This is a genomic window from Candidatus Clostridium eludens (genome assembly GCF_045310515.1).
Classification (GTDB): Bacteria; Bacillota; Clostridia; order Clostridiales; family Clostridiaceae; genus Clostridium_B; species Clostridium_B eludens.
The window spans coordinates 115,343-173,013 of record NZ_JBJHZX010000002.1 but is presented as its reverse complement, the minus strand read 5'-3'; the positions used below and the strand labels follow the sequence as shown (position 1 = coordinate 173,013).

Here is a 57,671-nt window from a genome sequence, read left to right as displayed (position 1 = left end):
GAAAATAAATATGAAAATTCCTGCTTTTATAGGAGAAACCATTAAAATTAAGAATGCCCCTAAGCAAAACCCAATAACCGAGCCCAGTACAGGAATAATTGAAAAGAACCCAATTAGTATGCTAATTACAAGAGCATATGGCATCTTAAAAAGCATCAAAGTTACGAAAAACATAACCCCTAAAATTGCAGATACAGTGCATTGACCAGTGATAAAATTTGAGAAAGTTTTACTAGTCAGATTTAATAATTTTAGTATTGAATATACTTTTTCCTTTTTTACAAACGCATATAGTAGCTTTTTAAATTGTGTACCTAATTTTTCTTTTTGTGCCAATATGTATATAGCAAAAATAAAGGCTAAGATGAATTCTACAGTAGCACTTGCAAAGGTTGTTGCCACATGTAACGTTGAAAGCACAGCTGCGCTAGCACTATTAAAAGCAGTGGATTTTACAGTGTTAAAAATATTCTCCCAATCTATACCCATATTATTAACTAAGTTCATCACATTATTAGATAACCATGTATTACTATCAAGCCACTTTTGGAACACTATTGTAGAACTATCAAAGGCAGATGGAAGTATCTTAATCGTGTCTATAATATTTGGTATAATGATTGATGATATTAATGCTAGAACTCCTATTATAAGAAAACATGAAACCACTATACTAATGCCTCTGCTATGATTCATAAGTACTTTATATGGACCTTTTCTTTTAAGTTTTAGCAATTTTTTAGATATATATGTAACTGGTATATTAATAATAAATGCAATGCATCCACCTAAAATAAAAGGGAAAAACAATTTATATACATGATTTAGCATCCCCATTACATTATTCCAATGGTTAAATACTATGTATAGCACAAATGCTAGTACAACTAAAATAGCAACTTTGCCTCTAATTTTTTTTTCTAACTCCACAGTAATATCACTTCTTTCTTTAAAATCATCATTTCCATTAATCCTCACATTTTATAATTTTACATACTCTAATATCATATAAATTGAAAATTGATTTAATTATAGCTTCTAATTGAAAAATTTAATAGTACAATTTTATATTTTGGGGTATGTAAATTAAATTCGCTTAAATGTTTTTATACAGAAAAATTTCTTGTCACTTAAAATATAAACAAATAATTGTATTTTTATGAAACATTAGATTTACTGTTATTGCTACAATTCCTGCACAGTTACTTCCTAATACGGAAATAAGTCTGGTATAATTCTGTTAAATTCATCTCCTCTACAATAGGAATGTGACGGAATATTTAAATCAACTTTTAGGTTATTTTAGGATGGAAAATGCCGGCAATATTATTGTGGGTAACTTAAATGAAAGAGACGATATTATAAGGTAGTCTAAGATTTTAGAGGAAGCTGAAGATATGGATTTTATCAACAAATTATAGTACTCAAATTATTTGGGTGCTATTTTGTTGAGCGGTGTTCATTAGCTTTCAGTATTTGTTACTTTTTAGGATTGCAGTAATCTTTGTGTACAGATTGACTTATTTAACAATAATCAGTTCATAGAGAATCCATACTAGTGACATTTTGTATGATTATTGATGTCTACTAAAAAATAGAACTAGACTACTTTTCACTCTAGTTACTAAATAAGATCTTCAATATTGCTACAATGAATAACTAATAGTTTTTTATCTAAAAACATTTTAAAATATTCAAGTTAACCATTTCCACTATTGTGCCTACAAAAACTTGTAAAAAATTAGATAAAAAATGAAAATTAAAAACCACCAATTAGCTAAATGACACTAGCTGGTGGTTAAGTAAATCCTACTTTATCACTTGATTCTATTCGAATACAATTCACCCTTTCTACCTAAATTTGCCCATTATATTTATGGGGTATTACACATTACTTTTATTAATTGTAGATTTGTGAAAATTATTCTTTATACCCTAAGATTTACTATAATGGAGTTTATATTACTTATTGAATTTATTATAACATAGTAGGAATTAAAATACAATAACATTATTCTGAATATTTCAAGTATTATGATTAAAAATTAGAAATCAAGATGGAGTTTATGCTGCTTTTTTAATAGGACGTACCGATTTTACAATTCTGCCGAAAACCCAAAATCTGTATCCTAAAAAATTAACTACTTGAGCCAACACCATTGAAATAATTTTTGCAAAAAAAGAATTTATAGAACCATCTTTCATTAATATACTTAAACCTATTAAGCTTACGCCCAGAGAGGCGGAATTAACTATAATAAATTGAACAATTTCATTTGTTGTTTTCTTACCAGTTTTTGTATCATCAAAAGTCCAAAACTTATTTAAAATATAACTATTTAAAGTACCACTGGAATAAGATATTATTTGGCTTATAGCATAATTAATACCAAATAAACTATTTAATATACAGAACACTGCAAAGTCAAGTATGGTATTTAAACATCCTACACAACCAAATCTTGTGATATGCTTGAGTTTTTCATTATTTATAAATGTATTGTAAATATTTTTAACAATAGTCATATAGTTTACCTCCTGTAAACTAGGTAATTATTTATTTTATAATTATAAATTTACTTTGTTACAGTTATGTGGCAGAGATGTTAATTAGTTATGACAATCTTAAACAATATAGCAAGCATATATAATTACATACATCTTACTATAGAAACCTTAAAAATGTTGATGTATTAAGCTCTAGACACTTTCAATATAGATACACAAATCTATGTTAGAAGGTATTTTTTTGTATTTATTTTTTTAGAATATAAAAGTATATTAGTGCAGAAAATAAACTTAAATTTAATATTTTTTAAGATACTTAATGGAGGCAGAGCGTGAAAAAGATAGCAGCTATTATAACTTTTATATTAATTATATGTATAAATAATGGTACCTCTGCAGGGCGTGAAAACTTTGAGGTACATTTTTTAAATGTAGGTCAGAGTGATTGTATTTTAATAAAGGTACACGATAAGAATTATTTGATAGATACAGGAGCTGCATATTATACCAAAAAAGTTATAAGATACTTGGATTTAAATAAAGTAGATAAAATTGAAGGTATAATATTAACTCATTACCATAAGGATCACTATGGTGGCATAACTAAAATAGTTCAATGCAAAAAGGTGCGTAAAGTATATTTGCCTTGTCATGATAATTCTATGAAGTATACAATAAGTAATAAACTAACCAATATGGAAATACCCGTAGAATATATAGGAAGGGATTGGTGTATTAAATCACGGGGTATAAGTCTTAAAGCTATTGCACCCCTGTGTAAAAATATTAATATAGAAAATAATGATTCTATTGTATTACAGGGCAAAATAGGATGCCTGACATACCTATTTGCTGGGGATTGTGAAAAAAGCGAAGAGAGGGATATGATAAATACAGGAGAACTTAAAAAATGTGATATATTAAAGGTTCCACATCATGGACTGAATACAAGTAGTACTAGTGAATTTTTAAATAAAATAAATCCTAGAGTGGCTATTATAACAACTAATAGAAGTACTCCTAATAAAGTAGTAGAAAATAGGTTGGTAAGTAAAGGAATTATAGTCTGGAGAACAGACAAGCAGGGTAATATTTTTATTAAAAACAAAATTTTATATTGTGATAAAAATTATAGTACTATAAGATTAAAATGATGTGTATAATTTTCCAATAAATTGTCCATAATATTCAAAAAAGGAGGGATATTATGGATAGGAGAAAATTACGTACTATAGTACTAGTTATTTTTACTATTTTAATTTTTAGTTTAAGTTGTTATATATGTGTCATAGGATTTCAAAATGCCAACATGAAAAAAGAGTTACTTCAAGTTAAAGAAAAGAATAAGTCTAGTGATACTGTAAAAACAAATTCTAATGTAAATATGTGTGTTTCTGATGAAGCTGAGCTTATATTTAAAATCAAGTATGATAAAAGCGGAGATTACCAGGTAGAAAAAGAAGAATCAGCAAAAGAATTATCAGGAAAAAGTAAAAGTGAAGTTGAAGATATGTACAAAGATGTAGGCTATAAAATTCAAACATTCAATTCAAAAGAAATAATACTGACAAAAGAAGTGGATAAATATGCCCCAAATAAATATGTACTTGGTATAAAAGGCGATGTAATTGCCATATATAAGACAGATAAAGAAGGAAATATGTTTATAGAAAATGAAAAGACAGACATAACTGACATAAAGATAAAAAAATTAAAGGAAGAAGATATCAAGCTTTTAACTAAGGGAGATAAGTATTTTCAATGCAATACGCGGGAGGAAGCACAGTCACGCCTTGAAGACTATGAATAATAGTAGCCTCCAGGGCTTTTTCTATTTTTTACTTAATGATATAATTATTATGTTATAGGATTTGAACGAACTTTAAAATATTTTCTTGAACTAAATTATTTCCCATGATAAAGTAATATATGTTATGTTGGAATTTAACAAGTTTCTGTATTTTTGGAGGAGTTTCATAATGTATGAATATATAAAAGGAATATATAAAGGGGTAAATAAAGACTATATAGTAGTTGAAAACAATGGTATAGGATATAAAATAAATACCTCTGGAAGTACTATTACTAAAACTCCTAAAATAGGTGAAAGTATAACTTTATATTTACAACAAATAGTGAGGGAAGACTTTATAGGATTGTATGGTTTTTTGACAAAAGAAGAAATTAACATGTTTAATCTTCTTCTTACCATAAATGGTATAGGGGCAAAGGCTGCACTTTCCCTTTTATCTATAAGTAATGTAAATAATTTAAAATGTGCTATAATATCTGGAGATGAAAAGAATTTGGTGAGGGCTCCTGGGGTAGGCAAGAAAACTGCACAGAGAATTATTTTAGAACTTAAAGATAAAATAAAACCAGAAGAAATCACGGGTTATGAAAAAAGTGATAGACAAACTAATGTGGAAGAAGATAGAAAAGAAGTTTTGCAAGCTTTAGTAGCTCTTGGGTATTCTGAAAAAGAGGCGGTTAAAGCTCTCGATTTCATAGGTAATAATGATTCTATTGAATTAATGATAAAAAATGCTTTGAAATTTTTAATGAATTAGGCTAGGTGATGGGTGTGGAAAATAGAATAGTTACACCGCTAAATATTAAAGGTGATGCAGATGGCGAGTATAGTTTAAGACCTAAAAGACTTAGTGAATATATAGGACAGAGAAAAGTGAAAGAGAAGTTAAAAATATTCATAGAAGCTGCTAAAAATAGAAAAGAAGCTTTAGATCATGTGTTGTTTTATGGTCCTCCGGGACTTGGTAAAACTACTCTGGCTAATATAATCGCCTTGGAAATGGGCGGGAATTTAAAAATAACGTCAGGACCTGTTATAGAAAGGGCGGGAGATTTAGCTGCAATACTTACTGGTCTTGATGATATGGATGTGCTTTTTATAGATGAAATACACAGATTAAATAGAAGTGTAGAAGAAATACTATATCCAGCTATGGAAGACTATGCACTGGATATTGTTATAGGAAAGGGAGCATCTACCAAATCTATAAGACTTGATTTGCCTAAATTTACTCTTATAGGAGCCACTACTAGAGTAGGACTTTTAACGGCACCATTAAGAGATAGGTTTGGTGTTTTATGTCCTATGGATTTTTATGAACAAGATGAATTAAGTGAAATTGTAGTTAGATCCTCAGATATACTTAAAATAAAAATAGAGCCTGAAGCTGCAGTAGAGATAGGAAAAAGATCCAGAGGAACTCCTAGAATTGCTAATAGACTTTTAAAGAGAGTAAGAGATTATTCAGAGGTCAAAGGCAGTGGTGTAATAGATTTAAAAACCAGTGATGCAGCACTTGAACTACTGGAAGTGGATAAAGATGGCTTTGATAGTATAGATAATAAGATATTAAAAGCAATTATTGATAATTTTAATGGAGGCCCTGTGGGCATAGAAACTCTGGCCTATTTTATTGGGGAAGAATTGGATACCATAGAAGATGTATATGAACCCTATCTGTTGCAAAGGGGATTTATAATTAGAACTCCCAGGGGAAGGGTAGCATCTGACCGTGCATACAGGCACTTTAATATAACTAGAGAAAAAAACAGCAGTAACTTGCATAAAAAAATGAAACAGTCATCTTTACCCGATTGCTAGCATTACTAACATCCCCATCGCACTCTGTGAAAGCGATTCACACAAAATTAAAAATTTTGGTTCTCTGCTTTTCTATCAAAGTGGGGGATAAGCACTGCTACGCGCCTGGATAAGTTCTTCTAAGGTTCAGCTGGAGAAAGTCGTCCTTATAAGCAAACTCCATCTAAACCTAAGAATCACTTGATTTGAGGGTGAAGTGTGATTTAACATAATTATACAGGACGAAATGGAGTGAGACCTATTGGAAGTTACAGATTTTGATTTTTATTTGCCAGAGGAGTTAATTGCACAGAAGCCGTTAAAACAAAGAGATGAAGGAAGGCTCATGATACTGGATAAAAACACTGGTAAAATTGAGCATAGAGTATTTAAGGATATAATAAATTATTTAAATCCAGGTGATTGTCTTGTATTAAATGATACCAGGGTTTTGCCTGCAAGACTTATAGGTATCAAAGAAGATACTGGAGGCAGAATGGAATTTCTGCTATTAAAAAGAAGGGAACAGTCCCTTTGGGAAACTTTAGTTAAACCAGGAAAAAGGGCTAAGGTTGGCAGTAGATTTGACTTTGGTAATGGCCAGTTAAAAGCAGAAATAGTTAATGTAAAACAAGATGGAAATAGAATAGTGAAATTTGAATACAGCGGTATATTTGAAGAGATATTGGATAAGTTAGGGGAAATGCCTCTTCCGCCGTACATAAAAGAAGAATTAGATGATAAGGAAATGTATCAAACAGTGTATTCCAAGGAAGAAGGCTCTGCAGCAGCACCTACAGCTGGACTCCATTTTACTGAGGAGTTGTTAAAAAGGTTGTGTGAAAAAGGTGTAAAGCTTGCATTCTTAACTTTACATGTGGGTCTTGGAACTTTTAGACCTGTTAAAGTAAAAAACATAGAAGAGCATAACATGCATTCTGAATTTTATTCTATGTCAAAAGAAACTGCAGATATGATAAACAAAGCTAAAGAAAGTGGTCATAGTGTAATCGCAGTAGGAACTACATCCTGCAGGACGCTTGAAACCATTGGAGATAAGAATGGAAGGGTTAGAGAGCAATCGGGCTGGACGGATATATTTATATATCCAGGATATAAATACAAAGTAGTAGATAAACTTATAACAAATTTTCATCTTCCACAATCAACTCTTATAATGCTTGTAAGTGCATTTTATGGAAGAGAAAATACATTGTATGCTTATAATATGGCAGTAAAAGAAAAATATCGTTTCTTTAGTTTTGGTGATGCCATGTTCATCAAGTAGATATGAGGTGTTTAAATGTATAAATTACTTAAAAAAGATGGAAATGCTAGAAGAGGTGAATTTAATACACCACACGGGGTAGTTCAAACTCCTGTTTTTATGAATGTGGGCACACTGGCAGCTATAAAAGGTGCAGTTTCTACTGTGGATCTAAAAGAAATTGGATGTCAGATAGAACTTTCAAATACTTATCATTTAAGCTTGAGACCTGGAGATGAAATTATCAGGAAACTTGGTGGGCTGCATAAATTTATGAATTGGGATAGGCCTATCTTAACTGATTCTGGAGGATTTCAAGTGTTTTCCTTATCTAGTATAAGAAAGATAAAGGAAGAGGGAGTATATTTTAATTCACACATAGATGGAAGAAAAATATTTATGGGACCTGAAGAGAGTATGAAAATTCAAAGCAATCTGGCATCTACTGTAGCCATGGCTTTTGATGAGTGTGTGGAGAATCCTTCTCCTAAGGATTATATTGAAGATTCAGTTAGAAGAACTACCAGGTGGCTTAAAAGATGTAAAGCAGAATTGGATAGATTAAATTCTCTTCCCCATACAATAAACAAAGAACAAATGCTTTTTGGTATAAATCAAGGGGGAGTATATGATAACATAAGGGTAGAGCATGCTAAAGTGATAAGTGCTATGGATTTAGATGGATATGCTATTGGAGGCCTTGCAGTAGGAGAAACCCATGAGGAGATGTATAGAATTTTGGAAAAGGTAATTCCTAATCTTCCGCAGCATAAGCCAATATATTTAATGGGAGTAGGTACTCCAGCTAATATACTTGAGGCGGTAGAGAGGGGAGTAGATTTTTTTGATTGTGTACTGCCATCAAGAAATGGAAGACATTCTCATGTATTTACGTCCTCGGGTGTAATAAATCTTTTAAATGCAAAATACCAGCTAGATGATACTGCCATTGACAGTGGCTGTAATTGTCCCACATGTACTAATTACAGCAGGGCATATATAAGGCATTTATTCAAGGCAAAAGAGATGTTAGCTATGAGGCTTTGTGTAATTCACAATTTATACTTTTATAATAATTTAATGAAGGAAATAAGAGACTCCATCGATGAAGGATGTTTTTCACAATATAAGAATAAAAAGCTTAAGGAGTGGAATGAAATAGCTTAAAAAGAATTTTTTAATACATATACATCACTTGATAATAAAAGGAGGTGAAAAAATTGAATTCATTATTTAGATTGGCCCCATTAGTAGTTGTGTTAGTATTTTTTTATTTACTTATATTCTTGCCGGAAAGCAGGAGAAGAAAAAAATATAATGGTATGCTGGAAAGCCTTAAAGTTAATGATGAAGTTATGACTAAAGGAGGCATAATAGGCAAAATTACAAATATTAATGACAATGCTTTAACTCTTCAAACGGGACCTGACAGGGTAAAAATAAAATTAGATAAAACAGGAGTATTAAACATTTTATCTGAAACAAAAAGACAGGAAAGTTCCAGTACTAATAAAAAAATAGAGAATAAAAAAGAAGTTTAGAATTTAGGTATAAAGCACCGTTTATCTACATAGATACTATTAGATGGGGGGTGTTTTAATTTGGAGAAAAATAATAATTACCTTCCAGCGGTGGAAGGGGTTCTTAGAGGGTTTATAATTACTGTTATCTTGCTCTTGATTTTTGCAGTTGTAATGACCTTTATAGAAGTTAGTTCAAGGGCAAGTTATATATTTTACTTGATTACTACAATACTTAGTATAATGTATGCTTCCATTTATGCAGTGAGAAAAATAGGACGAAGAGGATGGCTTATAGGTATTTTAGTAACTCTCTTATATTTATGTGTATTGTATGTAGTATCTATTATTTCAGGAAATTCTATAGCTGTAGGTGCAGATGGAATCAGAAGAGTGGTACTTGCTTTAATAGTTGGTGCGTTATCCGGTATTATTGGAATTAATTTATAAATATGCATATGAATTCCTAAAAAGTATGTTGAACTTTATTTTATATACAGTTTATGTTATAATCAATCAGATAACTTAATTACATGGAGGAGTTTAATATGAAGCATATAAAAACTATAAATAGTAGTAATATAAAAAATAGTCTAAAAAAACCAGGATGTAAAGAATGTGCTAATTCATGTCAATCAGCATGTAAAACTTCTTGTACAGTTGCTAATTTAGCTTGCGAAAACTAACATACAATTCTAGGCAGTAACGGAACGGTTGCTGCCTAAAATTTATTTACCAAAGACTATTCATTTTATTTAGGAGGAGAAAAATTTGGCTAATATCCATAAATTTATTCAGGGATCATATTTTTATGTAATAGACGTGAACTCTGGTTCAATTCATGAAGTTGATGAATTGGTGTATGATATTTTAAATGATGAAAAGTTACCGGAACTTAAACAGGTATTGCAATTCCTTAAAGGCAAATATAAAGAAAGCGAAATTGTAGAAGCTTATGAAGAGATACATGAGCTAATTAAAGAAGGAGTATTATATTCAGAAGATTTATATGAGGATATTATATCAAAGGATAATACCCCTTCATTTATAAAAGCATTATGTTTAAATGTGGCACATGATTGTAATCTAAAATGCAAGTATTGCTTTGCAGATGAAGGTGAATATAAAGGTGACAGGATATTAATGCCTGCACATATCGGCAAAAAGGCCATTGATTTTGTTATAGACAAATCAGGTCCTAGAAAAAACATAGAAGTAGATTTATTTGGAGGAGAACCTTTAATGGCCTTCCAGTGTATAAAAGAAATTGTGGAATATGCAAAAGAACAAGAAAGTAAACATAATAAAAAGATAAGATTTACAATGACTACCAATGCTCTAATGCTAAATGATGATATAATGGATTATATTGATAAAAACATGGGAAACATAGTTTTAAGCATAGATGGTAGAAAAGAAGTAAATGATAAAATACGAATTAGGACAGATGGAAGCGGAACCTTTGATTCTATACTGCCTAAAATTAAAAATATGGTAAAGATTAGGGACAAGTCTAAGCAGTATTATGTAAGGGGAACTTTTACTCGAGAAAATACAGATTTTTTTGAAGATGTAAAATTTCTTATGGAAGAGGGATTTGAAGAAGTGTCTGTAGAGCCTGTAGTACTTCCTTATGATAATCCGCTATCTCTCAGGGAAGAAGATTTGCCTGATATCTACAGTCAATACGATAAGTTGTGTGAGAAAATGCTAAAACTCACCCGTCAGGGTAAAAAGTTTAAATTTTATCATTTTAACATAGATATTACCGGAGGACCTTGTATATATAAAAGAATATCTGGATGTGGTGCAGGACATGAATATGTAGCTGTAACGCCACAGGGAGATATATATCCATGCCATCAATTTGTAGGAAATAAAGCTTTTAAAATGGGTAATTTAGAAGATTTAGATAACTTAAAACAGGATATTGGCCATGAATTTAAAGCGTCTCATGTATATAGTAAGCCTAAGTGCAGAGAGTGTTGGGCTAGATTTTACTGCAGCGGAGGATGTCAGGCCAATAATTACAATTTTAATGGAGATATAAAAATACCCTATGAACTAGGATGTAAAATGCAAAAAAAGAGAATTGAATGTGCTATTGCACTTAAATCTAGAATTATGGCAGATAATTTTTAATATTATACATTTTTTACAGAAAGTTAATATCATATGTGAGTGTAATTCACCCTGCATGTATTGACGGTATTTTTTTTAAGTAATATAATTTCTAATGTGAACATATGAGAGTTAAGAATATTTGGTTGCCGGCAAAGGAGGATAAGTAATGAAATCTAAGGTGAAAAGTACTATAGTTTTCTTCCTGTGTTTGATTATAATAGGTTTTTTAGCCTATTCAGGAGCATATGGAGTAACTTTAGGTGGATACAAATTAAAACCATTTAGTGAAGTCATAAATAGAGGTCTTGATCTTCAAGGTGGTGTTTCTGTACTTGAGGAAATTCAAGGGCAGAATGTGGATGAAAATACCATAGAAAGGACAATACAATTATTATCTTTAAGGGTTAACAAATTAGGAGTAAGTGAAACAGTAGTTGCCAGAGAAGGCAGTAAAAGAATAAGGATTGATATACCGGGAAAATTTGATGCCAAAGAAGTAATAGATGGCGTAGCAAAAACAGGAGAACTGAAATTTGTGGATCCTAATAACAATACTATACTTACAGGTAAAGATGTAAAAGATGCAACTGCATCCATTGACCCTCAAGATGGTAGCAAGGCTGTAATAAACTTAGAATTAAATAGTAACGGCACTAAAAAGTTTTCTGATGCCACTGAAAAATTTATGGGCAAAAAAATTGCTATCTATTTAGATGAGGAAATGCTCACCAATCCACAAGTAGATGCACATATAACTGATGGCAAAGCTGTTATAAGTGGTAATATGACACTTCAAGATGCACAAAAAAAGGCTAATTTAATAAAATCGGGAGCACTTCCGGTGACAGTAAAGCCAGTACAGGTTAAAACTGTAGGAGCTTCTCTTGGTGCCAATGCGCTGCCTCTTAGTATATTGGCAGGTGAAATTGGTATAGGACTTGTAATGTTATTTATGCTGCTTTACTATAGATTACCGGGGCTTATTGCAGATATAGCATTAACTTTATATGTATACATAGTTCTAGCGGCATTTGCTAGTGTAGGTGTCACCTTAACCTTGGCAGGTATTGCAGGATTCCTTTTGACGGTAGGTATGGCGGTAGATGCCAATATACTTATCTTTGAAAGAACTAAGGAAGAACTTAAAAGCGGCAGGAGTATTAAAGCATCTATAGATGCAGGTTTTCGTAGAGCCATGAGCTCCATACTAGATTCAAATATAACTTCTATTATTTCGGGTTTTGTACTTTACAGTATTGGAACTGGTCCTGTAAAGGGATTTGCTCTTACGCTTATTATAGGTGTAATTTTAAGTATGTTTACGGCTATAACAGTAACTAGAACCCTTATGAAATTGGCCGCCAATATAGGATGGTTTAATCATAAAGGAACTATCGGGACTTTTGGAGTACATGATTTTAGAAAGGGGATAGTGAAGTAATATGGCTAATGCTAATATTTATAAAATTATAGAAAAGAAAAAAATATGGTTTACTATATCCCTTATAATAATTGTTGTAGGAATATTTACCATAGTTACTAAAGGATTAGAATACGGGTTGGATTTTAAAGGCGGTACTATAGTTGAAATAAATTTGGGTACAACTTTCAATAAGGAAGATGTGGATAGTATAATAAAAAAATATTCGAAGGATTTTCAATCTAATAAAACTGATAATAAGTCCATAACAATAAAATCAACTTCTTTAAGTAATGATGCTGTCAGCAGTATTGTAAAAGATGTAAAAGCCAAATATAAAAACAGCAGTCTTACAGATCAAGAAAATATAGGTAGCATTATAGGAAAAGAAACCAGAGTTAAGGCCATAGAAGCTGTTGTAGTAGCCATTATAGCCATGTTCATATATATAGGCATAAGATTTGAACTTAGCTTTGGTATAGCAGCTATTATATCACTAATTCACAATATACTCATAATGCTTTCAGTATATGCAGTACTTAGAGTTTCTATAGATTCTAACTTTATAGCAGCTGCTCTTACAGTTATAGGCTATTCTGTTCACGATACCATAGTTGTATTTGATAGAATAAGGGAAAATCACAAATATATGAGGGGTCAGGAGCCTATATTGATTGCAGATGCCAGTGTAACCCAGACTCTTGCAAGATCCATAAATACTGTATTGACAGTTGTAATAACTTTAACAGCTGTATATATTTTAGTACCTTCTGTAAGAGGATTTTCAGAACCTATACTTATAGGTATAATAACAGGATGTTATTCCTCCATATGTATAGCCAGCCCATGCTGGGTTATGGTTAAAAAGCGTATAATGGGCCGCAGGAAAAAATTACGTAAAGCTGTATAGTAGACAGATTGTTTTAAAAAGTGATGTTTAATATGATAAAATAAAAAATTTAGAGTATATTAAAACTCTAGATTTTTTTATTGTAGAAAATGTGGCCATACTGTATTTGTAATAGGAGACAATATCATTTATAATATAAGTGCTTTCGATCGATTTGGAGGATTTTGTTATGGAGAGGCAAAAACATAATATGCAGGATTTCGATTTTTTAGGTATGGAGAACCCCTTCCTTTTAAAAGATATGGAAGAGGCTTTAGAAAGAATAATAAAAGCAGTAAACAAAAGAGAAAAGATTGTAATTTATGGTACCTGCGATTTAGATGGCATAACTTCGGTATCTATATTATTACTTGTACTTAAGTATTTAAATGCAGATGTAGAGTATTTTGTTTCCGATAAAGTTAATGATTTCAGTATACAATCTGATATAATAGAAAATCATATAAAATTTTTAGGAGCACAACTTATAATAACTACTGGTTGTGGAATTAAAGCTGTGTCCCAGGTGGAATTATGTAAAAAATTAGGAATTGATGTTATAATAACAGATTACCATAAATGTGGAGAGGCTTTGCCTGGGACTGTTATTATAAATCCCAACCAGCCAAAGTGTACATATCCCTTTAAAGAGTTTACTGCAGTAGGAGTTGTATTTAAATTATGTCAAGCCATATCCATGTATTACCAGGTGAAGTGCGTAGGCAAGTATTTAGATCTTGTGACTATAGGCATTTTTTCCAAGGCAATTCCTATAACCGGTGAAAATGCAATTATGGTAAAAGAGGGCATACAGTGCATAAACTATACTAATAATTATGGGGTAAAAGCTTTGATGAAAGTAAATAAAATTAATAGTATGAATGAAGAAAAGATGTGTGAATTTTCAAATAAAATAATATCTTCAATCAGAAGTAAAAGATATATAGATAATGCACGAATTGCAGTAGAACTTTTTACAACGGAAAGTATGGATAGGGCAGAACAGATAGCTAAATATTTAAAAAATGAAATTGCATGTCAAATTGACATTATTAAATAAATTATAGCTTGAAAGTTTATAAATATTTAATATATAATTATATGGTGAAAACATTGAAGCAAGACTAGAATTATTGGATTCATACAAGTTATTTGGGGGGGGAATTAGAATTGAATTTACAGGATAACATAAGAATAGTAGAAGGATTCCCGAAAAAAGGAATAAGCTTTAAAGATATAACTACTTTGGTTAAGGATAAGGATGCCTTTAAACATACAGTAGATAAAATATCAGAATATTTAACAGATAAAAACATTGACATAGTGGTAGGACCAGAAGCCAGAGGTTTCTTATTTGGGGCACCTGTAGCCTATGCCATAGGGGCAGGTTTTGTTCCTGTGAGGAAGAAAGGAAAATTGCCCTATGATACTTTAAGTGTTGAATATGACTTAGAATATGGAAGTGATGTGCTGGAAATTCATAAAGATGCAATAAAGAAAGGCGATAGAATAGCGGTAGTAGATGATTTGCTTGCAACAGGAGGAACTACAGCTTCTGTAGTTAAATTACTAGAACAAGCCGGTGGTGAAATTGTAACTATAGATTTTGTAATAGAGCTGACAGATTTAAAAGGAAGAGAAAAATTAAAAAATTACGATGTAGTTTCCTTAATAAAATATGACATTTAAAGTATATAAATTTGAAATTATAAATTTCTATAGGATATAATATTAATAAAAAATAATGGCTGGTTTATAGACCAGCCATTGATTTTAGGGAGTATCAGTATGTTGGAAAAATTATTGAGATTAATAGATGAAAATTGTAATAATATTGATAAAAGAATGGTTGAAAAAGCATATTGTTTTGCAGATAAAGCTCATAAAAAACAAAAAAGAGAATCTGGTGAGCCCTATATAATGCATCCTGTAGAAGTAGCCTGTATACTAGCGGAAATGGGGATGGATACAAGCACCATGGTGGCAGGGTTACTTCATGATATAATAGAAGATACTGAGTTTAGTCGTGAAGATGTGACTAGAGAATTTAGCGTAGAAGTTGCAAATTTAGTAGAAGGTGTCACTAAATTAGGAAAGATAGAATATAAAACTAAAGAGGAACAGCAGGCAGATAACGTAAGAAAGATGCTTCTTGCCATGTCAGATGACATCAGAGTCATACTTATAAAATTGGCAGATAGACTGCACAATATGAGGACATTAAAATATTTACCTGTGAAAAAGCAAAAAGAAAAGGCAAAAGAAACCTTTGACATATATGCTCCACTGGCATATAGATTGGGAATGTCCAAAATCAAATGGGAATTAGAGGATTTGGCTTTTAGATATATAAATCAAAATGAATACTATTTTATAGTTAGAAAAATTGCAGAGAAAAGGGTAGAGAGAGAAAAATATATAGAACAGATAATACAGCAGTTGAAAGAAAATATGAAAAAGGCGGGCATAAATACAGATATTGAAGGAAGGCCCAAGCATTTTTACAGTATATATAGGAAAATGGTAAAGAAAAATAAAACCATAGATCAAATTTTTGACCTGACTGCCGTAAGAATTTTAGTAAATACCATGAAAGATTGTTATGCTGCACTTGGCATAGCGCATACCATATATAAACCTGTACCGGGAAGATTTAAAGATTATATTGCCATGCCAAAGGCCAATATGTATCAATCTCTGCATACTACAGTTATTGGACCTCAGGGAAAGCCCTTTGAAATACAGATAAGAACTTTTGAAATGCATAAAACTGCAGAATATGGTATAGCAGCTCATTGGAAATATAAAGAGGGAGCTGAAACTGCAGGTGATATAGATAAAAAACTTACGTGGCTTAGAGAAATGCTGGAATGGCAGAGAGAGACTTCAGATGCGGAAGAATTTATGGAAAGATTTAAGATAGATTTATTTTCAGATGAGGTATTTGTGTTTACACCAAAGGGTACGGTTATAAATTTACCTTATGAGGCTACTCCTATAGATTTCGCATATAAAATACACACGGATATAGGAAATAGATGTACAGGGGCAAAGGTTAGTGGCAAAATGGTTCCGCTAGACTACCATCTTAAAACAGGAGAGATTGTAGAGATATTTGCCTCAAATACTCCTAAAGGGCCCAGCATTGATTGGCTGAATATAGTTAAAAGCAACCAGGCAAAAAGTAAAATAAGATCTTGGTTCAAAAAAGCCAAGAGGGAAGAAAATATAATAAAAGGTAAAGAACTTTTAGAAAAAGAAACAAAAAAACAAGGATACAATTTCGGGGAAATTGCAAAGGGGGAAATCATAGATTCTGTATTTAAAAGATACAATATGAATTCCATGGATGATCTGTATGCTGCTGTAGGCATTAATGCTGTAAATCCATCCACTGTAGTTTTGAAGATGAAAGATATGTATATAAACATCTCAAAATCAGGAATGGGGGATTGGAAGAACCTAGAAGACAAATTAAATAAAGATGCAGATAAATCCCTTGCTAAGAAAGTTAAAAAATCTCCAGGAGTAATTGTAAAAGGAGAAACCAATGTACTGGTTAGGTTCGCCAAATGTTGTAATGCTGTACCGGGAGATCCTATAATAGGATATATAACCAAAGGTAGAGGAGTATCTATTCATAGAAAGGATTGCAAGAATATGGAATTGCCTTTAAAGAGTAAAGATAATAAATTAATAGATGTAAGCTGGGGCAATCCTAAAGGGGCAGAATATATTACAGAAATTCAAATAAAAGCGGAAAATAGGGAGAGACTCTTAGCAGAAACAGTAGAAATTATAAGTCAGAGTAAATCTACATTATATGCTATAAATACTAAGCCCCCTAAAAATGGAATATCCATTATTAATATAAAATTAAAAATATTAAATAGAGAAGATATAAAAGATGTGATAAAAAAATTAAGAAAGATAAATGGCATTATTTATGCCTATAGGACAAAAAATTAATGGATCATTTGATTTTCAGGTACCTTAGGAGGAGTGTTTTATATGAGGGCAGTAGTTCAGAGAGTAAAAAAATCTAAAGTTGAAGTGGATGGAAAAATTATAGGTGAAATAGAAATGGGATTAAATGTGCTTTTAGGCATATCTGTGGAGGATAAAGAAGATGATATATCCTACATGAAAGATAAAATATTAAATCTCAGAATATTTGAAGATGAAAATGGAAAACTGAATAAATCTTTGATAGATGTGCAAGGTGAATTACTTATAATTTCTCAATTTACGTTGTATGGAGATTGCAGAAGAGGCAGGAGACCCAGCTTTATAAAAGCTTTAGGGGGAGATGAAGCAAAGAATATATATGATAAATTTGTAAGTGAGTGTAAGGCTTTAGTAGGTAAGGTTGAAACAGGAGAATTTGGGGCAGATATGCTGGTCAGCATAGAAAATGATGGACCGGTAACTATTATAATAGACAGTGAGAAAATTTTTTAATAAAGGCATATGTTTAAAATTTAAATTTATAAAATTATGTTTTAGGGAGGTATTTTTATGAAAATAAAAAGTTTGGTTGTAGGATCTTATGGAACTAATTGCTATATATTAATAGACGAGGATAAATTACAATGTGCGGTAATTGATCCTGGTGGAGAAGCATCACATATAATAAAGGCCATAGATGATTCTAAATGTAAAGTGAAATATATACTGCTCACCCATGGACATATAGATCATACAGGGGCAGTGGCAGAAATAAAATATAAATATAATGCCCCTGTAGCAATAAGTGAAAAGGATTATAAGATGATTCAGCAGGGGGCTTTTGTGTATGGAAATATAGGAAGTGAGGTTCCTATCTATATTGAAAATAACCAAGTGTTTGAAATTGGAGACATAAAATTAAAAGCTGTGAATACCCCGGGACATACTCCAGGAGGCATGAGCTTTTTAGTGGATAAGGTGGTATTTTCTGGTGACACACTTTTTCAAGGTTCCATTGGAAGAACTGATTTTCCAGGAGGAGATTTTAAGACAATTATAGATAGTATAAAGAGTAAGCTTTTGGTTTTGCCGGATGAAACTGTGGTATTATCAGGTCATGGTTCTGAAACTCTTATTGGAGAGGAAAGAGTGCATAATCCATTTCTGTAATTATTGATATAAGTCTTAACATTATCACTTGATGTATAGATGAAGGGAGTTGAGAATAACTTCAGCTGATATTTTTAATGTAAAAATTAATGCTGTTTAAAGTGTATGGAGATAAAAGTAAAATTAAATTCCAAAAATCGTAGATATCAGGTGTTTCAAATAATTAATCTGTTCTATGAGTTTTCAAGTATAATTTTTGTGGATGATGATAACTGGGATTTTAATATAGAAATATTAAAAAATAAAATTATAATAAAACACAGCAGTGATATTTGTGAAATGGGATTTGAAAATCATCTAAGTGATATGGACAATATAAGAAAAGTAATATTATTATATTTCAAAAGCAGAATCCACAAGAATTTACCCTGGGGGACTTTAATTGGAATAAGGCCCAGTAAAATAGCATTAGAGCTTATAAAAAAAGGTAAAAGTTACGGGGATATAGTTGAGTATTTTGGTGATCATTTTTGCTGTGAAAGCCGTAAAGCAGAGCTTTGCGTAAATATAGCAATGAAAGAAAAAAGTTTAGTAAATACAGATAATAAAAATATAAGTGTATATATAGGAATGCCTTTTTGTCCTACTAAATGCCTTTATTGTTCTTTTACTTCCAATCCTATTAAAAGTTCCAAAGATTTAGTAGACCCTTATCTTGAAAGCTTAACCTATGAAATGAGGCAAATTTCGCAATATATCAAAAGAAATAATTTAAATATAGAATGCGTATATTTTGGAGGGGGTACTCCTACTTCTATTGATGATGAAAAATTTGAAAAAATAATGTATGAAACATATAATAGTTTTGTGCATGAATATAAAGTAAAAGAGTTTAATGTAGAATGCGGAAGACCTGACAGCATAACCTTAAATAAACTGGATACCATGAAAAAATATGGAGTAAACAGGATAAGTATAAATCCCCAGAGTATGAATGACGATACCCTTAAGTTTATGGGAAGAAAACATTCTGTGGAAGACATAAAGAAAAAGTTTTATATGGCAAGACAATGGGGATTTGATAATATAAACATGGATATAATTGTGGGACTTCCGGGAGAAGGAATAAAAGAGATAAATAAAACCTGCAGTGAAATAGAAAAACTTTCTCCAGATAGTCTAACTGTACATGGTATGTCTATTAAAAGGGCATCCAAACTTTATGAAAATATAGTCAATAACATAAAATATTCCATCTCAGATAATCAGGAATTAAATCTTATGTATGAAAGAACGGAGGCAGCGGCTGGAAATTTGAATATGGAACCTTATTACTTGTACAGACAAAAAAATATGGTGGGCAATATGGAGAATGTAGGATATGCAAGAGAAAATAATTTTGGACTCTATAATATAGAAATGATTGAAGAGAAACAGACTATAATAGGCTGTGGGGCTGATGCTGTTACCAAAGTAATATTTTTAAATGAAAACAGATTGGAAAGACATGCAAACATAAAAGGTGTAAAAGAATACATAAACAGGATAGATGAAATGATAAATAAAAAAATATTACTTTTAAATACCCTGTATAGCAATTTTTCAACTGACATTTAATTTAGATATTAATATAGAAAAACAAAAAAAATTAGGAAGGAAGTAAATTATTATGGCTATACAAGCACCTAAAGGTACTAAAGATATATTACCTACGGAGTCTTATAAGTGGCACTATTTAGAAAATAAGTTTAAAAATATAGCTGATTCTTATGGATATAGGGAAATAAGGACACCTGTATTTGAATATACCGAACTTTTTCAAAGGGGAGTAGGGGAGACTACAGATGTAGTACAAAAAGAAATGTATACTTTTGAGGATAGAGCAGGCAGAAGTCTTACATTGAAACCCGAAGGTACATCGCCGGCAGTAAGGGCTTTTGTGGAAAGTAGTTTGTACAATGAAGCACAGCCTACAAAATTATTTTATTTTACACCGGTGTTAAGATATGAAAATGTTCAAAAAGGAAGACTTAGAGAACACCACCAATTTGGTATAGAAGCTTTTGGCTCTAGAGAGGCTTCATTAGATGCAGAGGTAATAAGTTTAGCCATGAGAATTTATAAAGAACTTGGCGTAAAGGGAGTAGAACTAAATATAAACAGCATAGGATGTTCTGAGTGTAGAAAAGAATATAATGATGTATTAAAAGCTTTTTTATCTGAAAAATATGACCATATATGTGAAACCTGTAAAACCAGATTTCATAAGAATCCCATGAGAATACTTGATTGTAAGGTAGATAGCTGCAAGAAAATAGTTAAAGGTGCACCCTTAATGCTTGATCATCTATGTAATGAATGCAAAGAGCATTTTGAGAGCCTTAAAGTATACCTGAAAGGTCTTGGGATAGAATATAAAATAAACCCGCTGATAGTTAGGGGACTTGATTATTACAGCAAAACTGTATTTGAAATAATTAATAATAATATAACCATATGTGGCGGGGGAAGATATGATTACCTCATAGAGGAAGTTGGAGGTCCTAAAATGCCTGCTGTAGGCTTTGGTATGGGAATAGAAAGGACACTTCTTACACTGAATGAAAATGGTATAGAAATACCTGAACTCCCTTATATAGATTTATATGTAGGAGCAATGGGAGACAGCGCAAAAATACAGGCTCTAAACCTGGTAAATAAGTTAAGGGAAAAAGGTTTAAGATGTGAATATGATCATATGAATAGAAGCGTAAAGGCAGAAATGAAGTATGCAAATAAGATAAATGCAAGATTTACAGTTATATTAGGAGAAAATGAGATTCAATCAGGCACTGCTAATTTCAAGAGAATGGCAGATGGACAGCAGTTTGAAATTAGTTTAGAAGATTTAGATGCAATTTTAGGTTTAACAACAAATAATAATTAGGATAGGAGTTGAAAATCCATTATGTATTTATGAAAGTTATACATGATGGAGATAGAATATGGGAGAAGAATTAAAAAAACTTAAAAGAACCTGTATGTGTGGCGAATTAACAGAAAAAAATATAGGTGAAAAAATTACTGTTATGGGATGGGTCCAAAGGAAGAGAAATTTAGGGGGGCTTGTATTTGTAGATTTGAGAGACAGGACAGGAATACTTCAAATTGTATTTGGGGAAAAGATAGATAAAGAGGCTTTTGAAAAATCAGATAACGTAAAATCTGAATATTGTATAGCTGCAGTGGGAACCATTGTAAAAAGGGAATCCCCCAATTTTGAAATTCCTACTGGAATGGTAGAGTTAAAAGGGGAATACATAAGAATATTTTCCAAATCAGAAACTCCCCCTATATATATAAAAGAGAATTTGGACGCAGCTGAAAATATAAGGCTAAATTATAGATATTTGGATTTAAGAAGACCGGATATGCAGAAAGTATTTATGACAAGACATAAAACTGTCAAGATTATAAGAGACTTTTTAGATGAACAGGGCTTTTTAGAAATAGAAACTCCTATACTTGGAAAAAGTACTCCTGAAGGTGCCAGAGACTATCTTGTGCCAAGCAGAAACTATAAGGGAAAATATTATGCCCTTCCCCAGTCTCCTCAGCTGTTTAAACAGCTTTTAATGGTTTCGGGATATGATAGGTATTTTCAAATAGCTAAATGTTTTAGAGATGAGGATTTAAGGGCCAATAGGCAGCCGGAATTTACTCAGGTAGATATGGAACTTTCCTTTGTGGATGCAGAGGAAGTAATGGAACTAAATGAAAGGCTTATTAAAAGGGTATTTAAAGAGGTACTGGGTGTAGATGTAAATCTTCCTATAGAAAGAATGACCTATAAAACCGCTGTGGATAAATATGGAAGCGATAAACCTGATTTAAGGTTTGGCATGGAGATAAATGACATAAGTGAAATTGTTAAAGACATAGATTTTAAAATATTCCAAGATGCACTTGAAAGTGGAGGCTCTGTAAGGGCTATAAAAGTTTCAGGTTCTGGTGACATGGGGAGAAAACAAATTGACAAATTAGTTGAGTTTGTCAAAACTTATGGTGCAAAAGGACTTATATGGATAGCATATAAAAAAGATGGAATTAAATCTTCTATATCAAAATTTTTGACTGAAAAAGATACCCAAAGTATATTAAATAAAATGGAAGCAGTTCAAGGGGATTTAATTTTAATAGTAGGAGATAAAAACAAAGTTGTATTTGAAAGTTTGGGTGCACTTAGAAGCCATATGGCTAAGGAAACCGGCATACTGGAAGGAAATAACCAATTTAAATTTGTATGGATAACAGAATTTCCTCTTTTATCCTATAATGAAGAGGAGAATAGATATCAGGCAGAACATCATCCTTTTACTATGCCAATGGATGAAGACATACAGTATTTACAAAGCCATCCGGAAAAGGTAAGAGCTAAAGCCTATGACATAGTATTAAATGGAGAAGAACTGGGTGGAGGAAGTATAAGAATACATGATACAAAGCTCCAGGAAGAGATGTTTAAGGTAATTGGTATGGAAGAGGAAATTGCTTGGGATAAGTTTGGATATTTTCTAGAAGCACTTAAGTTTGGTCCACCGCCACATGGAGGTCTTGCTTATGGATTTGACAGAATGATAATGTTTTTGGCCAAAACTGATAATATTAAAGATGTTATAGCATTTCCTAAAAATCAAAATGCATTTTGTCCATTAACACAAGCACCTAATGTGGTAGATGAAATTCAATTAAAAGAACTTGGAATCAGTACGAAATAATGTAAAAAAATTTTTGGATTTATAATTAAATTGTGATATATAGTAAAGATAAATTTTAAAAAATGTAGTATAATAATATAGTAAAATAAATTATATTAACTGAGAAGTTTATGTTAGTTGAAAACTTAATATAAAGTAATAGTAATTCCTACTATGTACGTGGAATAAGTTAATGTTGGCTGAACATTTTATAAAAGGGAATCGGACTCTTTTTGTGGAATGAAACTCAATTTATTTTGAGCACAAGAAGCAAAAAGGAGATGCCCACCTGCTAAGAGCGGGTTCAATATAACTTATGCTGCGGCATGGTGGGGTTTTAATTTTTAATTATTTATAAGGGGATGACAAAATGGGATATGTATATATCATTTTAGCTGCTGTAACTTTTAGCACTATGGAAATAGCAGGTAAAGTGGTTTCTGATGTTATAAATCCGTTTCAATTGAATTTTTTAAGGTTTTTAATAGGTGGACTTATACTATTGCCACCCACTATTAAGGCACTTAAAGATAAGGGCATAAAATTAGATAGAAAAGATCTGTGCTATTTTATTATAAATGGTCTTTTATGTGTTGTAATTAGTATGTCTTTTTTTCAACTGGCCATAGTGTATACAAAGGCATCTACTGTAGCTATAATATTTAGTACAAACCCTATATTTACCATTCCTTTTGCGTACTTAATTTTAAAAGAGGATTTAAATAAAGCTACAATTGCTTCTTTGATATTAAGTTTAATTGGAATAGTATGTATTTTAAATCCATTTGCAGCAGGCCATAGTGGAAGTGTTAAAGGCATAATCTTATGTATAGTGGCAGCCCTTACATTTTCAATATACAGCGTAATAGGCAAAATGAAGTCCTCCAGATATGGAAGTATAGCTATGAATTGTTTAACATTTTTAGCCGGGGACATTATAATGTTTGTATTAATATGTATTTCTAAACTTTCAATACTTAAAGGTGCAGTTTCAAATAGCAGTTTTGCCATTTTATCAGATATTCCTATGTTTCAGGGAATAAATGCTCACAATGTATTTACTATAATTTATTTAGGTGTAGTTGTAACAGGTCTTGGGTACCTTTTTTACTTTCTTGCCATGGACAAAACCTCTGCAACTACTGCATCTGTAGTATTTTTCATTAAGCCAGCCCTTGCTCCTATTCTGGCATTAATAATATTGAAGGAAAGTATACCTTTTAATACTATAATGGGTATATTGTTTATATTATTTGGCTCCCTCGTAACATTTACACAAAAAAAGAATAAGCCTTCAATGCAGCTGGAAGATGAAGTTAAAGTAGATCATTGAAACTTTTAGAAGGTTTCAATGATTTACTTTAACTTTTCTTTTAAAGAATCTATTGATTCAAGTACTTCTTCTCGAGGTAGATTTCCACTGTTAAGTTCGCTGTCACTTTTAACAAGTAATCTTTCATAAAATTCTATGGCATTTTTCAAGCAGTCTTTAGAAAAACCAGTATCTTGCAGCATTTCATATATTATATTTTCAGCCTTGTCATAAGTCCCGGTTTTTACGTAATATTCTATTAGTCTATTTTCAAGTTCAGAGGATAACTTATATTGAGAGATTTTATATATAATAGAGTCTATATCTGAAAAATAGCCTTCTAAATCGCAGTGGTTATCTTCAGTAAGATAGGCATTTAAAAATAGATTCAAAGACTTTTCATATATATAAAAAGCATCTTCTGTTTTATTTTGGACTTCTAAAATATTAGCTTCTTCTTCTAATAATTTAGCCATCATTATGTATTTATCCGAGTTTATGGTACCATCACTTTTTATTATTTCAATTAGATTTTCCGTGGAAAAAGAATTGAAAAATTTTATACTGAGTCTAAATATGTCCTTAAAGGCATCATCTATTAAATCTAAGGCATTTTCATAGTCATTCTTATCTCTGCAATGAATTATTTTTTCTAATAACTCATTGAATTTTTTCATTAATTCTGCGGTTATACTTCTTTTTAACATAACTAAAACCTCCAAAAATTTTCACACAAAATGTAATAACACATAATATATTAACACATACATTATACTAAAAAAACAACTTATTTACTACAAGGGAGGCATATCTGTGTGCTGTCTATTCTAAAATATTAAAAAACCAATAATAAGTATTGAATATAAATATTACATGTGGTATTATTGAATATATTACATATAGTTTTGATAACTACATATAATAATATACATATTCAAAAATTAAAGGAGTGATTCCATTTGTACAACGAATTAAAATTATATACAAAGGGAGAAGAGATAGCAAATGCTATAACTCATGGTATAGGAACCCTTTTGTCAATAGCAGGTATGGTACTTTTAATTGTGTTTTCAAGCAAGATGGGGGATAAATGGTATGTACTAAGCTACACAATATATGGAATTTCCATGTTCATATTATATTTGGGCTCTACTTTATATCACAGCATAACCAATTCAAAAGCTAAAAGAGTTTTTAGAATAATTGACCACTCATCTATTTATCTTTTAATAGCTGGAACCTACACTCCTTTTACTTTAACAATTTTAAGAGATTCTGTAGGATGGCTGATATTTTGGATAGTATGGATTCTAGCCGTTTTAGGGATAATAATGAAAGTGTTTTGGGTAGGTAAATATGATGTTTTATCTACCTTGTTATATATTTTTATGGGATGGATAATAATTTTCGCCATAAAAATACTTTTGGTAATGTTGTCTCCAGCAGCAATAATTCTTTTAGTTTCTGGTGGAATTATATATACTGTAGGTGCTGTTTTATACATGCTTAATAAAATACCCTATAATCATGCTATATGGCACCTTTTCGTCATAGGTGGAACTGCATGCCATTTTTTCTGTGTACTTTTATATCTATTCCCAGCATCATAATTTATATACTTAAATTTTATTAATTAAATTAAAGTTTCAGCAAATATTAAAAGGAGTATACACATATTGTGTAGAATATATAAACTATTAAGTCTAATTTATTTGTAGGTGATAATAGTTATGAGTGAAAATAATATTTTTGGATTCCATTCTTCATTTTACTATTTCGGATTGGAACACTTAGTTTTAAATATGTATAATTATGTGAGGGACGGTATTAGTAAAAATGAAAAAATATATGTGTGTATGGCTCCTAAAGTATACCGTGAATTGATGAAATATGTGTTAGATACATATGAATGCACTGATATAGAAAATTTTAGTGCAAGTAAAATAATTAACTGTTATAAAGAATTAAGACCAGATGAAGTAAAATTAAAATTTTCAAGACATATAGATGAGATTAATAAAGATGGTTATAAGGCTGTAAGATTTATAGTACAAACTGACTATATGATTTTAAGTACATCCAGGGAAGATTTTCTAAATTTTAATAGAGCTATGTTAAATATAATTTCAGGACTGAGAGCTTCTTTTATGTGTCTATATGATTTTGAGGATTATCTAAATGCTAAGCATACCATAGATGATAAAGTTATTTTAGAATCTTATAAGATACATCCTTATAGGCTGTATAACGGAAAGCTGCAAAATTGGTATAAACTATCACATTCAAAATAATCCTAGTGTAATAACTAGGATTATTTTGAGTTAAAATTTTAAATAAAAATTCATTAAATTTATGGGAGCTATTACATATGGGAGTTACCATATCATCAAGGCAGTATAAGTTTAACCTTAAATAATAAAAATTATGCATTTGAATTTTCAGTAATCAAGTGATTCTTATTATAAGTAACATAATAGAATTATTTTAATAGTATATATTAGACAAGTTATATCTTGTTTGTTAAATCCTTTGTTTTTATGTTACATAAAAACAAAGGAGGTGTTATTGTGAAGAACCCATATGATTATTGTTATGAAAATATTCACATTGATTTAAAATCTTGTAAGTATTTAGGAAAAGGCCATAGTGGGCAAGTGTATTTGATGCCTAATGGACAAGTTTTAAAGATATTTAATAACTCCCAGAGGTGTAAAGAAGAGTTTGATATATTAAAATCAGTAGAAGGAAGCCCTCATTTCCCTAAAGCTTATGATATGGGAAAATATCATATTATAAGGGAATATGTGGGTGGAATGAATGTGGAGGATTATCTTATAAAGTATGGTTTGAGCAAATCTTTTGTCATAAAAGTAGCAGAGTTAGTTGATGACATGAAAAAATTAGGCTTTACTAAATTAGAAATGAGATTTCCTCATTTATTTGTTCAAGAAGATGGAACACTTATGCTGATAGATCCAAGAAAAAGTTATGAACAAAATATACCTTATCCAAAATCTTTTTTTAAAAGATTAAGGAAAATGGGACTTATAAAACAATTTATGCAAATATTAAATGAAGAGAGACCAGATATGAATTTTGGAATTGATTATAATAAAAGAATATAAGTAAAGAGAGGCTGCAATTGCAGCCTCTCTTTGAAAAATCACTGCCATGTGCAATTGATATAAGACATCAATAATTTATTAAAATACTAAGTAAATTATTAAAAAGGTTATTGACAATTTAATAGAATGGTAATAATATTATTAAATAATGATAAATTTAATAATGTATTTAATTTATTGTTATAACATGACTCTTCTAAATGATATAACTCATAATATATCTCGAAAATTTATTTAGACGCCTTTATTTTGAAGCTTTCAAAATAAAGGCGTTCTTTCAAAATATGTTGAATTCATTTGTGAAATAATATGGAGGTGTGTGGTAAACTATGACAATAAATTGTGAAAATATAAGGACTTTACCATATGCAAACAAGTTAAAAATTGTAGCAGGAAAGAAAGGCATGGAAAGAAGTATAAAATGGGTGCATTTTATGGAAAATCCCGGATACATACGTTGGCTAAAGGGTGGAGAATTAATTTTAATAACTGGAATACTTATAAAAGATAATGAAGATACCCTTTATAAGTTAATCCAAGATTTAAATTCTAAGAATATAGCAGGACTTGTTATAAATGTGGGACCTTATATTTCAAGTACTCCTAAAAAGATAATAGAACTTGCGGACTTGTTAAATTTTCCAATATTTGAGCTGCCGTTTCAAGTAAGATTAATAGATATAAGTCAGAGTATATGCAAGGCCATTTTTATGGATAAAATGGAACAAGAGTCAATGAATAGTTTTATGAGAAGCGTTATTTTTGGAGATTCAAACTATGACCAGGATGAGGTGAATAAAGCTAAATTCTATAAGTATAATCCAAATAAAACTTACTGCTCAATGGTAATATCCATGGACAATTTTGTAAATATTGTTAAACATGAGGGCATTTGGAATGAAGATATGGAGTTTAGGACAAGACAACAGCTTGAACAGATTATAATAAATATAATGCATAAATTAAATAAAAAATATATTAGTATAACTGAAGATACTTTTGTTATAGTTATGTTTCCTGTAGAAGATGATGAAAAAGATAAAATAAATTTGATTGCAGAAGAAATACTTGATAATGTAAATTTAAAAATAAAAGGACTTAAAATAAGTATTGGCATTGGAAGCTGCTGGAAGCAGCTGAAAGATCTGAGAGGCAGTGTAGATAAGGCACAAAATGCTTTAAAGGTGTTAAAGGTAAGCAAGAATAAAATATGCAATTATAAGGATATTGGCATGTATAGACTGCTGTTTCAGATGGATAAAGAAGATGAAATGAAAGAACTATGTGAAGAAATACTAGGGGAGCTTATAAGGTACGACAATAAAAATTCTACAAGTCTAGTTGAAACCTTAGAAGTTTATATGGACGAAAACTGTAACTTAGTACAAGCAGCAGATGAACTTTTCATCCATAAAAATACTTTAAAATATAGAATTAAGAGAATAGAAGAAATATCAAATTGTGATCTTAGAAATATTGACCATCTGTTCAGTTTTAACATAGCTTTTAAAATAAGAAAATTCTTGGCATGTATAAAGTAAACAAATAGTGCATTATATAATTGTCCCTTTTATACATATGAATATATATGATAATGTGTTAAATTATATATAATATATTTATTAAATCAATAAATTATAAGTTTAAATATGAAAATATATTAATTCATCATAAAATGTATTGGGGGAGTCAAAATGATTGAGGAAAAAAGTGCAAAAATTGTAACTGAAATACCTGGACCTAAATCTAAAGAACTTATTAAAAAGAGAGAAAAATATGTGGCTGCAGGAGTAGGCTGCTCGGCGCCTATATTTGTAGAAGAGGCTAAAGGTGCACTTATAAAAGATATAGATGGAAATGTATTTGTTGATTTTGCAGGGGCTATAGGAGTGCAAAATATTGGACATAGAGATGAAGGAGTGGTAGAAGCTGTAAAAGCCCAGCTTGATAAATATATACATCCTTGTTTCCATGTAAATATGTATGAACCGTATATTTCTCTGGCAGAGAAACTTGTAGAAGTTACCCCAGGAAGCCATGCTAAAAAAGCTATGTTTGCAAACAGCGGAGCGGAAGCAGTGGAAAATGCTATTAAAATAGCTAGAGCATATACCAAAAAGTCAGGTATAATTTCTCTTTGGGGATCTTTTCACGGTAGAACTAATATGACAATGTCTATAACAAGTAAATACAGGCCTTATAAAGATGGCTTTGGGCCATTTTCTACACAAACTTATAAGACAGAAGGAGCATATTGTTATAGATGTCCCCTTGGATGTAAATATCCTGAATGTGGTATAGCCTGTGCTGAGAAACTTAGAACTACGTTAAAAACTGTAAACTCTAAAGAGCAGATAGCTTGCCTAATAGCAGAACCAGTGCAAGGTGAAGGGGGATTTATAGTACCTCCAAAAGAATATTTTAAAGTTATTCAGGAAATATGTAATGAAAATGATATAGTATTTATTATTGATGAAGTACAAGCTGGCTTTGGAAGAACTGGAAAATTATTTGCCCATGAGCATTTTGGTGTAGAGGCAGATATTATAACAATGTCCAAATCCATAGCAAACGGCCTTCCTCTAAGTGCAGTTGTAGGCAGGGCAGAAATTATGGATGCTGCTTGTGTTGGAGGTATTGGAGGTACTTATTCAGGAAGTCCTTTAGGTTGTGTTGCAGCACTTAAAGTTATAGAAAAAATAGAAAAGGATAACCTTTGTCATAGAGCTGATGAAGTTGGAAAGTATATTATAGGAAGGCTCAGTCATATGCAGGAAAAATATGATGTAATAGGTGATATAAGAGGACTTGGGGCAATGATAGGAGTGGAATTTGTAAAGGATAAAGTTACAAAAGAGCCTTATGCAGATTTAGTTAAGAAGATCACAGCATACTGTTTTAAACATGGAGTAATATTTTTAAATGCAGGACTGTTAGGTAATGTAATCAGATTTTTACCGCCTCTTGTAATAACCAAGGAACAGTTAAAATGTGGCATGGATGTACTTGAAGATGCAATTAAAAGTGAATTAGGAGCAAAAAGTGAAGGATGTAAAAGTGTAGTTTAAATGATATATGTTTAGTCTATGTAAAAATTGCTATCTAAAAAACTCTATATATAATCAAAAATAAGTCAGCAGGTCATTCTGCTGATTTATTTTTGCTATTATGCTATAATAATCTAAAATATAATATGTAAAGGAGATTTTGTTATGAATTGGTTCTCAAACTTAAAGATTTTTAAAAAATTAATGTTATCCTTTATGGTAATGGTATTATTTACATGTTTGGTTGGAATTGTATCTATAAATAAAATAGGAAAAGTAAATTTAAGCTTAGACAACATGTATAATTTAAACTTAAAGGGGACAAACGTTCTTCAAGAACTAAAGACAAATTTAATGGGGGCCAGGGCAGATATGCTTGTTATACTGGATCCAATTAATAAGGGTAGTTTAAATACCGTTGTTAATGATATTAATAACTTGAAAGAAAGGAATGAAAAACTCCAAACAGAATATAAATCTACCATTGTAAGTGACAAGGATAAACAGTTGTATGCAGAATTTCAACAATATTTGGAAAGCTGGAGAAATTCTCGAGAAAAGTACATAACTCTTATAAAACAGGGAGATTATCAAAATGGTAGAGTAGAATTTCAAAAAACAGAGACATATAGAACAAAAATGTTTTCTGTACTTGATAAGTACATATCTCTAAAAGTAAATGCAGCTGGAGTTGATTACAATAATGGAGTTAAGCAATATGAATCTTCTTTTATATTTTTAATTATAATAATTTTAGTCAGTGCACTTTTGTCTATAGGCCTTGGAGTTATTATATCCAATAATATTAATAGACCACTTTTAAAAATTAAAGAGTTAGTAGGTAAATTTTCCGAATTTGATTTTAGTTCAAATGTGAATATGGTAAGGGGAGATGAATTTGGAGAAGTTGCTGCAGCTCTTGACAAGGCTCAGAAAAATATAGTGGAGTTGGTGAAAAATATTATGGAAGACTCTGAGGATATGAGTAGTTCCAGTGAAGAATTGTTTGCAACAGCAGAGGAACTTTCATCTAAAGCACAGACTATAGATGGCTCATTAAAGGCTGTGGCAAACATTATACAGGAAACAAGTGCTGCATCTCAGCAGATAACTGCATCTATAGAGGAAGTGGATTCAAGTATAAATGAGCTGTCAGAGAAAGCTGCAGATGGAAGCGATAATTCCATACAGTCTAAACAGAGGGCAACTAAGGTAAGAAATGCAGGAAAAGCTGCTATAGAATATACAGAAAAAATATATGGAGAGAAGAAGAAAAACACCTTAAAGGCTATTGAAGATGGCAAAGTGGTAGAAAATATAAGACAAATGGCAGATACTATTGGAAGTATAGCAGAACAGACAAATTTGCTGGCGCTTAATGCAGCCATAGAAGCTGCAAGGGCAGGAGAACAGGGAAGAGGCTTTGCAGTGGTGGCAGAAGAAGTTAGAACCTTAGCAGAACAGTCATCAGAAGCAGTTATAGGTATTCAGGACACCATTATAAAGGTACAGGAAGCTTTTAAGAACATTTCTGAAAGCAGTAGGGAGATATTGGAATTTATAAATGAAAAGGTAAATCCTCAGTTTGAAACATTTGCAGGTATGGGAATGGAGTACTACAATGATTCAGATTTTGTAAGTAAAATGTCAGAAGAATTAGCATCTATGTCAGGGGAATTAGCAGCAACCATAGGCCAGGTAAGCGAAGCAGCACAAAATATGGCCTCTATGGCGCAAAAATCCTGGGAAAATACAGAGGTAATACAAAGCGGGGTTGATGAAACCACAAAAGCTGTAGGTCAGGTATCCCTAACAGCACAAAATCAGGCAGAACTAGCTCAAAAGCTGAATGAAAGGATACAGAAATTTAAAATTTAAGATGAAAAGAGTTTATAGTGTTTCAAGTAAACTATAAACTCTTTCTATTTTGTAAGAGAATATATGTCAGAAAATTCTATATCTATTCGTTCCACACTGGTTTTAAATAACATCTCATCATCAAGGATATCTGTGTCAATTATTTCTACAGGCAATTCTATAGAAAATTCACTTCCGGCTCCTTCTATGCTGGTAACATCTATTTTTCCATTATGCATTTCTACAAAGGATTTCACTAAATACAAACCTACACCGCTTCCTTCATGTTCCCTTGATAGGGAGCGGTTTGCCTGTCCGAAGCGTTGAAATATAATTTGCAGTTTATCTTCAGGAATTCCGTTACCATCATCTTTTACAGTAATCAGTACGGTTTTATCCCTGTCCTCTACATTTACATATATATGGCCTGCGGAGTGGGTATGTTTAAAGGCATTTGACAATAAATTCAGCATTATGCGTTCCATTTTATCGTGGTCAAAGGCCATAATTTTTTCTTCCACATTTGTGTCAAATATCAGCTCTATGTCTTTACTGTTTATATAAGAAGCTACAGATTGAGTTATATCTTCTACTACACTTACTATATCGCCATTTTGTTTGTTTATTTTAATAAATCCGGAATCTACCTTGGTTATATCCATTATGTTGTTTATTAATCTTATTAGTCTCAGACAATTTTGTTTCATGGTTTTTAAATAAGACCTGCACTTTATTATATCTTCATTATTGTATTTGTTTAAATATATCTCCATAGTTTGAATAGCTACATATATAACATTAACTGGAGTCTTGATTTCATGGGACATATTTATGAAAAAGTCCATTATAAGACTGTTAAACTCTTTAGTTTCATTTAACAATTTTAAATTTCTTTCTGCAGTATTTTTTAAAGTTTCCATTTGTTTTTCAGAAGTCAAGTCTAGAAGAAAAGTCAATATGACAGATTTTCCATCATAGATAAAAAATGAAGAAGTATTTCTTACAGTAATAACCCTGCCGCTGCAGTCCAGTATATTTTCTTCATCTATAATTGTAGATAACTTTTTATCTGCAATATTTGTGTATTTTTCTATAATTGAAGTTATTTGGTAAGCTGAGTAGTGACTGTATAATGACTTATCATTTAATCCTAGGGGGTTTTTATATCCTAGGAGCTTAGCAGCGCTTTCATTGGCATATATTATTTTTCCGTTTTCATGTACTATAATAGAATTTACAGAATTCTCAAACAACATGTGAAAGCATACTTCGTTTTTTAACAGAGAAAATTCAATATTTCTTCTTTTAATATTTTGTTCTTTCAACTTACAGTTTAATAGATTCAATTTGTCATCTTTATTTTTACTGTTTTCAGCTTCCATATCTACATAATATCCCAGTATCCAGGATATAAATATAAATATTCCTACCAATATTAAGTCTTTTTGGAAATACACATTTATATCGTTCACAGTAGGGGCGTATAGTAAATCTACTCCTAGTATAAAAAAAGAAGAAAAAAAAGCAGTTATAATTCCATATCTGGAGCCATATTGTATTACGCAAGCTAATATCAGTAGTAAAAACAGGTATTTATATTCATTCTGGTAAGAGTTAGATAAGTATATAGGCAGAGAGATTAATAATGTAAAACAAATAGTTTCAATTAACCAGGATTTTCTAAATACATTTGAGGACCTTTCCATTTTAATATTAATTATAAACCATAGTATACAAATTAATGCTATAATACCTGAAAGAATGGGTGAAGTATATAAATTAAAATCACCATTTTCTTTTATCTTCAGCTCAGCCCAATAATCAGGCAAATTAATGTATATAATCACAGCAATGAATATTATTATGGCTATTTTTATCATGGACAGCATAACAGAAATATTATCTGTAGTACGTTTCATAGATAAATCCTCCCATCATATCAATTGTATCTGGATTAAAAAGTAAAAACTACTAATTGGATAAATTAGTAATTCTTACTTAATACAGAGTTTGCTTAAATTTTATTTACTTTCTCAAACACTCAGGTTCTTCTGGTTGATACCAACCCCAGTTACATGCGGAAGCAGAAATGGTAAAAGCCATTAATGTACATATGAGAGTAGATAAGGTTATAAGTATTTTTATAAATTTAGTTTTCATTAATATTACTCCTTTCCATTATATATTTTAAAGCAAGATCTATCTTATTGAAAATTATTGTCCCTTTATTTGTTAGAGCAATGGATTGCCATAAAACTCCAAGGGTAATACTGTTTATAATTTTTAAACAGTAAATTTCAGAGGTTGTTTTGTAAAGTACAGAAAATACTGTTATCAGTACAGAAAACACTGACAATGTGATAATAGAATTCCTTTTAAATTTTTTTTTCATATTTATACTAGTAATAGGCTTTTTAGCACTGTCTACAGGAGCTTTCAAAACAATTATTACAAAAGCTATTATTATAAAAAGTATACTTAAAGCTAGTGTAGCTTTAAAAGAAAATCTATAAGAGAATCTATCAATTATAAGTCCGGCGGTGCCGGCTAAAGTAGTACCTATTATAATACATCGGTTAGGAGAAGAGGCATGTACTCCTCCAGAGTATTTTCTTAAAATACTTGCTGTGGTGGAAGATATAAGGGCTTCATAAAGTACACCTAAAATAAATCCTATAATTACAGTCCATAAAATAGAAAATATAATTTGGAGAAGGTTAATTGCACCATATACTATAATTTGTTCTCTATCCTTGTCTATGTTTAAGATATTCCTAGCATTTTTTCCAAGAGTCACTGCCAATTTTTCAGTTAGATACATTTTTACACCGTTGGCTCTTTCTTAGTACATAGCGTATTAACAGTACTATTAATAATAAAATTATCAGCGATGGAATGCCTAATAAACATTTTTTTATTGGAGCTGTAGTATTAATATTTACAGTAATGTTAAGAAAACTTAGTATTAGCATATTTAAAAATTCGCTTAATGAAAGTATTAAACACATAATTAGTGTACTATATATGGAAGCAATTATAGGAATCCCTGCAATTACCATAATACTTATGGTTAAAATAGTTATGATTATGGTATGTACTCCAAAATAGATGGGAAGGCTTCTTGTAAAAAAGGTAACTATGCCCATTATAATACTTAAAAGTATATATTTTTTTATATTAAGAGATTTTCTAGATATTATACTTATGCCCCAAATTACCAAAAACATTTCAGGAATAAGTCTTAAAAAAATTTCTATCCAATGAAGTTTAAGCATAAATTAAATCCTTTCCATAACTCAGTTTATATTATAATTATATATGATTTTCTTGTATAATATAAAATATAAAATTCTACATAAAAAGTAAAATTCCTTCTTAATATGCCAAAATAAATGAATCTTTTAATATTTTTACGAAAGGATTAAATTTTTAAAAAGCTAATATTTTGTTTTTTTAAATAACGAATTAATATAATAAATAAAAACACCATAATAAGGGAGGGAATTCCAAGTATACACTTTCTTATAGAGCCTGTGATAGAATCTATATATACCAAATTTATATCAATATTAAGTAGATTTAGTATTAATATATTTAAAACTTCACTTAAGCTAAGCATAAGAAACATAATCATTGTGCCGTACATGGAAACAATAAGTGAGATTCCCTGGATAAACATGAGGCTTATTGTTAAAATAATGAGAATTAGTGTATGGATTCCCCAATATATAGGAAGCCTTCTTATAAAAAAAATACATAAACTTATGGAAATACTTGAAATAATATAGTTTTTCCAATTGAGAGGTTTTTCAGCCATTACATATATGCCCCAAATTATCAAAAAACTTTCAGGAATACCTCTTAAAAAAATTTCTATCCAGTGAATTTTTAACATAAGTATTATGCCCTTTCTTGGTAGTATTAGATCTCTTTATATTCTACAATTTTCTACAAATTCTACATTTATTTCATTTTGCTTAATATAAATATTCTATATTAAATAGAAAAATCCTGCTTAAAGTTGTAGAATTTTTTTAATATATGATGAATTATCCATTAAAATTTATTATTCGTACATAATCCATACATGATTTATACATATTTACAAAAATAAGCAGTATTGTGATTATAATCGTAAATGTAAATATTAACCATAAAAAATAAAAAAATACAAAAATAACCCTCTAAAATATTTATTTTTAACAGAATAAATGATATAATTATTAGCGGAGTGTAAATTTTAGTTTTAATTACTTATTTTACAATAAGAATTTCAGAAGCTTTTCCAAATGATTAAATTCATTATTAAAATATAACCTTTCACCAAATTTTTGAATTGAAAATGCAGTATTTACCTATAAGTAGAGTTTTCAATTGGAAACTCTACAATCTTTTACTTATATTGAATTGTCAAATTAAACATAATTTTTATGAAAAGTTCTATAATATAATAATTATCAATATAATTATTAATATAATTACAGTATTATGTAATAAAAATATGATTATTATTGATACAGGAATGGGTGTGAAAATATGAATAGTTTTAGTGAACAAGGTAAAATTAGTCAAAAACCATTGGAGGACTCATCTATATTGAGTGTATTTTATGGCATGACCTTAGAAAAGCAGGTTCAAAAACTTAAAAGTGATGTAAAAAGAAATACTGAACTTCTAAATGAAAGTAGGAAGCTTAACAGAAATATTACAGAGTTTATATCTAATGTATCTCATGAGTTAAAGACACCCTTAAATGTTATTTTTGCTGCAATACAGGTATTGGCTGCATGTAGGGACTGTAGAGACCAGAAGTGTATTAGTAAGCAGGATGAGTATTTAAAAATAATGAAACAAAATTGTTACAGATTAACGAGGCTTATAAATAATTTGCTGGACATAAGTAAGTTGGATTCCGGGTTTATAAAATTAAATTGCCATAATAGAAATATTGTAAGCGTGGTTGAAGACATTACTTTATCTTTAGTGCCTTATGTAGAGAGTAAAAATATAGAACTAATTTTTGATACAAATATAGAAGAGAAGGTAATGGCTATAGATTCAGATAAGATGGAGAGAATAATTTTGAATTTACTCTCTAATGCAGTAAAGTTTACTCCTGAGAAAGGTAAAATATATGTAAATGTTGAATATAAAGATGAAATTGTATATATTACAATAAGAGATACAGGTATAGGAATACCAGAAGATAAACAGCAGATTATATTTGAAAGGTTTGGACAAGTAGGGGCAAGTGCCATGGAAAACAATGAAGGAAGTGGCATAGGACTTTATCTGGCAAAATCTTTTGTGAAACTCCATGGAGGAGAAATTTATGTAAGGAGTGAAATAGGGAAGGGCAGTGAATTTACCATAAAACTTCCTGTGAAAATTATAGAAGAAAATTGCATTAGAGATATTAGCTGTAAAAATAAAGAAGAACTTAACTGTAAAAATAAAATGAAACAAATTAATATGGAATTTGCAGATATGTCTTTTAAGATTTAGACTGATTCAGTGAAAAACAAATGAAAAACAATTTTAAGAAGAGTTTTAATTTATTAACTATAAATGCTATAATGTTCTGGTAAAGAACGAGGTGATGGCATGGATAAAATAAACGGAACAAAAGGTGAAATATTGGTTCCATTTAATGAGGCAAAACCACTAAAAGAAATAGAACACAGTATTACAAAAAGATATAGAAAACGTATATGGTCAAAGTTTGTAAAGGCTATTAGTGAATTTAATTTGGTAGAAGAGGGAGACAGAGTTGCAGTAGCAGTGTCTGGGGGTAAAGATAGTATGCTCATGGCTAAGTTATTTCAACAAATTAACAGGCGCTGGAAGGTGAATTTTCAACTAGAATTTATTTCCATGGATCCTGGCTATGATGAAAACAATAGAGAACTCTTAATCAGTAACTGCAAGTATTTAGATATTCCCGTACATATTTTTGAATCTAATATTTTTCGGGTGGCAGATAATATTGCAAAAAATTACCCATGCTATATTTGTGCCAGAATGAGAAGAGGAGCACTATATTCTAAGGCGCAGCAGCTTGGGTGCAACAAACTTGCGCTGGGACATCACTTTAATGATGTAATAGAAACAACTCTTTTAAATCTGCTTTATGGAGGTAGTTTTAAGACAATGCTTCCAAAGCTGAAATCTGAAAATTTTGAGAATATGGAACTTATAAGGCCCCTTTACTTTGTACATGAAGCCGATATTGAGGCATTTACAAAAAATGCAGCCATACAGCCGCTTAATTGTGCCTGTGTGGTTACGAAAAAAAGAGCGGGTAGTAAGCGCTATGAAATTAAAGATATGATAAAAGAAATGAAAAAGAATTTTAAAGATATAGACAAATCGATTTTTCATGCCGCCCGTAATGTAAATTTGGATGGAGTATTGGGATGGGAAAAAGATGGGGAGTACTATTCTTATTTAGAATTTTATAATGGAGAAAAATAAACATTAGACCAGCAAAAAATAAATGCTGGTCTGGTTGTTTTTGTATTCATTAATCAAATATCACTACAAATTTAATGGAATATATATCTGCCAGTTCTCTGGTATTTGTCTCTTCATTTCTAAGTATTATATAGCTTATTCCCACATTTTCCAGAACTCCTGTGCGGTCTTGAAGAGTTGCGGTTCCAAGCAGGAAGGTTGCCCTTATTCTTTTTCCTATTTGTGTTTTTAAGTACCCTTGAGTGTAATTAATATCTTGGTTTATAGGAGAGCCGGGAGCTATTTCAAATTGAGTTTGCTGGGGTCGCTGAGTTTGTTGAGTTTGTCTTAGTTCATCTTTTGGTGGCTCACATTGTATTAATTCATCTTGTGAGTCGACTTCGCATATTTCAGGCATGAATTCAGGAGTCATAGGCATAGTCCTAAAGTATTCAGGATAATTTGAAATCATTAAAATACCTCCATAATTTATTATTAAGTTAAGAATTAAGAATGAATAGTAAATGAAGATTTTTGGTAAATATCGAAAATCAACCAAAACTATTAACTCATCACTCTTCACTATTAACTATATTATTAAGTTTGTGCATAAAGTTCTGTTGGATTGTAAAAACAATGCTGCAGTATTTTTATTTGAAAAGAGCCTGTGCCATTATATGGAAAAGTCCAGGGGCATGCAGCATAAGGGTTAAAATACCAGAGAGAATAGCCTATATTAAATAATCTATTACCTGCCAGGGCCCAGTCCGCTATGTCATAATGTATCTGTTCTGGAGGATTTGACCATATAGTCTGATAATTAGGTACACCATTAATTTCTGAACGCATGCAGTCGAACTGACCTTGTTGATAAAGTATTCTTCTTACATCTCCCTGACCTATTCTATGATATTCGCCATAGGGAACCCTTACTCTATTCATAATGGTAGTTGCTACAGCCCTCATGCCGGTGTCACCTTCACCGCCTGCTTCACATCTTATAATCCTGGCCAGAAGTTCTCTGTCTGAGTATGCCACAGATTTTCACCTCGCCAATTTTGCTTACAATATCATTTTATTTATAAGAACTTAAAAAGTTACAATTATTTATAATTATAAAGGAAAAACTGCTCAAAATATCCAGTATAAAAATTGTATATTCTCTGTAAAAAAAATTAGTATTGTTATATAATAAAAATAGTGTGCGTCTAATAATTAATCGAAGGAGAGATAAACTAATGGTAAATAAGAAAAGATTTTTAAGTTCCATACTAACTGCACTGGTATTATCAGTAACGCTGGGAAGCGGAAGTGTAAGTGCAGCTTCAGTAAAGAGAACAGATGGAGGTGATGGTGGAAGAATAGGCACTGCCAACCAAGTAGCCATAGATTTGTTTAATAAATGTAATAATGTAATACTGGTAAATGGTTATGGTTATGCTGATGCCGTAAGTGCTGCACCACTGGCTAAACAGCTCAATGCCCCCATACTTTTAACTCAGGGACAAACCTTAGAAGCAGAAGTTGCCTCTACTATACAAAGCTTAGGGGCCACTAAAGTATACATAGTAGGTGGTACAGGAGTAGTATCTCAAAACATAGAAAATACCTTGGAAAACAATTATCAAGTGGAACGTATAGCAGGAACTACTGATACTACTAGAATGGGAACTAATGCAGAAGTTGCCAAAAGGGTGCTTGATGTGAGCAAGCAAAAAACTGCAGTGTTGGTAAATGGACAGGATGGATATGCAGACTCTCTTTCAGTAGCTTCCATTGCAGCCCAGAAGGGATATCCGGTATTATTTGCATCTACAAAGGAAGTGGCATCTGTAGTTAAAGATGTAATAAATTCCAATGGATTGACTATACAAGCTGTTGGTGGAGATGGAGTCTTACCAGCCTCAGTAGCTGCACAAGTAAATGCAACTAAAATAGCTAGTGGTACCGATAGGTTTGCTACCAACATAGCAGTATTGAATTATTTTAAAAATAACGGGGGATTGGATTTCAGCACTATATATGTAGCAGCAGGGGGAGCAAATGATGATCAATTTGCAGATGCCCTGGTAGCATCGGCAGCTGCAGCTAAAACCGGATCACCACTTGTACTGACAGGAGTAGGAGCAGGAGATACCCAGGTAATAAATGCCAATAGTTATATATTTTCCAATGCCAAGGATGATTCAAATATAATAATAGTGGGGGGAACTGCATCTGTTTCATCAGAAATAGAAGCCACCCTTAAAAATACTGATGACCTGCAAATTATAGGCATTGAATAAGAAAAAGGTTCGTATAGCCTTTTCTCTTAATATTAAATTTTTAAGTTCAGCAGTGATTTAAAAAAGGATTTTTATATATTGTGTAGAATAATATAGCATTAGCTCAAGTATAATTAATAGTGGCATTATTTTAAAGAAAATGCATGTAGGAATATATTGCTTATAAGACCTTAAATTACTATGAATTAGGGTATGGAAAAATTAGAAATGTTGTTGTATAATTGGATTATAGATTAGAAATTCTAATTAATAAATTATTTATCATAGCATATAAACTGTAGAAATTGTGGATTTATTATGCTATAATAAGGAATGAATTGTTAGAAATAGTATAAAAATATTAAGTTTTTATGAAAATTAACTAAGTTTACGTGTGATTTAGTAGAATATGCTATTCAAATCATGGTATAATAAGTTTCGTTTCATAAGTGTTGACCAAGCAGTATAAGTATTAAAAGTATAAGGTTGAAATTGTACATAGATATGTGTGTATACTTATAGTACTTGGACATACATTTTAAGAAAGATATATATTCAAAATATATATTATATATTTCAAAGAATATTTATATTAAAAAAGAAAAAGAATTTTAATTAAAATTCACTTAATCGAGGAGGGTATTACAATATGAGTAAAAAGAGTACAAAGGCACTCGCAAGTGCTGCACTTATGTCATTAGTTTTAACTACGGCTCTATCAACTGTTCCAGTTAATCCAGTTAAAGCAGCAGCAGGAAAAGTAACAAGGACAAGTGGTACAGACAGATACGCAACAGCTGCTCAGGTTGCTACATCAAACTGGACAACTAGCGATGATGTAGTATTAGTATCAGGTGCAGGATATGCAGATGCAGTAAGTGCATCTGCATTAGCTAAAAAATTAAATGCACCAATACTTTTAACTACAGCAAATTCATTAAGTCCTGACACTAAAGCGGCATTAAGCACACTAAAGGCTAAGAATGTATATGTGGTTGGTGGAAATGCTTCAGTTTCAGCAGGAGTAAGAGCTGACTTGAAGAATCAAAACTACAATTTGGTAGAATTGGGTGGATCTAACAGATATGAAACTAATGCAGCTGTAGCTGAAAAGTTAGTTGAACTTGGAGTAGATCCAAGCAATGTAATGTTAGTTGGAGGACAAGGATTCTCAGATGCTCTTTCAGTAGCTCCAATAGCAGCAGCAAAAGGACAAATACTTTTACTAGGCTTAAACAATGCTGATTACATGAAACCAGTTATTGACTTTGTTCAAAAACATGGTTCAAAAGTAACTGTAGTTGGTACTACAAATGTTATAAATGACACTATATACAGTGCTGTTAATGCAACAAACAGAGTAGATGGTGGACAAGATAGATTCGATACAAACTTAAAAGTTCTAAATGCATTCAAAGATACAGTTAAAGAAGATAAGTTGTTTGTTGCAAATGCATCAGGAGATGGATATGCAGATGCTCTAGTAGCTTCAGCTTTGGCTGGAAAAACAGCTTCTCCATTAGTATTAGTTGATCAAGATGGAACAGCTGCAACAAATAACGCTATAGAGTATATTAAGGACAATGCCACAACTAGTACTGATTTAAATGTAGTAGGTGGGACTGGGGTTGTTCCAGAATCTATAGTTACTGAAATTAATAACGCTGTTGGAGGTGGTGTTCCAGGAGTGGTTTCAGTTAGCTCAGTTACTGCTAACAGTGCTTCAAGCTTCCAGGTTACATTTAGTAGTGCACCTGCTGATACTTCCAAAGTTTCATTTAACGTAACAAGACAAGGTACTCCAGTTACATTAACTACTACATGGGATTCAACCAACACTGTAGCTACTTTAACCTATTCATCAAATCTTCCAGAGGATACTTATGCAGTAGGTGTAACAAATGATACTACAGATTTAGGCTCAACTAACGTAGAAATAACTGCACAGAAAATAAATAAGATAGAAGTAACTTCAACTACATTGGGAGTTACATCACCTACCACTACAGGTGGTGTTACTACAGGTGGTAATGGATATGCACTTTACAAAGTATTAGACCAATATGGAAATGATATAACAACTTCCGGTATAGCTCAAGGCATAACTTGGACATGCGGAGTGGGAACTGTTTCAGCTAATAACGGATTATTGACAGTTACACCATTCAGCGGTGCTACAAACTTCTTAACACAATATACAACTACTACAATAAACGGAGTAGACCAAACAACAGGAGTTACAACAAGTGCTAACTTAGATATAACTCAAAACCAGGGAACTCTAAGTAATATAACATTAAACAAATTATATTGTGAAAATGATCCAAATGCAATATTTGCTGATGGAGATACTTCAGATACATTCTATATTGATTTCACAGCAACAGATTTAAGTGGAAATGATACTGCAAATTATGACTTAATCAAAGCTGGTTTAATGCACGATGGAAATAATAATGTTACAGGACTTATTTCATCAAATCCAACTGCATGCAAAGTTGAATTAGTTACAGATCCAAGCAATAGTAATAATGCTTTAATAAAAGTTGAACCACAATCAACTGATATGGTTGCGGATCAACCAGTAGTTATCACAGCATTTACTAGTAACGGAAAATCAGCAAGTATCAATTTAAGTTTAAAGAAATCTGCACAATTACAGAGTCTTTCATTAATGGCTCCAAACCAAACAGTTTGTGCTGGAGATACAGGAGTTATCATACCGTTCACAGCTGTTGACCAAAATGGTGCAACATTAACTAAATATACTGATATAGCTGGTAAGGTAACCATTAGTGGTTCATTCTCAGCAAATGCTTTACAATTAATAGACAATCCAGATGGAACTGCTTCTCTTCAACTTAATGTACCTTCAGATGCTGTAGCATCAGGTCTTAGCTCACAGTCATATACAATTCAAGCAGTTACATCAAATACAGGAAAATTCAGCAGCATAAATTTGGCAGTTCAAGCTAAAGCAATTCCAAATACACTAAGTGTTGGAACTGACGTTGCTGTTCCTAATATGGAATCTGGTGCAGTACAAAACATAGACTTTGGTGATAACTTCGGTGGCTTAGCAATTAAAGACCAATTTGGCAGACAGATGAATTCAGGAAGCATAGATATGTCAAACCAAGACACAACAGGAGACTACTATTATGTAAAAGCTAGTGCACCAAGTTCAAGTTCGGTTACAGTAGTTTCTGACAAAGCATATAATGCTAGGAACATTCAGTTAAAAGCAACTGGAGCTCAGGGATCAGGCTCTACAACTGTAACTTATACAGCAATGCAGCATGTTCAATCAGGATCAACCCTTATTACATCAAATTTCCCAACAACATATGCATCGTATAAGAATGCTGACGGTAGTTATGATATACCTGTTTCTGCTGTAACTCCAATTACACAAACTTATACAGTTGTTAAAACAACCGACATTAAAGATTACACAGTAGGCACTATAAATCCAGTATATGATGCAGTTGCTGCTGCAGACTACGATTCAGCGATTGCTCCTGCAAGTGGAAAAACTTCTAATAGTGTTGCTGTAGTTTCGGATGCTACACATGCAGCTAAGAAGTCATATATTGGAACAGCAAATCTAAGTAAGCTTAAGGCTAAAGCAAATGTATATGGATTAACTTCAAGCAAAGGCAAGGTAGCATTAGCTAACTCAGACATCACTTCAGTAAGTGTTGATAACTCTACTGACTTTGTTGCTGATTTAGGAGATAACTATGATACTAATGCTATAGTAGGAGTATATGGTAAAAATACTTTGGATAACACTAAGACAACTGCATCTGGTACGTTAACAGTGACAATTAAGAGTCAAGATGGATTAATTCATACTACTTCAACTGCAGTAAGCTCAAAAGATGAAATTCCAGTAGCTCAATCAGTTTCACTTTATGTTGATAAGGCAGATGCATCAGAACCAGGTGATACAACTGGTGGTAATATTTATACAAATGAATACTATGTGCCTATGACAGTTGTTGGAAACAATGTAACAATGTCAAATGCTATTTTCCAAGCTAACGTTGCAAACAGTGGTGGAGCTTCAAATGGTATAATGTCAAAATATAGTGCAGACGGTAATACTAAAACTTCTTCATTAGTATACTTCAAGGCTGTTGATCAATATGGTACTCCTACTGCTCCATTTACAACTTGGAGCATGGCAGTAAAAGATTCAAATGGAGCTGATATAACTAGTACAAGTGGATTATCTCTTTCAAGTACAGGTGTTCTTACTTCAACTGGAACTGATTTAACAGGAGATACTGTAACTATTAATGGTGTAGCAAACGGATCAATACAATCTGTGAATATAATAATACAGGGTACAGGAACCGGAACCGGAACTGGAACTACTACAAATACACTTACAGGAACATTTAGTAGTGCATTTGGACAGTCTTATGCTACTGCAACGCTTCCAACTGGAGTAACTGTTACTTCTGTAACAAAAGATGGAACAACATTAGTATCTGGCACAGATTATAGCGTTAGTGGAACAACATTAACAATACTTAATGCTACTTCATCAAATGTAATTAAAGTAACTGCTAGTAATGGAACTACTTACACAATAACACAGTAGTAGATACAATAGAAATATAATAAAAGGGATGAGTAAATCTCTCGTCCCTTTTTAAAAAATAATATGCAATATAATTCTGTATGTATAAACGATTCAGATGTGTAGTACAGAATTTCAAGAGTCCACATAGACATTTTCATACATAGGAGTTTGTGAAGGGAAAAGCGTCTGGGTTGGTAGATGAAAGTCCTGAAATTCAATGTATTGCAGTTCTGCAATTGATTAATATAATAACATAATCCTAAGGGGGGAAAATATAAATGGCAAATAAAAAAATATATATGGGGTTAACGAAGATTGCGATAGCTACAATAATTGCAACTTCTTTAGGCGGAGTTGCTTATGCAAAAGATGGTGATATATACAAATTACCTGTAGCACCGTCTACTTCAGTTACAAATGAAGGTGGCATAGGTAACATAGTACTTAATAAGTCATCTCTTCTTGATCTTATAGTAAATATGAGTAACTATGGATATGAAGCAGGGGGTAAAATATATAAAGCATCAGATGCGAATGCTCAATGGAATGCGAATCCTACAGCAGCAGCAGCTACGATATATGCAGCTATAGCAGCAAATGCTACACCAACAAGTTACACTCCTGTAGCAGCTGCTGGAACTATTTCTTCAGTTAGTGCTATTAATGGAACAGTAACAGTAACATTTAGCAGTGCGTTAGCAGCAGCACCTGCATTAACAGATTTCGCTGTTACTCAAACAATAGGTACAGGAACTGCAACAACGGTAGTACCTACAGCAGTAACAATGGATTCAACAAATACAATTGCTACGTTAACAGTACCAACAGTAACAGCATCAACGGCAGATCAAAGTGTTGTTGACTCAGTATCTTACAAAGGAGCAACTGCAGTAATTGCGTCAGCATTCACTGTTGCTCCAGCTGGATTAGCAGTTTCTTCCGTTAGCGCTATTAATTCCACTACACTTGGTGTTACTATTAATGGCACATTAACAGATGCACAGAAATCAGCAACAACTTTTACTGTTACTAAGGATGGCTCGACTCCAGTTGCTGTAACTGCAACATGGAATGGTAATACAGCAAACCTAGTAAAGGCTGATGGGTCAAAATTAATTGCAGGATCTTATTCAGTAAAAGTGGCTTCATCAGGAGTTACCTTTACGACAGATACTGCAACTGGTACTGTAGCAGCTGAAAAAGCTACAAGTATTAAAATTAACACCGCTAGAATTTTAAATGCCGCTTCTCAAGTTCTTTCATATGAAGTTGACAATCAATACGGCGAGAAAATGAATTTGGCATCAAACTTATTAACCGTTATGGTTTATAATACTACTGCTCCATCAAGAACTGTAAGCAATACAAATGTTACTCTCGATGCTAGCGGAGCTAATGTTGGTGATGTATTAAAAGTGACTGCATATTTAGCATCTGATCCAACTGTTACAGTGTCAAGTAACATTACTGTTGCTAATATAACAGTTGGTTCTGTAACAATAGGTGATTTGGTTCCAAATACAGGTAATGATAGAGTTTCCATTGGTGATACTGGTGTAGTACTTCCAATAACTCTAACAGATGATGCTGGAAGTGCATTCTTACCTACTCATAACGGAGCAATAGCTACCGGTGCTACCTATGATGGATTAACATATACTTATAGCGGTATAACAGCACTTTCATATAGTACAACAACAAAGCAATATACCTGCACGGCGACAGCTATGCCTGCAACAATTACAATTTCTGACGCTGCAAGTGGCCAGGTAGTTACAAAAACACTAACGCTCAATCCTGTTGCTACTGCACAGACAGCTGCATTTGGTGATTTGACTGGTAATATTGTTAGCGGAGATACAACTAATTTACCTAAACTCCCTGTAAACTTCACAGACCAATATGGTAAATCAATTGTCTTGGCAAACAGTACAGCTCTAACTTCGACACCTTTTGTTGCACAGGTTACAGGTGCAGGCGCTATACCTTTAGCGGTTAGTGCAAATATTACCAATACAAACGGACAAGACTATTTGACATTCTCAAATATTCCTACAGCAACAGCTGGTACCTATACTTTAACACTTACTAATGTAAATACTGGTAAACAAGTTTCGACTAATCTGACGGTTAACGCAGCAAGAGTTCCTACTACATTAAGTGAAGAAACTACACCTAGTGCAAGTATAATAGGTACTGGTACAACTAATGCTGTATTTGATGTTATCGACCAATACGGACAAAAGGTTTCTTCTAATGCAAATTATGACATTAAGGCGACTACAACTTCGGGAGGTTCAGGTATTGTGACCGTGACAAGTACTACTGCAATTGCATCACCGACAACAATTACTATCACAGGTGTTGCCGCTGGTACAGATACTATCACATTTACTTTGGAAAAAGCTTCTGACGGCACTGTGATTGATACGAAGTCAGTACCAGTTACTGATATCGCTACTGTTGCTAGCTATGCTGCTACAACTGATAAGACTAGCTATACTGCTGGCGATACTATGACAATAACCGTTAATGCTCTAAACGGTACTGGTCAACCATATACAGCCTATAATGGAAGTGGAGTAGCTACAGTTACACTAACTCCTAATGCAGGAAGTGCAATAACTTATTTACGTAATCTTCAGTTTGTTAACGGTGTTGCTACAACAACTGTACCAGTAACAGTTGCGGACTCAACTGGAACTGCAGTTCAAGTAGCTTATGATTCAAATACAGCAACCGTTGCTACTAGCCCAACAGTGACTGCTGCAGCAATGTCAAAATTAGGAATTTCTGCAACTGTTGCTGGCACTACTGCTACAATTAACGCAGAAGATGCTTCAGGAAACATCCTCTCAAGTTACACTGGTACTAAAATTGTAAAGGTAACTTATGTTGATAGTACTGGTGCAGCTAAAGCGGTAACTGGTGCCGATGTTGATGGCAATGTTCAAGTAACCTTCACATCAGGTGTTGGTACAGTTACTCTTGGAACTGCTGTAGCTTCTGGAGATAAAATTACTGCAAGCGTTGATGGATTCACCGGAACAGTAACTAAGTAATCTTTTCTTAAAAAACTATCAATAAAGTTTGTACGGATGATAAAAACAAAAGAAAGTGGGAAGGGAAACCTTCCTTCTTTTATTTGAAACATGAACGTACCACGTCATATCTAAATTCATGATGTAGCCAGATCTCATCACTGACTGGAAAATCAAATAAGCTATATAAAAGACGGTTAGATATAGCAACACTTTATCCTAATGATCTTTTCTCATTACTTGATATTATAACTAAAAGTTATAGTTATAATATCAAGTAGATATGTGAACTTTATGTGATTTTAAATACTTAAAAATTAAGGTTCAACGTCTAAAAATTAAACAAGCTATATATTAAAAAGCTGTTGGATAAAGTAAGACTTTGCCTGATGGTCTTCCGTTTATTATCTTTATTCTTTTTTAGCCTCACTGCAAAAGAATGAGAAAATACACTGCATAAAAATTCTCTGATGTGTAAAATAACTAATTCTCCACTCATACCAACAACCCTTGCTAAATTCCATACCCTAATCTACACTGCATAATCTAAATTCTGTAGTGAATCAACTTCAAGAACAAACATTTCTACCTAATCCATTACTTAAAGTCACTTCAACAAATTCTATTATTTTTTCAGCGGTCACTTAGCAATATAGTAAAGAGTAATTTTAATTATAGAGACTACTGAAACTCTATAATATTACTACAACTATAGCTACTTCATGTTACTATTATAGAATAAAATAGATACCAAGTCATTATGGGACTATTGGTTCATATGGCTGATTACACTTGTGTTGCCTCAATTGAGGTATTTATGAAATGTAAAGGTAATAGAGATAATTAGTACCTTACTAGGAAATAAGATGAAAATGATAAAGAAAGCAACCGTAAATGGAGGTATAACTATAATTTTAGACTATTTTCACCTTGACATTATTGCAAGATGTAATTGGAAGAAAAATGAAATTCTACTTTAGGATTCATTTTTTTGTCCATCTGTAAAGAACCATTCATGAAATATATATTATTCCCTTGAATAGAAAAAGATAATCAAGGGAGGAGTATAATATGGACACATCAAATAACATTCCAATCATCATCAAATTCATGGCAAAAGAGATAGAAATGGTCTGCAGAAGGTACTGTGAAGTTTCTATGGAAGAAGCGTCTGTAATAGCAGAATTCATAAGAAAGGTAGAAAAAAATCACATAGAATTTGAACCCTATTTAAACTATGAGACTACGAAGGCGCTGGCTGAAAATTGTAAGGGTGTAGAAGAGGCTGATTTTATCAGCTTCTACATATTTGTAAGATGTGATATAGCTCTAAAAGTAGATATTAAAGAGGCAAGGGAACTTTACGAAAGGTTGCAATGTAACGGGTATGTGGAAATACAATGTTACTATATATACCATAAACATGGAAAATCAGGAACAGAAGAATCAATAAAAGGATATAGTGATTCTAATGCCAGGGAAATCTACTACCGCTATATAGGGGAGGAGTAGACATATGGATATGGATATAGTAATTACTGCAGGAAAAATAGTAGCTGGATTTGGAGAATATCTACTATAAGATGGCAAGGCAGATAAGACTCTAGAGAGCTATATGGGGGATATAAGAGTGTTTCTACAGTGGCTGGAGTTCTAAGGGAAGTACTTTCACAGGAAACCTGAAAAGGTTCCATATTACCTCTTACAGGAGCTATTTGGTTCAAGGTGGCTACCAGATGAATACTATAAATAAGAAGGTAAATAGCCTGCAATCCTTCAACAAGTACTTGGTAGACAGCAGCTATACTAATGAAATAGTAGTAGACCTGAAAAAGGACAAGGTAAGGATAGCAGCAGGCAGTGAAGGTGAGGTAGAAATTTTTACAGATACAGAAATAGAAAAGCTACTATTTTTCATTCAATCGGAAAAAGTACTGTCAAGAGATAGGCTGATAATACTGCTGCTTTTGTATACTGGTATAAGAGTATCAGAGCTAGTAAGCATTAAACTGAAAGATATAGATGTACTAGCAATGAATTTAACTGTAGCCTGGGGGAAAGGCGGTAAAAGAAGAGAAGTACCGTTAAAAGGAGAAGTAGTGGATTCAATAAAGGAGTACTTAGAGGAAGAACGTAAAAATAATAAATTTGCAGAAAGTGAGTATCTAATCCTAACTAACAGGTCAGCGAAAATGGACAGGGATGCTGTAAACAAGCTCCTAAACAGGATGGAAGGCAAGCTGGACATAAGAATGCACCCACACAAGTTTCGGCACACATTTTGCACCAGATTGCTGAAAAGAGGGGCAGAACTGACCACCGTTGCAAAGCTGGCAGGGCACGCTTCCATACAGACCGCAGCAACTTTCTACATCAATACCTCACAACGAGACAAGGGAGAGGCGGTGGAGCTGCTGTAAATTTTTCAGGTTGCAAGCCTAAAATATAAGCACTATCAGCAGTACAAAAAGCTAGAGCGTGGATAGTAGCAATATCTGAGTCTATAAACCATGTAGAATAAAACTTAATTTTCTGATAAAATAAGAATATAGAGGTATGAATATAATGAAGGATAACAGCCAAATGTAATATAGAGGATGTGGTAGAATGCCTAAGAAAAAGGGAAAAACAATAGATGATAATTTCATAATGTCTCCCAAATATGATTTTGTATTCAAGTATATATTTGGTAACGAGAAGCACAAAGACCTGCTAATAGCACTACTAAGAGATATATTGGCTATTCCAGAAGAAGAATTTCATGGAATAGAAATAATAAATAGCGAGCTTATAAAAGAATTCAAAGAAGACAGAAAAGGTATACTTGATGTAAGGGTAAAAACTAGATTGGGAAGGCAAATTGACGTGGAGATACAGATACTACCAACGGAATACATGCCGGAACGTACCATGTTCTACTGGAGCAAGATGTATACAAGTCAAATAAAGCCTGGAGATACCTACGATAACTTAAAGAAATGTGTAACCATAAACATAGTGGACTTCAAATGTACGCCGTTAAAGAAGCCCTACTCAAGCTACCATCTGACAGAAGATGAAACAGGCTATAGACTGACAGATATACTTTCGGTGTACTTTTTAGAAATACCAAAGCTGTTTGATGAAGATATTGAGATAAATGAAAGTGACCCGATAGTTCAATGGATGGAATTCCTTGATGGAAAATCGAAGGGGGTGATGGAGATGTTGGCAGAAAAGAATAAGGACATAAAGAAAGCCTATGATTTGTTACAGATAATAAGCAAGGATGAAAAGGCTAGAATGCTATACGAAGCTAAATATGCAGAAATTAGCGACCAGCGGACTAGGATGAAGTCTGCAGAAGAAAAAGGCAGAAAAGAAGGAATAGATATAGGAGAAAATAGAAAAGCAATAAAATTGGCAGAAAATTTCTTGAAAATGGGATTTACAGTTGAACAAGTAGCTCAGGGTTCAGAGCTTTCGCTAGAAAAAGTAATTGAGCTAAAAAAACAAATGACCAACTAAATAAATTAGTGAGATAAGGAATAGCGTAACGATGGTAGAAAGTAAAAAAGATTTAAAGAAAGCCTATGATTTACTACAGATAATAAGCAAGGACGAGAAGGCTAGAATGTTATACGAAGCTAAATATGCAGAAATTAGCGACCAGCTGACTAGGATGAAGTCTGCGGAAGAAAAAGGTAGAAAAGAAGGCAGAGAAGAAGGCAGAGAAGAAGGTGCAGCTAAAAAAGCAGAGGAAAATGCCGTAAACTTTCTAAGACTTGGAGTGAATGAAGAAATGGTAGCTAAAGGTACAGGACTGCCTTTGGAGAAAGTTCTGGAACTAAAGAACAGATATCAAAACTAAAATTATTGAATCCCTTGTATAGCTATAAGTGCAGGGGATTTTTTCTGTTATACTGATACATACGGCTATAATAGGTTAAATGGAACAATGGAAATTTCAAATATATATCATATCCATAGAAGAACAATACATTGGTCATATTCAACTAGTACATTGGTACTGTAATAAGAATGGAGGAGTGTAAATGAGAATAATAAAAACATTGGAAGTGATAAAATAGTGCATGAATTTTTAAAACAAATTTGCACATATGATTAATAAAGAAGCTGATAAAAGAGCTGGGAAAATAGCTAAGGAAAGATTTAATGTGCAGTCATGGTGTATGTATAAATTCTTGATAAAAGAAAATCTTGTGAAGCAAATCATGGATTGTTTGAGCTTATATAATAGACACTGTGATATCAATGCTTATATAAGATTGTGTTATTTTGAAGTATACTAAAAATCAAAGACATGTAACCATTTTGAGGATACGTTTGCATAATTATGTTTTAACGCATCTTTTTTCATGATATAATGATTTCATTATATCATGAAAGGAAGGTAACACATGAATACTATTACGAATATTAAAATAAATTATATGTTACTTGAGCAAATTCTTAGAGTAACTGGTACATATAAGGGGCTATGTGATGAACATGAGTTTTTAGATATTATCTTTAAACAGGCTAAGACTGGTAGGATTGACAACCTATTTAGAGATGATGCTGCACAACAAACCACTTTAAAAATTATACAGGACTTAACTGGTTTGTCTACAAAATACTGGTCAGGGGAACAAAGAATAGAACTTGATATAGTATGTGAAGATGCATATCTAAATTATGATGGTGGGTCAATAGATACTGTTAATCTTGAAAATGATTGTCCATTTTTCGATAAAGATGAAGGTGGTGGCCATGCATATCATGGGAAGTTTTATCAGGAACAGTTAAAAAATCCTGTACACTTGGAGTATGAGGAGATATGTTATAAAGTGTCTGGCAAAAAGTTATCAGATAGTAAGGAACCTGACAAGGAATTATCAGATAATAATGGTTCATTAGTTAAGGAAGTTGAGGAAGCAGTTAAGATTATAGAAAGCTTATATAGTTTAAGGGGACTGTTAACAGTTATACTATTAAATATGGCCAATGAGGTAGACATCATAGATAAGGCAAATGTTTATAAGCATAAGAAATGGGAACCTTATATGAAAGATATAAGTAAATCAAGTAAAAATGGAATGACCTACAGGCCTAAATTTATTAAAATTAAAAAAGGATTAGTACAAACTATCATAAAGAATATATTTGATTTAGGTATAGTCTTTACATTTAGAGATTATTTTAGTAAAGAATTTACCATTTAAGCTTCTTGATAAAATAAAAATAATTAAATAACATTGAATAATATTTTAAAGAGCATGTTCAAAAAAATTGAAGTGTTCTTTTTTATTAATTAGATATGTTAGTTATGGCATTGTATTTTGATTGTTTCACAAGCCATGTAATTAGAATTTACTTTTACCATTCATAATTTATTGCATATTAGGGATTAAAAGTTGATTTATAAAAAAATATTTTTTAATGAAAAGCTGATAAGGTGTATCCGTATCAGCTTTTTTATATACAGTTACTTTGGTCGCTCAAAAAAAGTCACCAGTCACTCATTTACAATAAGAGCATAAGGATAAGAGCTCATCTTTAAATATAAAAAACGGATATCTATAAAGCTTTATAGACCAACTTGAGAAAAGGAAGGTCAATATTATGATTAAACAAACAAGAATTGTCAAGGGTATGACTCTAGCCCATACTACTGAAGATGGTACGAAAGTTTACGTGTCTAGAATTTATAACAGAGCTAATCTTATGAATGGATTAAAAGTAATAGTGGTTGATGCCAATTATAACTGCTCAGAAGCAAAAGAAATATTTAGGTGTGAAGATGTAACAGCAAAAATAGCTTATTTAGATAATATTGCTGATTTGACGGCTAATGATGTTGCCGAGATAGCTAAGTTTATTCATGAAAATTTTAATAAAATAAAAATTTTGAAAACTAAAGACAAAATGAATTGCCGGGAGGTATTTCAGATACTGTATAGTTCATTGGAAGATTATAAGGAAGAGCATGGCTATTATATTGTAGAAACTAAAAAATTTAATGAAACCGTGAAAGGTTGTGGCTGGGTACCTTTACGATTTAAAAAAATCCTATTAGAAGCAGACATATTGAAGCCATCGGCTGGTAGAATTTATGATTATAATAGAAGAATTAAAGAAAATGGTGAACAAAAAAATACTTGGTGGTTACGTATAGATGCTAAAGCATTAGAAGAGGAAGCTGCTCTTTCATCAGTAGAAAAGGAGGTAGTACAATATGCTATCTGTGGTTACAACTAACATAATATATATATGCTCATACTTTGGTTCTAAACGCAGGCTTTTAAAAGAACTAACATTACTTATTCCTAAAGACTGTAAAAGCATGTATGAAGTTTGTGGAGGACTCGGCGCATTTATATTAAATCGTTATTGGTGGTTTGATAGGGCTGTATACAATGAATTTAACGAGAAGGTTTATAATCTGGTTGCAGTTTTAAAAGATCCAGTGACTAGAGATAGATTCATAAGAGAGGTATCTGAAATTCCTATGGATAAAGATCTGTTTGATAAGGCATTGCTACAGTATAACAATAATTTTCCGGATATTCAAGATAAAGCCGAACAAGCAAAAATTGTATTTATGCTTTTAACACAGTCAATGAATTGCGAGAAAAAAAACTGGGTAAAAAAGATTTGGAGTAAAAACAAATCTGTTAACATAAAGAGGAGACTTGAAAAAGTGGCAAAAGCATTAGAATATATAACAATACAGAACGGAGATTGTTTTGAAATAATTAAAGATAATAAAGACAATACTGATGCCTGGATTCTGGCTGATGTTCCATATCCTGAAGATACTGAGCGTGTAAGTAAAAACAGTTATGATAATGAAAAATTTGATTGGCCGTTAACTATACATCAGAATTTTGTTGAAATGGTTAAGGACATTGATGGTAAGCATGGGTGCAAAATTTTAATATGTAATTATGAATCACCTACATATGATAAGCTTGTAGAAGAAACAAAGCATTGGCACAAAATGCAGGTCAAGAGGTTGCCTAGTCCAGCTGGTAGATCAAGTAAGAAACGAAGTAAAAAAATTGAGTATGTTTATTTAAACTATGACAATTATTCTGATTTAGCGAAATATTCTGTAATAATGTAGTTGAATTTTGAAAGATAAAGTCAGGAAATATATGGGTTAATATCTGCTATTACTTTTGAGGTTATAGCAGGTATTTTTGTTATGTGGATAGTTTAATGGAATATAGGAAAATAAAGACTAAATTGTTGTGATGGAGCTAGTTGGGGGTATAAGAAATTAAAAGGTAGGATGTTGTAGTAATTATTTTAAAGTATATCGAAAGTTAAAATATATGACTACTTTAAGAATTATTTTACATAAATGGAAATAATTCATAGAAATAGTCCTATTAGTACTTAATACTCTAAAGTTTTGTGATATTCATGTTAAAGTATAGGATAGATAGCAAATATTAAAGGAGCTTCTTTTAAAGAATGGATGCTCCTATTTTTTTTAGTGAAATAATTAGCTCTGTAATTTTGAATACAACATCTTTTTCTTTAGAGGACAAACCTTCCAGTAGTTTAGTAAATTCATTTGATTTATAATCAGGTGACTGCATAACCGAACCGGTTATTAAATATTCTATAGGACATTCTAACATTAAACTTAACTGTGCTAAATGTTTTAAACTTATCTGGGCACAGCCATTTTCGATCCTACTCATGTACTCACCTCCTGAATTATTTAATTGCATATTATCAACATTGACCTATAAGTATAATGGACTTATAAATCAATATTGACACTAAAATTCAGGTGCAGCTATAGGTCTTAAAGTATTACAGCACTTATTTAGTAAAGTACTTCTGCATACTTTACTATAGAAATTCAATCTATATTTATATGTTCAATTTCAAAATTAATAATATTTTAAAACATAAAAAACAACATTTTTAGAATTAAAATAGAGTCGCTTAAAGTGAGATATGGTTATATCCATTAACAACATATAGGCTATTCAGATGACAGAGAGAAGTTTTATTAGTGAATGATAATTTGTATAGGTTAATCCTTTTCTATTTTGTATTCATATAGTATTAAAATAATTTTTAGTCTTAAAATTCTTAAATAACTGAGATATAATGATTCCGATACTTTGTAAAACAACATTTAATGGAAAATATTATAGGATATTCATTGATTCATATAAGGTGGATCAATCATTTGATTTGAATTATTTAATAAGGCACACTTTGATTAATACATTAAGGCTGTTTCCATGTTTCCATTTTTGATAGTAAAAAGACTTGATAGATAAACATAAACATAAAAATTATCATTTGAACTCAACCACCTGCTTTAAGCAGGTGGTAGTTGAGTCGCCATCCCAATACGGTACAATTACTTAAGGATAATCAAATACAGTATGTGGTAATAGGTTATTTGTATGATGCTCAATGTGGCCTATATGTTAGACATGCATGGGGAGTAAAAAATAATAAAATAATAGATACTAGTTTGAATAAATGGACAACAAAGGGAATTGAAGCGTTAACTTATTATCTGTTGTTTAAAATAAATAAAATACTTGGAATCATACATAAAACTTTTGGCCCTGCAGCGTTAGATCTGGATCCAGCGAAAGAATATAAATTTTTAATGGAAAAGTTAGGTGATAAAGAAAAAGTTAAGAACTGTGCTATACAAAATAAACACCATATATTATTAAAATATGTAGTGTATGTTTAAGTTGTATTATAAAAAATACACTTCATTCTATTTTTTACATGTGGAGAATTGAGAAAGTAATTCCTGAATGTTTAGATAGTGTATACTTTTTAGGTGGACTATGCAATCATAATCCAAATAGTTA

50 protein-coding genes and 1 other RNA gene (1 of these 51 cut by a window edge) are annotated in these 57,671 nt (G+C 31.7%); 41 read left to right on the top strand and 10 right to left on the bottom strand.

Features of this window, described 5'->3' with window-relative positions:
* Window positions 1–930, bottom strand: partial view of an AI-2E family transporter gene (locus ACJDU8_RS02245; protein ID WP_406790521.1) — the 5' portion only. It extends 222 nt beyond the left edge of the window; 930 of the gene's 1,152 nt are visible here — the first part of the coding sequence; it begins with the start codon at window positions 928–930; its stop codon lies off the left edge, out of view.
* Window positions 931–2,064: 1,134 nt separating this feature from the next.
* A complete protein-coding gene (locus ACJDU8_RS02240; RefSeq protein ID WP_406790520.1) occupies window positions 2,065–2,526 on the bottom strand; it encodes a GtrA family protein in 462 nt (153 codons plus the stop codon).
* A gap of 314 nt (window positions 2,527–2,840) precedes the next feature.
* Here ACJDU8_RS02240 and ACJDU8_RS02235 point away from each other — a divergent pair, with 314 nt between their 5' ends.
* The 22 genes from ACJDU8_RS02235 to ACJDU8_RS02130 all read left to right on the top strand — a co-directional run bounded on the left by ACJDU8_RS02235 (window position 2,841) and on the right by ACJDU8_RS02130 (window position 24,468).
* Complete coding sequence (locus tag ACJDU8_RS02235; protein ID WP_406790519.1) at window positions 2,841–3,662, top strand: ComEC/Rec2 family competence protein; 822 nt, start codon at window positions 2,841–2,843, stop codon at window positions 3,660–3,662.
* 53 nt (window positions 3,663–3,715) lie between these two features.
* On the top strand, window positions 3,716–4,318 hold the full coding sequence (locus ACJDU8_RS02230) for a hypothetical protein (RefSeq protein ID WP_406790518.1): 603 nt from the start codon (window positions 3,716–3,718) through the stop codon (window positions 4,316–4,318).
* A gap of 169 nt (window positions 4,319–4,487) precedes the next feature.
* Window positions 4,488–5,078 carry a Holliday junction branch migration protein RuvA gene (gene ruvA, locus ACJDU8_RS02225; protein WP_406790517.1) on the top strand — a complete coding sequence of 197 codons (591 nt, stop codon included), beginning with the start codon at window positions 4,488–4,490 and terminating at the stop codon, window positions 5,076–5,078.
* Between the two features lie 14 nt (window positions 5,079–5,092).
* Complete coding sequence (gene ruvB / locus ACJDU8_RS02220) at window positions 5,093–6,142, top strand: Holliday junction branch migration DNA helicase RuvB (protein ID WP_406790516.1); 1,050 nt, start codon at window positions 5,093–5,095, stop codon at window positions 6,140–6,142.
* A 241-nt stretch (window positions 6,143–6,383) separates the two neighbouring features.
* The gene (gene queA / locus ACJDU8_RS02215; protein ID WP_406790515.1) at window positions 6,384–7,409 is read left to right on the top strand and encodes a tRNA preQ1(34) S-adenosylmethionine ribosyltransferase-isomerase QueA; all 1,026 of its coding nucleotides are present in this window, start codon (window positions 6,384–6,386) and stop codon (window positions 7,407–7,409) included.
* 15 nt (window positions 7,410–7,424) lie between these two features.
* Window positions 7,425–8,555 carry a tRNA guanosine(34) transglycosylase Tgt gene (tgt, locus tag ACJDU8_RS02210; protein ID WP_406790514.1) on the top strand — a complete coding sequence of 377 codons (1,131 nt, stop codon included), beginning with the start codon at window positions 7,425–7,427 and terminating at the stop codon, window positions 8,553–8,555.
* A gap of 53 nt (window positions 8,556–8,608) precedes the next feature.
* Window positions 8,609–8,929, top strand: coding sequence for a preprotein translocase subunit YajC (yajC, locus tag ACJDU8_RS02205; protein ID WP_406790513.1), 321 nt, complete (start codon window positions 8,609–8,611; stop codon window positions 8,927–8,929).
* A 60-nt stretch (window positions 8,930–8,989) separates the two neighbouring features.
* Window positions 8,990–9,358, top strand: coding sequence for a TIGR04086 family membrane protein (locus tag ACJDU8_RS02200; protein WP_406790512.1), 369 nt, complete (start codon window positions 8,990–8,992; stop codon window positions 9,356–9,358).
* Window positions 9,359–9,456: 98 nt separating this feature from the next.
* The gene (gene scfA, locus ACJDU8_RS02195; RefSeq protein ID WP_406790511.1) at window positions 9,457–9,594 is read left to right on the top strand and encodes a six-cysteine ranthipeptide SCIFF; all 138 of its coding nucleotides are present in this window, start codon (window positions 9,457–9,459) and stop codon (window positions 9,592–9,594) included.
* An 85-nt stretch (window positions 9,595–9,679) separates the two neighbouring features.
* On the top strand, window positions 9,680–11,050 hold the full coding sequence (gene scfB, locus ACJDU8_RS02190) for a thioether cross-link-forming SCIFF peptide maturase (protein ID WP_406790510.1): 1,371 nt from the start codon (window positions 9,680–9,682) through the stop codon (window positions 11,048–11,050).
* Window positions 11,051–11,198: 148 nt separating this feature from the next.
* Complete coding sequence (gene secD, locus ACJDU8_RS02185) at window positions 11,199–12,473, top strand: protein translocase subunit SecD (protein WP_406790509.1); 1,275 nt, start codon at window positions 11,199–11,201, stop codon at window positions 12,471–12,473.
* Between the two features lie 16 nt (window positions 12,474–12,489).
* Window positions 12,490–13,362: a protein translocase subunit SecF gene (gene secF, locus ACJDU8_RS02180; protein ID WP_406790576.1), complete on the top strand. Its 873-nt coding sequence runs from the start codon at window positions 12,490–12,492 to the stop codon at window positions 13,360–13,362.
* A 169-nt stretch (window positions 13,363–13,531) separates the two neighbouring features.
* Window positions 13,532–14,401, top strand: coding sequence for a DHH family phosphoesterase (locus ACJDU8_RS02175; RefSeq protein ID WP_406790508.1), 870 nt, complete (start codon window positions 13,532–13,534; stop codon window positions 14,399–14,401).
* 110 nt (window positions 14,402–14,511) lie between these two features.
* Window positions 14,512–15,030 (top strand): adenine phosphoribosyltransferase, encoded by a 519-nt coding sequence (locus tag ACJDU8_RS02170; RefSeq protein ID WP_406790507.1) that lies wholly within the window; start codon window positions 14,512–14,514, stop codon window positions 15,028–15,030.
* 99 nt (window positions 15,031–15,129) lie between these two features.
* A complete protein-coding gene (locus tag ACJDU8_RS02165) occupies window positions 15,130–17,310 on the top strand; it encodes a RelA/SpoT family protein (protein WP_406790506.1) in 2,181 nt (726 codons plus the stop codon).
* A gap of 42 nt (window positions 17,311–17,352) precedes the next feature.
* Window positions 17,353–17,802, top strand: a complete 450-nt coding sequence (dtd, locus tag ACJDU8_RS02160; protein WP_406790505.1) for a D-aminoacyl-tRNA deacylase — start codon at window positions 17,353–17,355, stop codon at window positions 17,800–17,802.
* A 57-nt stretch (window positions 17,803–17,859) separates the two neighbouring features.
* Window positions 17,860–18,459, top strand: coding sequence for an MBL fold metallo-hydrolase (locus tag ACJDU8_RS02155; protein WP_406790504.1), 600 nt, complete (start codon window positions 17,860–17,862; stop codon window positions 18,457–18,459).
* Window positions 18,460–18,564: 105 nt separating this feature from the next.
* Window positions 18,565–20,016: a coproporphyrinogen III oxidase gene (locus ACJDU8_RS02150; protein WP_406790503.1), complete on the top strand. Its 1,452-nt coding sequence runs from the start codon at window positions 18,565–18,567 to the stop codon at window positions 20,014–20,016.
* 52 nt (window positions 20,017–20,068) lie between these two features.
* Complete coding sequence (hisS, locus tag ACJDU8_RS02145) at window positions 20,069–21,325, top strand: histidine--tRNA ligase (RefSeq protein ID WP_406790502.1); 1,257 nt, start codon at window positions 20,069–20,071, stop codon at window positions 21,323–21,325.
* Between the two features lie 58 nt (window positions 21,326–21,383).
* Complete coding sequence (aspS, locus tag ACJDU8_RS02140) at window positions 21,384–23,156, top strand: aspartate--tRNA ligase (RefSeq protein ID WP_406790501.1); 1,773 nt, start codon at window positions 21,384–21,386, stop codon at window positions 23,154–23,156.
* A 142-nt stretch (window positions 23,157–23,298) separates the two neighbouring features.
* Window positions 23,299–23,475: non-coding RNA, 6S RNA (gene ssrS / locus ACJDU8_RS02135), on the top strand.
* A gap of 30 nt (window positions 23,476–23,505) precedes the next feature.
* Entirely contained in the window at window positions 23,506–24,468 is a 963-nt protein-coding gene (locus ACJDU8_RS02130) for a DMT family transporter (protein ID WP_406790500.1), read from the top strand.
* A 23-nt stretch (window positions 24,469–24,491) separates the two neighbouring features.
* On the opposite strand, the gene ACJDU8_RS02125 is transcribed toward ACJDU8_RS02130, so the two are convergent.
* Window positions 24,492–25,154, bottom strand: a complete 663-nt coding sequence (locus tag ACJDU8_RS02125) for a DUF6483 family protein (protein WP_406790499.1) — start codon at window positions 25,152–25,154, stop codon at window positions 24,492–24,494.
* Window positions 25,155–25,406: 252 nt separating this feature from the next.
* Here ACJDU8_RS02125 and trhA point away from each other — a divergent pair, with 252 nt between their 5' ends.
* From trhA to ACJDU8_RS02095, 6 genes are all read left to right on the top strand, one after another.
* Window positions 25,407–26,057 (top strand): PAQR family membrane homeostasis protein TrhA, encoded by a 651-nt coding sequence (gene trhA, locus ACJDU8_RS02120; protein ID WP_406790498.1) that lies wholly within the window; start codon window positions 25,407–25,409, stop codon window positions 26,055–26,057.
* Window positions 26,058–26,177: 120 nt separating this feature from the next.
* The gene (locus tag ACJDU8_RS02115) at window positions 26,178–26,738 is read left to right on the top strand and encodes an MEDS domain-containing protein (protein WP_406790497.1); all 561 of its coding nucleotides are present in this window, start codon (window positions 26,178–26,180) and stop codon (window positions 26,736–26,738) included.
* Between the two features lie 276 nt (window positions 26,739–27,014).
* Entirely contained in the window at window positions 27,015–27,572 is a 558-nt protein-coding gene (locus ACJDU8_RS02110) for a protein kinase (RefSeq protein WP_406790496.1), read from the top strand.
* 329 nt (window positions 27,573–27,901) lie between these two features.
* Window positions 27,902–29,113, top strand: a complete 1,212-nt coding sequence (locus ACJDU8_RS02105; RefSeq protein ID WP_406790495.1) for a PucR family transcriptional regulator — start codon at window positions 27,902–27,904, stop codon at window positions 29,111–29,113.
* Window positions 29,114–29,266: 153 nt separating this feature from the next.
* Entirely contained in the window at window positions 29,267–30,640 is a 1,374-nt protein-coding gene (gene gabT, locus ACJDU8_RS02100; protein ID WP_406790494.1) for a 4-aminobutyrate--2-oxoglutarate transaminase, read from the top strand.
* A 144-nt stretch (window positions 30,641–30,784) separates the two neighbouring features.
* A complete protein-coding gene (locus ACJDU8_RS02095) occupies window positions 30,785–32,497 on the top strand; it encodes a methyl-accepting chemotaxis protein (protein ID WP_406790493.1) in 1,713 nt (570 codons plus the stop codon).
* Between the two features lie 44 nt (window positions 32,498–32,541).
* Here the strand turns inward: ACJDU8_RS02095 and ACJDU8_RS02090 are convergent, their stop codons facing one another.
* The 4 genes from ACJDU8_RS02090 to ACJDU8_RS02075 all read right to left on the bottom strand — a co-directional run bounded on the left by ACJDU8_RS02090 (window position 32,542) and on the right by ACJDU8_RS02075 (window position 35,751).
* A complete protein-coding gene (locus ACJDU8_RS02090; protein ID WP_406790492.1) occupies window positions 32,542–34,395 on the bottom strand; it encodes an ATP-binding protein in 1,854 nt (617 codons plus the stop codon).
* 106 nt (window positions 34,396–34,501) lie between these two features.
* Window positions 34,502–34,636: a cyclic lactone autoinducer peptide gene (locus ACJDU8_RS02085; protein ID WP_406790491.1), complete on the bottom strand. Its 135-nt coding sequence runs from the start codon at window positions 34,634–34,636 to the stop codon at window positions 34,502–34,504.
* On the bottom strand, window positions 34,626–35,297 hold the full coding sequence (locus ACJDU8_RS02080) for an accessory gene regulator ArgB-like protein (RefSeq protein ID WP_406790490.1): 672 nt from the start codon (window positions 35,295–35,297) through the stop codon (window positions 34,626–34,628). The genes ACJDU8_RS02085 and ACJDU8_RS02080 overlap by 11 nt, the downstream gene beginning before the upstream one ends.
* Window positions 35,284–35,751 carry a hypothetical protein gene (locus tag ACJDU8_RS02075; RefSeq protein WP_406790489.1) on the bottom strand — a complete coding sequence of 156 codons (468 nt, stop codon included), beginning with the start codon at window positions 35,749–35,751 and terminating at the stop codon, window positions 35,284–35,286. Before ACJDU8_RS02075 ends, ACJDU8_RS02080 begins: the two co-directional genes overlap by 14 nt.
* 1,261 nt (window positions 35,752–37,012) lie before the next feature.
* Between ACJDU8_RS02075 and ACJDU8_RS02070 the strand changes: the two genes are divergently transcribed.
* Window positions 37,013–37,981: a sensor histidine kinase gene (locus ACJDU8_RS02070; protein ID WP_406790488.1), complete on the top strand. Its 969-nt coding sequence runs from the start codon at window positions 37,013–37,015 to the stop codon at window positions 37,979–37,981.
* 99 nt (window positions 37,982–38,080) lie between these two features.
* Window positions 38,081–38,950, top strand: coding sequence for a tRNA 2-thiocytidine biosynthesis TtcA family protein (locus tag ACJDU8_RS02065; protein ID WP_406790487.1), 870 nt, complete (start codon window positions 38,081–38,083; stop codon window positions 38,948–38,950).
* Between the two features lie 49 nt (window positions 38,951–38,999).
* On the opposite strand, the gene ACJDU8_RS02060 is transcribed toward ACJDU8_RS02065, so the two are convergent.
* Together ACJDU8_RS02060 and ACJDU8_RS02055 are read right to left on the bottom strand one after the other, a co-directional pair.
* On the bottom strand, window positions 39,000–39,401 hold the full coding sequence (locus ACJDU8_RS02060; protein ID WP_406790486.1) for a hypothetical protein: 402 nt from the start codon (window positions 39,399–39,401) through the stop codon (window positions 39,000–39,002).
* Window positions 39,402–39,526: 125 nt separating this feature from the next.
* The gene (locus tag ACJDU8_RS02055; protein WP_406790485.1) at window positions 39,527–39,967 is read right to left on the bottom strand and encodes a cell wall hydrolase; all 441 of its coding nucleotides are present in this window, start codon (window positions 39,965–39,967) and stop codon (window positions 39,527–39,529) included.
* 200 nt (window positions 39,968–40,167) lie between these two features.
* Between ACJDU8_RS02055 and ACJDU8_RS02050 the strand changes: the two genes are divergently transcribed.
* The 10 genes from ACJDU8_RS02050 (at window position 40,168) to ACJDU8_RS02005 (ending at window position 55,936) form a co-directional block, all read left to right on the top strand.
* Window positions 40,168–41,214, top strand: a complete 1,047-nt coding sequence (locus ACJDU8_RS02050; protein WP_406790483.1) for a cell wall-binding repeat-containing protein — start codon at window positions 40,168–40,170, stop codon at window positions 41,212–41,214.
* A 628-nt stretch (window positions 41,215–41,842) separates the two neighbouring features.
* A complete protein-coding gene (locus ACJDU8_RS02045; RefSeq protein ID WP_406790481.1) occupies window positions 41,843–45,805 on the top strand; it encodes a cell wall-binding repeat-containing protein in 3,963 nt (1,320 codons plus the stop codon).
* Between the two features lie 260 nt (window positions 45,806–46,065).
* On the top strand, window positions 46,066–48,849 hold the full coding sequence (locus ACJDU8_RS02040) for a beta strand repeat-containing protein (RefSeq protein ID WP_406790480.1): 2,784 nt from the start codon (window positions 46,066–46,068) through the stop codon (window positions 48,847–48,849).
* Window positions 48,850–49,899: 1,050 nt separating this feature from the next.
* A complete protein-coding gene (locus tag ACJDU8_RS02035) occupies window positions 49,900–50,340 on the top strand; it encodes a hypothetical protein (RefSeq protein ID WP_406790479.1) in 441 nt (146 codons plus the stop codon).
* A 224-nt stretch (window positions 50,341–50,564) separates the two neighbouring features.
* Window positions 50,565–51,248, top strand: coding sequence for a tyrosine-type recombinase/integrase (locus ACJDU8_RS02030; RefSeq protein WP_406790478.1), 684 nt, complete (start codon window positions 50,565–50,567; stop codon window positions 51,246–51,248).
* Window positions 51,249–51,435: 187 nt separating this feature from the next.
* Complete coding sequence (locus tag ACJDU8_RS02025) at window positions 51,436–52,335, top strand: Rpn family recombination-promoting nuclease/putative transposase (RefSeq protein ID WP_406790477.1); 900 nt, start codon at window positions 51,436–51,438, stop codon at window positions 52,333–52,335.
* Between the two features lie 31 nt (window positions 52,336–52,366).
* Window positions 52,367–52,678 carry a hypothetical protein gene (locus ACJDU8_RS02020; protein ID WP_406790476.1) on the top strand — a complete coding sequence of 104 codons (312 nt, stop codon included), beginning with the start codon at window positions 52,367–52,369 and terminating at the stop codon, window positions 52,676–52,678.
* A gap of 550 nt (window positions 52,679–53,228) precedes the next feature.
* Window positions 53,229–54,032: a hypothetical protein gene (locus ACJDU8_RS02015; RefSeq protein ID WP_406790475.1), complete on the top strand. Its 804-nt coding sequence runs from the start codon at window positions 53,229–53,231 to the stop codon at window positions 54,030–54,032.
* Window positions 54,033–54,432: 400 nt separating this feature from the next.
* Window positions 54,433–55,068, top strand: a complete 636-nt coding sequence (locus ACJDU8_RS02010; protein ID WP_406790474.1) for a hypothetical protein — start codon at window positions 54,433–54,435, stop codon at window positions 55,066–55,068.
* On the top strand, window positions 55,046–55,936 hold the full coding sequence (locus ACJDU8_RS02005) for a DNA adenine methylase (protein ID WP_406790473.1): 891 nt from the start codon (window positions 55,046–55,048) through the stop codon (window positions 55,934–55,936). The genes ACJDU8_RS02010 and ACJDU8_RS02005 overlap by 23 nt, the downstream gene beginning before the upstream one ends.
* A 346-nt stretch (window positions 55,937–56,282) precedes the next feature.
* Here the strand turns inward: ACJDU8_RS02005 and ACJDU8_RS02000 are convergent, their stop codons facing one another.
* Window positions 56,283–56,522 (bottom strand): hypothetical protein, encoded by a 240-nt coding sequence (locus ACJDU8_RS02000; protein WP_406790472.1) that lies wholly within the window; start codon window positions 56,520–56,522, stop codon window positions 56,283–56,285.
* A 650-nt stretch (window positions 56,523–57,172) separates the two neighbouring features.
* On the opposite strand from ACJDU8_RS02000, the gene ACJDU8_RS01995 reads away from it, so the two are divergent.
* A complete protein-coding gene (locus ACJDU8_RS01995) occupies window positions 57,173–57,547 on the top strand; it encodes a hypothetical protein (protein WP_406790471.1) in 375 nt (124 codons plus the stop codon).
* The last annotated feature ends 124 nt before the right edge of the window (window positions 57,548–57,671 follow it).

Excerpts from the sequence above, each read along its gene's own strand:
- ACJDU8_RS02240 (WP_406790520.1), bottom strand. The coding sequence starts at position 2,526 with ATGACTATTGTTAAAAATATTTACAATACATTTATAAATAATGAAAAA.
- ACJDU8_RS02230 (WP_406790518.1), top strand. The coding sequence starts at position 3,716 with ATGGATAGGAGAAAATTACGTACTATAGTACTAGTTATTTTTACTATT.
- ruvA (WP_406790517.1), top strand. The coding sequence starts at position 4,488 with ATGTATGAATATATAAAAGGAATATATAAAGGGGTAAATAAAGACTAT.
- tgt (WP_406790514.1), top strand. The coding sequence starts at position 7,425 with ATGTATAAATTACTTAAAAAAGATGGAAATGCTAGAAGAGGTGAATTT.
- scfA (WP_406790511.1), top strand. The coding sequence starts at position 9,457 with ATGAAGCATATAAAAACTATAAATAGTAGTAATATAAAAAATAGTCTA.
- secD (WP_406790509.1), top strand. The coding sequence starts at position 11,199 with ATGAAATCTAAGGTGAAAAGTACTATAGTTTTCTTCCTGTGTTTGATT.
- ACJDU8_RS02175 (WP_406790508.1), top strand. The coding sequence starts at position 13,532 with ATGGAGAGGCAAAAACATAATATGCAGGATTTCGATTTTTTAGGTATG.
- ACJDU8_RS02165 (WP_406790506.1), top strand. The coding sequence starts at position 15,130 with ATGTTGGAAAAATTATTGAGATTAATAGATGAAAATTGTAATAATATT.
- dtd (WP_406790505.1), top strand. The coding sequence starts at position 17,353 with ATGAGGGCAGTAGTTCAGAGAGTAAAAAAATCTAAAGTTGAAGTGGAT.
- ACJDU8_RS02155 (WP_406790504.1), top strand. The coding sequence starts at position 17,860 with ATGAAAATAAAAAGTTTGGTTGTAGGATCTTATGGAACTAATTGCTAT.
- ACJDU8_RS02150 (WP_406790503.1), top strand. The coding sequence starts at position 18,565 with ATGGAGATAAAAGTAAAATTAAATTCCAAAAATCGTAGATATCAGGTG.
- hisS (WP_406790502.1), top strand. The coding sequence starts at position 20,069 with ATGGCTATACAAGCACCTAAAGGTACTAAAGATATATTACCTACGGAG.
- aspS (WP_406790501.1), top strand. The coding sequence starts at position 21,384 with ATGGGAGAAGAATTAAAAAAACTTAAAAGAACCTGTATGTGTGGCGAA.
- ACJDU8_RS02130 (WP_406790500.1), top strand. The coding sequence starts at position 23,506 with ATGGGATATGTATATATCATTTTAGCTGCTGTAACTTTTAGCACTATG.
- ACJDU8_RS02125 (WP_406790499.1), bottom strand. The coding sequence starts at position 25,154 with ATGTTAAAAAGAAGTATAACCGCAGAATTAATGAAAAAATTCAATGAG.
- ACJDU8_RS02115 (WP_406790497.1), top strand. The coding sequence starts at position 26,178 with ATGAGTGAAAATAATATTTTTGGATTCCATTCTTCATTTTACTATTTC.
- ACJDU8_RS02105 (WP_406790495.1), top strand. The coding sequence starts at position 27,902 with ATGACAATAAATTGTGAAAATATAAGGACTTTACCATATGCAAACAAG.
- gabT (WP_406790494.1), top strand. The coding sequence starts at position 29,267 with ATGATTGAGGAAAAAAGTGCAAAAATTGTAACTGAAATACCTGGACCT.
- ACJDU8_RS02095 (WP_406790493.1), top strand. The coding sequence starts at position 30,785 with ATGAATTGGTTCTCAAACTTAAAGATTTTTAAAAAATTAATGTTATCC.
- ACJDU8_RS02090 (WP_406790492.1), bottom strand. The coding sequence starts at position 34,395 with ATGAAACGTACTACAGATAATATTTCTGTTATGCTGTCCATGATAAAA.
- ACJDU8_RS02085 (WP_406790491.1), bottom strand. The coding sequence starts at position 34,636 with ATGAAAACTAAATTTATAAAAATACTTATAACCTTATCTACTCTCATA.
- ACJDU8_RS02080 (WP_406790490.1), bottom strand. The coding sequence starts at position 35,297 with ATGTATCTAACTGAAAAATTGGCAGTGACTCTTGGAAAAAATGCTAGG.
- ACJDU8_RS02075 (WP_406790489.1), bottom strand. The coding sequence starts at position 35,751 with ATGCTTAAACTTCATTGGATAGAAATTTTTTTAAGACTTATTCCTGAA.
- ACJDU8_RS02070 (WP_406790488.1), top strand. The coding sequence starts at position 37,013 with ATGAATAGTTTTAGTGAACAAGGTAAAATTAGTCAAAAACCATTGGAG.
- ACJDU8_RS02065 (WP_406790487.1), top strand. The coding sequence starts at position 38,081 with ATGGATAAAATAAACGGAACAAAAGGTGAAATATTGGTTCCATTTAAT.
- ACJDU8_RS02060 (WP_406790486.1), bottom strand. The coding sequence starts at position 39,401 with ATGATTTCAAATTATCCTGAATACTTTAGGACTATGCCTATGACTCCT.
- ACJDU8_RS02050 (WP_406790483.1), top strand. The coding sequence starts at position 40,168 with ATGGTAAATAAGAAAAGATTTTTAAGTTCCATACTAACTGCACTGGTA.
- ACJDU8_RS02045 (WP_406790481.1), top strand. The coding sequence starts at position 41,843 with ATGAGTAAAAAGAGTACAAAGGCACTCGCAAGTGCTGCACTTATGTCA.
- ACJDU8_RS02040 (WP_406790480.1), top strand. The coding sequence starts at position 46,066 with ATGGCAAATAAAAAAATATATATGGGGTTAACGAAGATTGCGATAGCT.
- ACJDU8_RS02035 (WP_406790479.1), top strand. The coding sequence starts at position 49,900 with ATGGACACATCAAATAACATTCCAATCATCATCAAATTCATGGCAAAA.
- ACJDU8_RS02030 (WP_406790478.1), top strand. The coding sequence starts at position 50,565 with ATGAATACTATAAATAAGAAGGTAAATAGCCTGCAATCCTTCAACAAG.
- ACJDU8_RS02025 (WP_406790477.1), top strand. The coding sequence starts at position 51,436 with ATGCCTAAGAAAAAGGGAAAAACAATAGATGATAATTTCATAATGTCT.
- ACJDU8_RS02020 (WP_406790476.1), top strand. The coding sequence starts at position 52,367 with ATGGTAGAAAGTAAAAAAGATTTAAAGAAAGCCTATGATTTACTACAG.
- ACJDU8_RS02015 (WP_406790475.1), top strand. The coding sequence starts at position 53,229 with ATGAATACTATTACGAATATTAAAATAAATTATATGTTACTTGAGCAA.
- ACJDU8_RS02010 (WP_406790474.1), top strand. The coding sequence starts at position 54,433 with ATGATTAAACAAACAAGAATTGTCAAGGGTATGACTCTAGCCCATACT.
- ACJDU8_RS02005 (WP_406790473.1), top strand. The coding sequence starts at position 55,046 with ATGCTATCTGTGGTTACAACTAACATAATATATATATGCTCATACTTT.
- ACJDU8_RS02000 (WP_406790472.1), bottom strand. The coding sequence starts at position 56,522 with ATGAGTAGGATCGAAAATGGCTGTGCCCAGATAAGTTTAAAACATTTA.